General features: G+C 36.1%; 48 protein-coding genes, 1 tRNA gene, 2 pseudogenes and 1 riboswitch (1 of these 52 running past the window's edge). Of the genes and pseudogenes, 30 read left to right on the plus strand and 21 right to left on the minus strand.

Features of this window, described 5'->3' with window-relative positions; translation table 11 throughout:
* From GYY69_RS01560 to ribB, 3 genes are all read left to right on the plus strand, one after another.
* On the plus strand, window positions 1–394 hold the 3' end of the coding sequence (locus GYY69_RS01560; protein WP_174796154.1) for an ABC transporter permease subunit. It extends 518 nt beyond the left edge of the window; the window shows 394 of its 912 coding nt (coding positions 519–912); its start codon lies beyond the left edge, outside the window; it ends in the stop codon at window positions 392–394.
* Window positions 395–1396 carry an ABC transporter permease subunit gene (locus GYY69_RS01565; protein WP_202984917.1) on the plus strand — a complete coding sequence of 334 codons (1002 nt, stop codon included), beginning with the start codon at window positions 395–397 and terminating at the stop codon, window positions 1394–1396.
* A 110-nt stretch (window positions 1397–1506) separates the two neighbouring features.
* Window positions 1507–1683: riboswitch (FMN riboswitch) on the plus strand.
* A gap of 187 nt (window positions 1684–1870) precedes the next feature.
* The gene (gene ribB / locus GYY69_RS01570; RefSeq protein ID WP_174796102.1) at window positions 1871–2515 is read left to right on the plus strand and encodes a 3,4-dihydroxy-2-butanone-4-phosphate synthase; all 645 of its coding nucleotides are present in this window, start codon (window positions 1871–1873) and stop codon (window positions 2513–2515) included.
* A 109-nt stretch (window positions 2516–2624) separates the two neighbouring features.
* Here ribB and GYY69_RS01575 read toward each other — a convergent pair whose 3' ends face one another.
* From GYY69_RS01575 to GYY69_RS01585, 3 genes are read right to left on the minus strand one after another with little or no spacing between them, the layout of a single operon-like run.
* The gene (locus GYY69_RS01575; protein ID WP_174796103.1) at window positions 2625–3725 is read right to left on the minus strand and encodes an amidohydrolase; all 1101 of its coding nucleotides are present in this window, start codon (window positions 3723–3725) and stop codon (window positions 2625–2627) included.
* Between the two features lie 14 nt (window positions 3726–3739).
* A complete protein-coding gene (locus GYY69_RS01580) occupies window positions 3740–4207 on the minus strand; it encodes a YjiG family protein (protein WP_065639207.1) in 468 nt (155 codons plus the stop codon).
* Window positions 4200–4856, minus strand: coding sequence for a nucleoside recognition domain-containing protein (locus GYY69_RS01585; protein WP_174796104.1), 657 nt, complete (start codon window positions 4854–4856; stop codon window positions 4200–4202). Before GYY69_RS01585 ends, GYY69_RS01580 begins: the two co-directional genes overlap by 8 nt.
* 557 nt (window positions 4857–5413) lie before the next feature.
* Between GYY69_RS01585 and GYY69_RS01590 the strand changes: the two genes are divergently transcribed.
* Window positions 5414–5737 (plus strand): DMT family transporter, encoded by a 324-nt coding sequence (locus tag GYY69_RS01590; protein ID WP_194240578.1) that lies wholly within the window; start codon window positions 5414–5416, stop codon window positions 5735–5737.
* Between the two features lie 27 nt (window positions 5738–5764).
* On the plus strand, window positions 5765–6079 hold the full coding sequence (locus GYY69_RS01595; protein WP_065639205.1) for a DMT family transporter: 315 nt from the start codon (window positions 5765–5767) through the stop codon (window positions 6077–6079).
* A gap of 94 nt (window positions 6080–6173) precedes the next feature.
* Here GYY69_RS01595 and GYY69_RS01600 read toward each other — a convergent pair whose 3' ends face one another.
* Window positions 6174–6776, minus strand: coding sequence for a peroxiredoxin C (locus GYY69_RS01600; protein ID WP_174796105.1), 603 nt, complete (start codon window positions 6774–6776; stop codon window positions 6174–6176).
* A 122-nt stretch (window positions 6777–6898) separates the two neighbouring features.
* On the minus strand, window positions 6899–8209 hold the full coding sequence (srmB, locus tag GYY69_RS01605; RefSeq protein ID WP_174796106.1) for an ATP-dependent RNA helicase SrmB: 1311 nt from the start codon (window positions 8207–8209) through the stop codon (window positions 6899–6901).
* Window positions 8210–8575: 366 nt separating this feature from the next.
* Between srmB and trmA the strand changes: the two genes are divergently transcribed.
* The 3 genes from trmA (at window position 8576) to GYY69_RS01620 (ending at window position 12112) form a co-directional block, all read left to right on the plus strand.
* Window positions 8576–9673 carry a tRNA (uridine(54)-C5)-methyltransferase TrmA gene (gene trmA, locus GYY69_RS01610; protein WP_174796107.1) on the plus strand — a complete coding sequence of 366 codons (1098 nt, stop codon included), beginning with the start codon at window positions 8576–8578 and terminating at the stop codon, window positions 9671–9673.
* 362 nt (window positions 9674–10035) lie between these two features.
* A complete protein-coding gene (locus GYY69_RS01615; RefSeq protein ID WP_065639201.1) occupies window positions 10036–10722 on the plus strand; it encodes a heavy metal response regulator transcription factor in 687 nt (228 codons plus the stop codon).
* A complete protein-coding gene (locus tag GYY69_RS01620; RefSeq protein ID WP_174796108.1) occupies window positions 10700–12112 on the plus strand; it encodes a heavy metal sensor histidine kinase in 1413 nt (470 codons plus the stop codon). The genes GYY69_RS01615 and GYY69_RS01620 overlap by 23 nt, the downstream gene beginning before the upstream one ends.
* Here the strand turns inward: GYY69_RS01620 and GYY69_RS01625 are convergent.
* The 6 genes from GYY69_RS01625 to GYY69_RS01650 all read right to left on the minus strand — a co-directional run bounded on the left by GYY69_RS01625 (window position 12105) and on the right by GYY69_RS01650 (window position 16896).
* A complete protein-coding gene (locus tag GYY69_RS01625) occupies window positions 12105–12305 on the minus strand; it encodes a YaeP family protein (protein WP_174796156.1) in 201 nt (66 codons plus the stop codon). The genes GYY69_RS01620 and GYY69_RS01625 overlap by 8 nt on opposite strands.
* 22 nt (window positions 12306–12327) lie before the next feature.
* Complete coding sequence (gene rfaC / locus GYY69_RS01630; protein WP_174796109.1) at window positions 12328–13290, minus strand: lipopolysaccharide heptosyltransferase RfaC; 963 nt, start codon at window positions 13288–13290, stop codon at window positions 12328–12330.
* Entirely contained in the window at window positions 13290–14339 is a 1050-nt protein-coding gene (rfaF, locus tag GYY69_RS01635) for an ADP-heptose--LPS heptosyltransferase RfaF (protein ID WP_174796110.1), read from the minus strand. Before rfaF ends, rfaC begins: the two co-directional genes overlap by 1 nt.
* A 14-nt stretch (window positions 14340–14353) precedes the next feature.
* Window positions 14354–15280, minus strand: a complete 927-nt coding sequence (gene rfaD, locus GYY69_RS01640; protein ID WP_174796111.1) for an ADP-glyceromanno-heptose 6-epimerase — start codon at window positions 15278–15280, stop codon at window positions 14354–14356.
* Between the two features lie 101 nt (window positions 15281–15381).
* Complete coding sequence (locus tag GYY69_RS01645; protein ID WP_174796112.1) at window positions 15382–16161, minus strand: methyltransferase domain-containing protein; 780 nt, start codon at window positions 16159–16161, stop codon at window positions 15382–15384.
* 3 nt (window positions 16162–16164) lie between these two features.
* The gene (locus GYY69_RS01650; RefSeq protein WP_174796113.1) at window positions 16165–16896 is read right to left on the minus strand and encodes a 1-acylglycerol-3-phosphate O-acyltransferase; all 732 of its coding nucleotides are present in this window, start codon (window positions 16894–16896) and stop codon (window positions 16165–16167) included.
* Window positions 16897–16984: 88 nt separating this feature from the next.
* On the opposite strand from GYY69_RS01650, the gene mnmD reads away from it, so the two are divergent.
* Window positions 16985–17698 carry a tRNA (5-methylaminomethyl-2-thiouridine)(34)-methyltransferase MnmD gene (gene mnmD / locus GYY69_RS01655; protein ID WP_174796114.1) on the plus strand — a complete coding sequence of 238 codons (714 nt, stop codon included), beginning with the start codon at window positions 16985–16987 and terminating at the stop codon, window positions 17696–17698.
* Between the two features lie 50 nt (window positions 17699–17748).
* Here mnmD and tamB read toward each other — a convergent pair whose 3' ends face one another.
* From tamB to dapB, 5 genes are all read right to left on the minus strand, one after another.
* On the minus strand, window positions 17749–21552 hold the full coding sequence (gene tamB / locus GYY69_RS01660; protein WP_174796115.1) for an autotransporter assembly complex protein TamB: 3804 nt from the start codon (window positions 21550–21552) through the stop codon (window positions 17749–17751).
* Between the two features lies 1 nt (window position 21553).
* Window positions 21554–23230 carry an autotransporter assembly complex protein TamA gene (gene tamA, locus GYY69_RS01665; protein WP_174796157.1) on the minus strand — a complete coding sequence of 559 codons (1677 nt, stop codon included), beginning with the start codon at window positions 23228–23230 and terminating at the stop codon, window positions 21554–21556.
* Between the two features lie 56 nt (window positions 23231–23286).
* Complete coding sequence (gene hpt / locus GYY69_RS01670; protein WP_065639191.1) at window positions 23287–23826, minus strand: hypoxanthine phosphoribosyltransferase; 540 nt, start codon at window positions 23824–23826, stop codon at window positions 23287–23289.
* A 131-nt stretch (window positions 23827–23957) separates the two neighbouring features.
* The gene (tadA, locus tag GYY69_RS01675) at window positions 23958–24455 is read right to left on the minus strand and encodes a tRNA adenosine(34) deaminase TadA (RefSeq protein WP_065639190.1); all 498 of its coding nucleotides are present in this window, start codon (window positions 24453–24455) and stop codon (window positions 23958–23960) included.
* 7 nt (window positions 24456–24462) lie between these two features.
* Window positions 24463–25284: a 4-hydroxy-tetrahydrodipicolinate reductase gene (gene dapB, locus GYY69_RS01680; RefSeq protein ID WP_174796116.1), complete on the minus strand. Its 822-nt coding sequence runs from the start codon at window positions 25282–25284 to the stop codon at window positions 24463–24465.
* Window positions 25285–25418: 134 nt separating this feature from the next.
* On the opposite strand from dapB, the gene GYY69_RS01685 reads away from it, so the two are divergent.
* On the plus strand, window positions 25419–26615 hold the full coding sequence (locus tag GYY69_RS01685) for an MFS transporter (RefSeq protein ID WP_174796117.1): 1197 nt from the start codon (window positions 25419–25421) through the stop codon (window positions 26613–26615).
* Window positions 26616–26656: 41 nt separating this feature from the next.
* Here the strand turns inward: GYY69_RS01685 and GYY69_RS01690 are convergent, their stop codons facing one another.
* Window positions 26657–27268, minus strand: coding sequence for an FKBP-type peptidyl-prolyl cis-trans isomerase (locus tag GYY69_RS01690; RefSeq protein ID WP_174796118.1), 612 nt, complete (start codon window positions 27266–27268; stop codon window positions 26657–26659).
* Window positions 27269–27474: 206 nt separating this feature from the next.
* Between GYY69_RS01690 and bamE the strand changes: the two genes are divergently transcribed.
* Window positions 27475–27915, plus strand: coding sequence for an outer membrane protein assembly factor BamE (gene bamE / locus GYY69_RS01695; protein ID WP_174796119.1), 441 nt, complete (start codon window positions 27475–27477; stop codon window positions 27913–27915).
* A gap of 77 nt (window positions 27916–27992) precedes the next feature.
* Here bamE and GYY69_RS01700 read toward each other — a convergent pair whose 3' ends face one another.
* On the minus strand, window positions 27993–28370 hold the full coding sequence (locus tag GYY69_RS01700; RefSeq protein ID WP_174796120.1) for a DUF5362 family protein: 378 nt from the start codon (window positions 28368–28370) through the stop codon (window positions 27993–27995).
* A 749-nt stretch (window positions 28371–29119) separates the two neighbouring features.
* On the opposite strand from GYY69_RS01700, the gene dusA reads away from it, so the two are divergent.
* The 3 genes from dusA to GYY69_RS01715 all read left to right on the plus strand — a co-directional run bounded on the left by dusA (window position 29120) and on the right by GYY69_RS01715 (window position 32554).
* Complete coding sequence (gene dusA / locus GYY69_RS01705; protein ID WP_174796121.1) at window positions 29120–30082, plus strand: tRNA dihydrouridine(20/20a) synthase DusA; 963 nt, start codon at window positions 29120–29122, stop codon at window positions 30080–30082.
* Between the two features lie 104 nt (window positions 30083–30186).
* Window positions 30187–32202, plus strand: a complete 2016-nt coding sequence (gene rep / locus GYY69_RS01710) for a DNA helicase Rep (RefSeq protein WP_174796122.1) — start codon at window positions 30187–30189, stop codon at window positions 32200–32202.
* Window positions 32203–32477: 275 nt separating this feature from the next.
* A tRNA-Arg gene (locus GYY69_RS01715) sits at window positions 32478–32554 on the plus strand.
* Between the two features lie 16 nt (window positions 32555–32570).
* Here GYY69_RS01715 and GYY69_RS01720 read toward each other — a convergent pair.
* The 3 genes and pseudogenes from GYY69_RS01720 to GYY69_RS01730 all read right to left on the minus strand — a co-directional run.
* Window positions 32571–33253: pseudogene (locus tag GYY69_RS01720) on the minus strand (site-specific integrase); the annotation flags it as partial.
* A complete protein-coding gene (locus tag GYY69_RS01725; RefSeq protein ID WP_174796158.1) occupies window positions 33253–33528 on the minus strand; it encodes a DUF4411 family protein in 276 nt (91 codons plus the stop codon). The pseudogene GYY69_RS01720 and the gene GYY69_RS01725, both read right to left, overlap by 1 nt.
* Window positions 33529–33591: 63 nt before the next feature.
* Complete coding sequence (locus tag GYY69_RS01730) at window positions 33592–34236, minus strand: LexA family protein (protein ID WP_174796123.1); 645 nt, start codon at window positions 34234–34236, stop codon at window positions 33592–33594.
* 142 nt (window positions 34237–34378) lie between these two features.
* Here GYY69_RS01730 and GYY69_RS12995 point away from each other — a divergent pair.
* From GYY69_RS12995 to GYY69_RS01810, 16 genes and pseudogenes are all read left to right on the plus strand, one after another.
* A pseudogene (locus tag GYY69_RS12995) lies at window positions 34379–34489 on the plus strand (helix-turn-helix domain-containing protein); the annotation flags it as partial.
* Window positions 34490–34559: 70 nt separating this feature from the next.
* A complete protein-coding gene (locus GYY69_RS01740; RefSeq protein WP_174796124.1) occupies window positions 34560–34790 on the plus strand; it encodes a helix-turn-helix domain-containing protein in 231 nt (76 codons plus the stop codon).
* Window positions 34787–35548 (plus strand): hypothetical protein, encoded by a 762-nt coding sequence (locus GYY69_RS01745; protein WP_174796125.1) that lies wholly within the window; start codon window positions 34787–34789, stop codon window positions 35546–35548. The genes GYY69_RS01740 and GYY69_RS01745 overlap by 4 nt, the downstream gene beginning before the upstream one ends.
* Window positions 35549–35550: 2 nt before the next feature.
* The gene (locus GYY69_RS01750; RefSeq protein WP_174796126.1) at window positions 35551–36207 is read left to right on the plus strand and encodes a hypothetical protein; all 657 of its coding nucleotides are present in this window, start codon (window positions 35551–35553) and stop codon (window positions 36205–36207) included.
* Window positions 36208–36861: 654 nt separating this feature from the next.
* Window positions 36862–37032, plus strand: a complete 171-nt coding sequence (locus tag GYY69_RS01755) for a RusA family crossover junction endodeoxyribonuclease (RefSeq protein WP_174796127.1) — start codon at window positions 36862–36864, stop codon at window positions 37030–37032.
* A 2-nt stretch (window positions 37033–37034) separates the two neighbouring features.
* Window positions 37035–37388: an antiterminator Q family protein gene (locus tag GYY69_RS01760; RefSeq protein WP_174796128.1), complete on the plus strand. Its 354-nt coding sequence runs from the start codon at window positions 37035–37037 to the stop codon at window positions 37386–37388.
* Between the two features lie 608 nt (window positions 37389–37996).
* On the plus strand, window positions 37997–38308 hold the full coding sequence (locus GYY69_RS01765; protein ID WP_174796129.1) for a phage holin family protein: 312 nt from the start codon (window positions 37997–37999) through the stop codon (window positions 38306–38308).
* Window positions 38305–38685: a DUF5675 family protein gene (locus GYY69_RS01770; protein WP_174796130.1), complete on the plus strand. Its 381-nt coding sequence runs from the start codon at window positions 38305–38307 to the stop codon at window positions 38683–38685. The genes GYY69_RS01765 and GYY69_RS01770 overlap by 4 nt, the downstream gene beginning before the upstream one ends.
* Window positions 38678–39130, plus strand: coding sequence for a lysis system i-spanin subunit Rz (locus GYY69_RS01775; protein ID WP_174796131.1), 453 nt, complete (start codon window positions 38678–38680; stop codon window positions 39128–39130). The genes GYY69_RS01770 and GYY69_RS01775 overlap by 8 nt, the downstream gene beginning before the upstream one ends.
* A gap of 245 nt (window positions 39131–39375) precedes the next feature.
* Window positions 39376–40020, plus strand: a complete 645-nt coding sequence (locus GYY69_RS01780) for a phage tail terminator protein (RefSeq protein ID WP_174796132.1) — start codon at window positions 39376–39378, stop codon at window positions 40018–40020.
* Window positions 40010–40195 carry a DUF2635 domain-containing protein gene (locus GYY69_RS01785; RefSeq protein WP_174796133.1) on the plus strand — a complete coding sequence of 62 codons (186 nt, stop codon included), beginning with the start codon at window positions 40010–40012 and terminating at the stop codon, window positions 40193–40195. Before GYY69_RS01780 ends, GYY69_RS01785 begins: the two co-directional genes overlap by 11 nt.
* Window positions 40185–41684 (plus strand): phage tail sheath subtilisin-like domain-containing protein, encoded by a 1500-nt coding sequence (locus GYY69_RS01790; protein ID WP_174796134.1) that lies wholly within the window; start codon window positions 40185–40187, stop codon window positions 41682–41684. The genes GYY69_RS01785 and GYY69_RS01790 overlap by 11 nt, the downstream gene beginning before the upstream one ends.
* On the plus strand, window positions 41684–42046 hold the full coding sequence (locus GYY69_RS01795; RefSeq protein WP_065638840.1) for a phage tail tube protein: 363 nt from the start codon (window positions 41684–41686) through the stop codon (window positions 42044–42046). Before GYY69_RS01790 ends, GYY69_RS01795 begins: the two co-directional genes overlap by 1 nt.
* Window positions 42046–42348 (plus strand): phage tail assembly protein, encoded by a 303-nt coding sequence (locus GYY69_RS01800; protein WP_174796135.1) that lies wholly within the window; start codon window positions 42046–42048, stop codon window positions 42346–42348. Before GYY69_RS01795 ends, GYY69_RS01800 begins: the two co-directional genes overlap by 1 nt.
* A 149-nt stretch (window positions 42349–42497) precedes the next feature.
* The gene (locus GYY69_RS01805; protein WP_174796136.1) at window positions 42498–44675 is read left to right on the plus strand and encodes a phage tail tape measure protein; all 2178 of its coding nucleotides are present in this window, start codon (window positions 42498–42500) and stop codon (window positions 44673–44675) included.
* The coding region (locus GYY69_RS01810; protein WP_174796137.1) for a DNA circularization protein at window positions 44675–45574 on the plus strand (900 nt) is incomplete at its 3' end. The genes GYY69_RS01805 and GYY69_RS01810, both read left to right, overlap by 1 nt.

Raw genomic sequence — 45574 nt, forward strand, 5'->3', positions numbered from 1 at the left:
AGTTTATATTGGTATTGTGTATTCTTATTTACCGTTTGTTGTGTTACCTATTTATACTTCATTAAGTAAAGTGGATTCGACATTAATTGAAGCCGCATTAGATTTAGGTTGTAAGCCAATAAGGACTTTTTTCAAAATTATTGTGCCACTTACCAAAAATGGCATTATTGCAGGCGGTATGCTGGTGTTTATTCCGGCCGTTGGTGAATATGTGATACCTGAATTATTAGGACCATCTCAAAGTATCATGATTGGTACGCAAATTTGGACTATATTCTCTCGGGATACTGATTGGCCAGCAGCATCTGCTGTTGCGACAGTTATGTTGTTGATTTTAATAGTGCCAATTTACTATTTCAATAAGTTTCAAAGCCGACAAATGGAGGGTAAATAGATGAATGATTTACCTGTTATTTTGCGATCTTCTGTGATTGTATTTATCTCTTTGCTATTGGGTTCGTTAGTATTATCTATACTGATTAGTTCGGCTGGGTTAAATCTGCTTAGCGATATGAGCTTATATGTTAACTGTTTGATTTTTAGTTTTATTGTGACAGTGATTGTGACATTATCGCTCATTTTTCGATGCCTTAAAGGACTTATTTTATTGGTGGTATTTTCTTTTTTATATATCCCAATGATTATTTTAATTGTTTATTCATTTAATAGTTCTCGCTTAGTTACGGTGTGGGCTGAATTTTCAACTAAATGGTACTTTGAGCTAATGCATAATGAAGAGCTATTTAAAGCTGTTGGCCTGAGTTTAGCAATTGCCGCATGTGCAGCAACTTTTGCAACAATTTTAGGTACGCTTGCTTCTTATGCTGTTGTTCGCTTTAAACGATTTAAAGGGGCAAATCTGTTTTCATTTATGACAACAGCACCGCTTGTTATGCCTGATATTATTACAGGATTGGCATTATTGCTTTTATTTGTCGGTATGGGACAAATTCTTGGGTGGCCAAAAGACCGTGGCGCAATTACTATTTGGATGGCGCATACGACCTTTTGCATGGCTTATGTGACAGTGGTGATTAGTGCAAGGCTCCGTGAACTTGATAAATCAATTGAAGAAGCCGCTTTAGATTTAGGTGCTAATCCATTGAAAGTGTTCTTTATTATTACATTGCCAATGATTGCACCGGCATTAGTTTCTGGTTGGTTATTAGCCTTTACTTTGTCTCTTGATGATGTGGTGATTGCTAATTTCGTAACGGGGCCGGGAGCAATGACATTACCGAAGTTGATCTTTTCAAAAGTGAAATTAGGCGTCGATCCGCAAGTTAATGCGCTTGCAACTATTATTTTATTGATAGTTGGTATTATCGGGTTTATTTCATGGTTATGGATGCGTCAAGCTGAACGACGTCGAATAAATGAAACTCGTATGCATTAATATACACCGCACTTTATATTATTGCCGCGTTTTGCGGCAATATTTCGTTTTAAAATCTCCGTGTTTTTTTTATCATTTTGTATTATAGTGTGACTTGTCAATCTTTTTGGCAAAATTCTCAGGGCGGGGTGTAAGTCCCCACCGGTGGTATAGCCCACGAGCGCTTAATTTGTCTTGTTAACTGTGGTGATTTTTTTATTGTTCAGTTAATTTTGACGGGTTAAGGTCAAGCAGATTTGGTGAAATTCCAAAGCCGACAGTTAAAGTCTGGATAAAAGAGAGTTGCTTATCTTTCCAATATTTGCTGAAAGGCAAAACCATGCTAGTCGAGCACTGCCCTGATTCTGGTATTTTATTTATTTGTACTTAATTAATTTAATGACTAAATAGATTATCGTTAAATGGTTGAACGGTTATTTAGAGTTGATTAAGTAAATAATGAAATGAGTAAGTGAAAATATATAGGTATTTACCATGAATCAGTTTAATTTAAATGAGTTTGGAACCCCCATCGAACGTGTCAAAAAAGCGATCGCATCAATTCAAGCCGGTCAAGGGGTGCTGGTTTTAGACGATGAAGATCGTGAAAACGAAGGCGATATTATTTGGGCTGCCGAGTCCATTACTAGCCAGCAAATGGCACTGACTATTCGTTACGGCAGTGGTATTGTTTGTTTATGTTTACCACAAAAACGCTGTGAAGAGTTGCATTTGCCAATGATGGTGGAAAATAACACTAGCAAAAACAATACAGCATTTACTATTTCGATTGAAGCTGCTAATGGAGTTACAACTGGTGTATCAGCTGCTGATCGCGTTACTACGATTAAAGCCGCAGTGAATGATAACGCCAAACCTAGTGATCTTAATCACCCTGGGCATGTGTTTCCTTTAGTTGCTAAAGAAGGTGGTGTATTAGTTCGTCGAGGTCATACTGAAGCGTCGATTGATTTAGTGACATTAGCAGGTTTAAAACCTGCCGCAGTTCTGTGTGAGTTAACTAACGATGATGGTACTATGGCAAGAGCACCAGAAGTGGTTATGTTTGCTAAACAATATCATATGCCTGTTGTGACCATTGAAGATATTGTTGAGTATCGTAAATCGTTAGCAGTGTAGTAATAAAAAAAGTGACTTTAAATAATTGTTTAAAATCATAGTAATATTAAAATATTGTTTGCTATTTATGTCATTTTCCGCCGAAAGTATCGGCGGATAGGAGTTGAAATCAACCAAGTACTTTTAATGCACAGGCTTTTGTTATTTTAACGCCGTTTTCTAATGCTGAAGTATCGAACTTCATTTCTGGATGATGTAATCCTGGGGTTAAATCAGCACCTAATCCCCAAAAGCCAGCTTTGACATCGCGTTGACATGGATAGTTGAAAAAATCTTCTCCACCTGGAGTAAAAATTGGATCTTTTAAACCCGCTTTTCCAAGTACATCAACAATTGCTTCGGCAATAATTTGGGTGACATCGTTATCAATTTCAGCAGCTGGGATCTCTTTAGTGACATTAATATCCACTTTCGCACCGATAGATTCGGCACTGAGTTTTATTGCATTTAGAGTTTTGGCTTTGAGTTCATTCATTGCTGGGTTTGTTGAGGTTCTTAGATCCCAACATACATACGCTTCAGATGGAATGGCATTAGTTACACCTGCATCACAAATGCAACGTGTTGCTTTGACGCTATAAGTTAAACTTGGTGCAAGGTGAATGGTGTTAACCGCCTGAATGGCGAGTGCTGCTGCATCAAGCGCATTAATGCCTAAATGTGGGCGAGCACCATGCGCAGGTATTCCATGAATATTGGCTTCAACGGTAGTGGATGCCGAATAGTACATTGCTGCTGAGGCAAAGCCTTTAGGACATTCATCTTTAGGGCGTAAATGTAAGCCGATAATCATGTCAACATCGTCAATAACGCCACCTTCAATCATGGCTAAAGCGCCTGAACCAAGCTCTTCAGCTGGTTGGAAGATCAGTTTTAATCGTCCTTTTTTGATGTTGTTTTCTTTTATTAGTTCTTGTGCCGCAGTTAATAATATTGATGAGTGGCCGTCATGACCACATGTGTGCCTTGCACAATGCTTACCATCAATGATATGACCCAATGCATCCATATCAGCCCGTAAAGCAAGTACTGGACCTAGTTTTCCGCTATCATATTGGGCTACAATCCCAGTTGTATTATTAATATTACGGCTTACCTTATAACCGACTTGTTCAAGCTGCTGTGCAATATATGCCGATGTTTTGTGTTCTTCAAATCCCAATTCAGGAATTTGATGTAAATATTGATAATGTTCTAATACATTAGACATTGAGATCTCCTCGATCAAGCAATAAATCGCATAATAATCATTGCAATAAGTGCATTAAAAATACTGGTTAACATAAGCAACGGCCAGTATTTTTTAGGTACATCGGCAACGCCTAATAATCGCCCCATATATTGCAATTGTGAGCCCATCAAGAAAATAGCAGGAGTAAGAATGGTTATTGCTGTTGTATTGAGTGTGCCGCTAGTAAATAAGTTAACGGCAACACCAGTCCCCGCTGATGCTGATAACCATGCGGTCAATAGTACGGTAATGGCTTCGCCAGGTAAGCCAAAAATTTCCATGACTGGTGCGCAATAAGTTCCAATTAATTGCATTATACCTAAACGTTTTAAAATTTCGGTGATCACAAATGCCATTAAGATGTTTGGCATTAAATTGTTAATGGCGATATTGAATCCTTTGCGTGCACCAATAACAAAAATATCTAAAGGATTATTTGTTTGTTTTTGTGAATTACTCATTGATAAAATCCTTTTTATAAATTGAATTTAATACCAAGCGGACCAGTATGGCGCCAACAAATTTAAGCACTAACATAATAACAAGAGGAATAAAAATTGCCACAGTCATTGAGGCAAATAATGCTGAACCAATCGAAAAGTAGTTATTGATTAAACCTGCACCAGAATATTGCCAAGCACTAATAATGATCAAATCTTTTTTGGTAATTTGCTTTTCGTCATATAACTCTTTGGTTAATACCGCACCTGCATCAGTGCTTTGTAGATCGGTAATTAGTGCAAGTCCTGTTTTGCCTGGAACGCCTAAAATTGGTTTTAATAATGGCGTTAACAATTTGTGTGCTGCACGGATTGTGCCGTAATGGGTAAAGATCTCTAACACACCTAACGCTAACATAACTGTTGGTATAAGAGATAAAGCAAAAATAAATCCAGCTCTTGCACTGTTACCCCCTTCGCCTACAAAGGTGTTTTTTTCGGGATGGAGCATGGTACCAAATTTACCACTTAAGCTAGTAAAATCAAATGCGCCTAACCATTCTTTACCTTCTACATTAAAAAACAAGCCTGAAAAAAACAAAATTGCTACCACTAATGACACGTAAGCTTTTATACCTACTTTAAATTCATTATCTGAGTTTTTTGACATGCTATCTTCCTTTTATTTTATTATGTTTAACTTTTTGATATATCCTATAATTAGCGATACTTAATAAGCGCGAAAAGCGTTTAATCTATTTTTCAGTCAAAAAATAGTCTAAAAGTGCTATTTTAGCATTCTATAACAATTTTAAATAAAATCGAAAAGTATAACTATTTTTATTTTTTTCTAATAATTCATCTATTTTTTTTATATCTTGCTAAAAAGATACGATGCGATAATATATTGGAGTTAGTAAGCCAACTTGTATAATATGTAAAATATTGAATTATACTATTTGGTCCTTGTCATTTATATTTTATCAGTATAAAATTATCTACTTAATTGAAAAATAATAATAAAAACCATGACGATGTTTCATAAACATTAGACCATTCTGATTTAGTGGTTAGAAATATATAGCAATTAAGATCTTTTGGTGGCAAATTTTCTATTTGCGAACCATCTTTTGTTTAACCATTGCTTATCGGCAATAGAGCATAATCAAGCATTATATTTAAAAAATATAGTACAGCAAAAGATAAAATAGCAAAAGCGAGGTAGCTATGTTTAGCGTGAATAAAGAGTGGGCATTTGTGATGCTGACCTGCTTTTTTGAATTGTGTTGGATTTTGGGGTTTAGCATCGCAACAGAACTTTGGCAATGGGTTATTATTGTGTCTCTTATTATTGTTGATTTTACATTCTTGACCAATGCCTGTAAGACAATACCCACAGGCACGGTTTATGCTATATTTTCGGGCGTTGGTGCGGTTGGTGCAACAGTAATTGATATATTGCTTTTTGACAAAGAAATTAAGTTAATTCAGCTTTTTTTTGTGGCACTAATTATTATTGGTGTTGTACAACTCAAACGAGCTGATAGTTAATATTATAATATAAGGACAATTTTAATCATGGGATGGCTATTGATATTAATTGCATCAGTTTTTGAAGTAATTGGTGCAATTGGCCTTAAGCTATATGCAGAGCAAAAAAGTCTGCTTAGACTTGTTTTGTATTGGGGGGGGTTTTTTGTTTCTTTTATACTTTTTTACTTTTCACTTCATTATCTTGAATTGAGCATTGTGTACCCTGTTTGGGTTGGCCTTGGTACATCGGGAGCGGTGCTAGCTAATATGCTGCTATTTAATGAACCTAAAAACACACCTCGGTTATTTGGGCTGGCTATTATTATCATAGGTGTTGTGGGTTTACATTCTACTTTATAATGAGTTATGACTGAATTAATAAATAAAAAAACCGGAGATAAACTCCGGTAACGCAAAGCGTAAGTAAGATAAGGATGAATGAATAAAAATGAAATTAAATTTCGTTAGCATGCTCTTTTAAGAAACTTGCAACGCCTTTAGGATTTGCTTGCATACCTTTTTTACCTTTTTCCCATTGTGCTGGGCAAACTTCGCCGTGTTCTTCATGGAATTGGAACGCATCAACAATACGGATCATTTCGTCAATATTACGACCAATTGGTAAATCATTGATTGTTTCATGACGTACAATTCCTGATTTATCAATAAAGAATGAAGCACGTAGTGCAACACCAGCTTCTGGATGTTCAACGCCATAAGCTTGCATAATTGAGTGTTTGATATCCGCAATAATTGGGAACTTGACTTCACCAATACCGCCTTTTTCTTGAGGTGTATTGCGCCATGCATTATGTACATATTCAGAGTCCATAGAAACACCGATGACTTCAACCCCTCGTTTTTTAAATTCTTCTAGGCGGTTATCAAATGCGATAATTTCTGATGGGCAAACAAAAGTAAAGTCCATTGGCCAAAAGAAGATAACGGCATATTTACCTTGAATATGTTGTGATAAATTGAAGTTGTTAACAATTTCACCAGAGCCTAAAACAGCGGTTGATGTAAAGTCTGGGGCTTGTCGGGTGACTAATGTCATAGTGGTTCTCCTTAATAAATAAATGTAAAGCATATTGCGTAGCATTATAGCAATTAAAACCTATTGTCCAAGTTGTTATAAGCAATCGATATCATAAGTTTTAGCTATTGAATATTCAATTATCATTTGATATTAGTAATTGATTTTTTGGGTTTGCCTTTATTTTTAGTGTCACGATGGCGCTGTTTTACTTTTTTCTTTTTTGCCTGCTCTTGTTTTTTGCTTGTGCTTTTTTGTTTGGCTTTTTGTGAGGGCTTTTTCTTAGTTGTCGGTTTTGGCGCTTTTGTTTTAGGACGCAATTCGTCAATTGTTCTTAACTTGATCGGTTCTTGAATGTAGCGCTCAATTTTTTGCAACAAATCGTTATCATGTGCTTCGACTAGTGTTATTGCAGTGCCTTTTTTCCCTGCGCGAGCAGTGCGACCAATGCGGTGCAAGTAAACATCTGCGGTTTTCGGGGCATCAAAATTAATAACGTGGGTGATATCGTCAATATCAATTCCACGTGCTGCAACATCAGTTGCAACCAGTACATTAACAGTATTATTGCTAATTCTTTTGATTGCTTCGTTGCGTTTTGCTTGTACCATTTCGCCTTCTAAATAGCAACTGTGGATGCCAGCTTGATGCAGTAGGTTAACTAATTCGTGCACACGTTCACGTTTACGAACAAATACAATGGTTTTTTTTAATTCTTGTTGTTTTAATAAATGAGTAAGTAGTGCCACTTTATGGGGTAAGTCGTCAGCACGATAATAGAATTGTAAGATCTTTTTTCGCTCTTTACGTGATGGATCGGCATTGATTTCAATTGGTGTATTTAAAATACGACTGGCAAAATTATGCAGCCCTTCGCCTTCAAGTGTAGCTGAAAATAATAAAGTTTGCTTACGCCAGCGAGTTTCGGCTGATATGGTTTCGACATCTTGCGAAAAGCCCATGTCTAGCATGCGATCCGCTTCATCTAAAATCAACATTTCAACAGCTCGACAATCGAAATTCTCTTCTTTTATATATTGTAATAATCGACCTGTTGTTGCTATAACGATATCTTGGTTTTTACTAAATACCTCGGCGTGATTCATATAAGCAACACCGCCGGTAATAGTTGCAATACTTAAATGGGTGGATTCGGTTACTAATTTTGCTTGTTCGGCAATTTGCATAGCAAGCTCACGCGTTGGTGTTAAAATCAAAATGCGTGGTGGACCTGGTTTACGACGTGGAAAGTCCAATAAATGTTGTACAGCAGGAATTAAAAAAGCCAGTGTTTTACCGGTACCCGTAGGCGCGGAGCCTAAAATATCTTTGCCATCTAAAGCAACGGGGATGGTTTGCGCTTGGATAACTGTTGGAGTATTTATATTTTGTGCTTGAAGATTGTGAATTAATATATCATCTAATTCTAAATCAGAAAAAGTGTATGCTGTCATAGTGTTCTTGTTATCTAAAATTATAGGGCACATTATAACGGCAATTGTTATAACTACAATCAATAAAAGTGTGATGGATTATTATTCGTTCCTTATGGGGTGTTTCATTGTATGCAATTTGTTGTGATTTAACAGTCTATTTGTGTGTCTAATAATTACACGCTTTATTTCAGCAAAACTTATCATCGCTGGTTATTTATGGTAAGATTAAGGGTATTATTATATCATGCAAAACGATTATTTTTTACACAGTGGAAATGAAATTAATTTAATTAGTTTGGTGCTTAACCATTTTGTCAGTTAACGCAAATTAACTTAAAATTCCATATTAAATAGTACGCCTATAATCAATATCAGATAATGACTATGACTGAATGTTTCTCGAATGATAACTATAATCGACAATTAGAAAAAAAAATAGATAATTTAAAAGCATTATTATCAGACTTTTCACTTCCCGAATTAGCTGTATATTCATCGCCTATTAGCCATTATCGTATGCGTGCTGAGTTTAGAATCTGGCATGATGGCGAAGATCTTTATCATATTATGTATGATAAAAAAACAAAAAAAAGGGTTAGGATTGATCAATTTCCCATCGCAACTAAACTCATTAATCAAGCCATGCAGGCGATTTTACCTTTGTTACAACATAATCAGTTGCTTCGCCATTTATTGTTTCAAATTGATTATTTTTCGACATTAAGTGGTGAGTTATTAATTACGCTTTTGTATCACAAAAAATTAAGCGATGAGTGGATCATTGAAGCAAAAAAATTAAAAGAGCAATTAGCTGAACAGGGCATAGATGCCAGTATTGTCGGGCGAGCTAGTAATCAAAAAATAGCGATTGATGTTGATTATATTGATGAAGCTTTGCCAGTAATGGATAAGACGTTTCTTTATCGCCAAGTTGAAAATAGTTTTACTCAACCTAATGCTGCGGTAAATATTAAAATGCTACAGTGGGCTGTATCTGTTACTAAAAACTCATCGGGTGATTTACTTGAGTTTTATTGTGGTAATGGTAACTTTTCAATAGCGTTGGCGCAAAACTTTCGTAAAGTGTTGGCAACCGAAATTGCTAAAGCATCGGTTTATTCAGCTCAGTATAATATTGCAGTTAACCACATTGATAATCTTATTGTTGTACGATTATCGGCCGAAGAATTTACTAGTGCAATTAAAAAAGAACGCGAGTTTAATCGTTTAAAAGGAATTAATTTAGATGATTATCAGTGTGATACGGTACTTGTTGATCCACCCCGTGGTGGATTGGATTTAAATACCATTGAGATATTGACATCCTATAAAACTATTATTTATATTTCGTGTAATCCTTATACATTGCGTGATAATTTGCAGTTATTGACCAAGACACATTCAATTCAACATTTGGCTATGTTTGATCAGTTTCCTTATACCGAACATATCGAAACAGGTATTGTGTTGTGTAAAAAATAACAGGATATAATATTCAAAATAGGATATTTTTGCTAAAATATCCTCATATTTATACCTTACTACTTATTGTTTCAAGTATACATACATAGTTACATAGATTTATAATAAAAAAAACCCTAGGTAAACTAGGGCTGCATTAAATTGCAAGGAATGGATGAAAGGAAATAAAACAATGAAACAATAATGTCTAGCCTCATGAATCATTGTGTAGCTACTATAGCAAAGACAAACAAACTTATTAATGACATGATCATTACAAAATAGTCATTAAACTATCATGTTTGGTTTGGCGTCTATCATTTATTCTGTTGTGATATTAGGCAATTTCGACAACAGACAAATAACAAAGGAAGTATTCAAACATGAAATTGTTAGTAGTTGAAGATGAGCAAAAAACAGGCGAGTATCTTCGCCAAGGTTTAATTGAATCTGGATTTGTTGTTGATCTGGCAAACAATGGTCTTGATGGTTATCATAAGGCAATGACTGAGGATTATGATTTAATTATTTTAGATGTCATGTTGCCAGATATTGTTGGTTGGAAAATTGTTCAGTCGCTGCGTGAAGCAGGCAAAGATACCCAAATCATGTTACTCACGGCTATGGGGCGTGTAGAAGATAAAGTAAAAGGCCTTAACTTAGGAGCAGATGATTATTTAGTAAAACCTTTTTCATTTGCTGAATTATTGGCACGAGTTAAATCAATGCTTCGACGTAATGTGCCTCAAGTTAATAATTCTCAATTGAGTATTGCTGATCTGGTCATGGATCTCCCTAAACGGACGGTAACACGTGGTGATAAACGTATTGATTTAACTAATAAAGAGTTTTTATTATTAGAGTATTTTTTACGTTATCCGGGCGAAGTGTTACCACGCTCGCTAATTGCTTCTCAAGTTTGGGATATGAATTTTGATAGTGATACTAATGTAATTGATGTTGCGATTCGTCGATTACGTAATAAAATCGATGCTGATTTTGAGCCAAAATTAATTCATACAGTCCGTGGAATGGGGTATAAGTTAGATGTCTTGGATGAAAACGAATAAGTTAATCTCATTTCGTTTGCCTCTTGTTGTTTGTTTGTTAACTTGTGGCTTGCTTTATTGTTTTAGTTTTTTTATTGAACGTTCTTTTGAAAAACTTTCAATTCAACAAAATGTCTCTGAGCTAAATTCGGTTATTGACTCCATTGAACGTGAACTTGTGTATTATTCTCCAGACGATAATCGTGATGAATTTATTCAGAATTTGTTATTAATTCTAACTGGGCATCATCGTTTATTTGTTTATATCATTGATGATGCAGGTAAAATTGTTTACCGAACACGTGGACCAAATTTAGCATTTGCTAAAACTCAGATTGATTTTGACACCATTATTAAAAATCATAGCACTGATGTTTGGAATCAAGATAAAGCATCATATCGAGTTGCTGCATCAAGCGTTGTTATTGAAAATGGTAAACAATATACAACTATAGCTGCTGTTGGTCGTGATTTACATATTGAATTTATTCAGCGATTACACGATGGTTTAGGATTACTTATTGGTATTGCTTGTATTTTGGCATTAATTGGTTCTTTTATTAGTATCTATTTTACCCAAAAACCGATTAATCGATTGATTAAAAAGATCGAAAAAATTAATCTTAAAAGCTTGAATTACCGTATTCCTACATCGCTGGTTCCCATTAAATACGTTAGCTTAGTCAAAGCATTTAATAATATGCTTAATCGTATGGAGGATGTGTTTCAGCGTCAACGCAATTTTACGGCAGATATTGCCCATGAAATGCGAACACCGATTACCAATCTAACAACTCAAACGCAAATTGTGCTGAGTAATGCTAGATCGACGAATGAATACCGTGAGATTTTATATTCTAATTTAGAAGAATACGAAAAAATGTCGCAGATGATTTCTGATATGCTATTTTTAGCTCAAGCAGATAATCGTCAACTGGTACCTAATTTAATTGATATTGATTTACATGATATGATCACCATGATGTGTGAGTATTTTGAACCACTTACTGATGAGAAAAATATTATCTTTAATCTTGAAGGTAATTGTTCCCATATTCAAGGGGATAAGATGATGTTAGGGCGAGCAATTAGTAATATTTTATCCAATGCAATTCGTTATACACCAGAAAACCAAATTATCACTATAACTTTAAACCAAGTCAGTGAGAAACGCATTAGGATTATTATAGCTAACCCGGGTAAAAAAATTGATAGCAAACATTTGCCACATCTTTTTGAGCGGTTTTATCGGGTTGATGAATCACGTCACCGTAATGGTAAAGATCGTTCGGGTACAGGCATAGGGCTTGCGATCGTTAAATCCATTGTTGAAACACATAAAGGCTCTATTTATGCTGAATCTGATGAGCAATCTACGAGATTTATTATTAATTTACCAACGGCTATTTAACATCAAAGTCGCTTATCAATAAATTAGCTGCTGTATAAGCAGCTTTTTCTTTTAGTTCTTGCGGTACATGATCGTTACGGACAATGTCGTCCAACACTTGCATGACAGCGCCTAAGGCATCTTCAATATAACCTAGTTCATTACTGCCAATTTGCGCATATTTTTCACAAATAAGTGCGCTATATTGATTTATTAACTTCATTTTTTGATTCCACCTATAAAAAGTTAGTTAAGCGCTGATAAACTTGCTCAGCTTGAATGGTTTGCATGCTTTTCTCTTTTGAGATAATGCTGAATTGATTTTTTCCATAGCCACCGATTAAATTTGGATCGGTTTGGCCAAATAAAGTAATGTTAGGACGATCCAATGCGGCAGTTAAGTGACTTAATCCTGTATCAACCGAAACAACCGCTTTTGCTCCAGCAATAATCCTTGCTATGTTAGAAAGTGGAAGTTTGGGAAGAACTTCGACATGTTGAAAGCCTTGAGCTAAGCGAATTGCTCGTGCTTGTTCATGTGGCGCCCCCCAAGGTAGCTTTATTCTTAATCCTGTCGGTTCAACTAATTTAATTAATTTTCGCCAAGCGTCTTCATTCCAATGCTTTTCATCGCGTGTTGTTGCATGTAAAAAAATTAGATACTGCTGATTATCGCTAGGTAGTGAAGATAAAAAGTGGCGCGCAATGGCATAATCACCCATTGAATTAGGTAGCTTGTACTGTAGACTTTGCGCAAACAGTAATCTAATACGCTCAATGGCATGCATCTGTTTGGGTACATTGTGTTTTACATCATAAAACCAACTGGCAATGGGTTCTTTAATGCTGTTTCGATCTAAACCATGCTTAATGCCTTGAGCTTTACGAGTAATAAGAAATGCACTTTTAATGAGTCCTTGCGCATCAATAATCACATCATATTGTTGTTGTCTTAAGGTATTAATAAAATCATGTCGCTCTTGGCGAATTGATTTAGCAAACCAATTTTTTCGCCAGCGTCTTATTGCAACAGGGAGCACTTTATTTACTGCAAAGTGCCAGCTGGGTATTTGGGCAAAATTTTCTTCTACTACCCAATCAAAAGTGATATCAGGTAAGTTGTTAGTAGCATCCGTTAATGCCGGTAGAGTATGGAGCACATCCCCCATGGATGACGTTTTAATCACTAATACTCGCATTATTCATTACTCTTTTGGCAACGTATGATAAGTTTCATCAAGGTTTCAAATACAATATCGGGTTTAATATCGATTAGACTTTGATGATAACCTTGTTCGGCATCGCCTTTACGGACGCGATGGTATCCGGTAATTAGGCGGATAACTTTGGCTTTATCAGACAGTGGTGGGGTAAAATCAGGGCTACTTGGTCCATAAAGTGCAACTAGAGGTCTGTCTAAAGCGGCAGCAATATGCATTAATCCTGAGTCATTAGTCACAATGGCTTTACAAGCTGCAATTAAACTAACTGCTTGCTCTAATTCGGTTTGACCGGCTAGATTAATGCACTTATCGCGATGTATCATTTTGGCAAGGATTTGTTCACCCACTATACGATCATTTTTGGAACCCAAAATAATAACTTTGGCGTGTTGTTGAACTAGCATATCAGCAAGAGCGGCGTAATGATAATCGGGCCAACGTTTTGCCGGTCCAAATTCAGCCCCTGGACAAAAGCCAATTAATGGTTCATCTTGTGTAATTGCAAAGGTTAAAAGGGCTTGAATTATTTCGTCTTGTTCAACATTGAGTTTTGGCCATAACAAGGGTTGTGGTAAATCAGAAGACGAATGAATTTTATCTTTGGGATATGCAAGGGCAATATAGCGTTCAACCATTAACGGAAATGCCTGTTTATCGAGTTTTCGCAGGTCATTTAATAATCCATAGCGAATTTCACCTTTCCAGCCTGTGCGCTTAGGAATTTTTGCGAAAAATGGAATCATTGCCGATTTGAAAGAATTAGGCAACACAATTGCCTGATCATAATGGTTATCACGCAGTGATTTTCCTATTTCGCGACGTTTTGCTAAAGCAAACTCACCATGGCCTAATGGCATTGCAATTGCTTGATTTACTTCTGGCATTTTATTTAACAGCGCTCGACACCAAGCCGGTGCTAATACATCAATTCGATTATTAGAATCAAGTTGTTTTAATGTGCGATACAAACTTTGCGACATCATCATATCGCCAACCCATGAAGGACCAATAATGAGTGTTTTCATTTAATTAATTCCCTTTATTGTTCATTGAGCCATTTCATATATTCCGCAGTTCCTTCAGCAACAGTTTTAAATTCGATTGGACATGTTGTTTGTCTAAATTTAGTCATATCAGCTTGAGTATAGCTTTGGTAACGCCCTTTTAGATGCTCAGGGAAAGGAATATAATCAATTTCGCCTTTTTTATGATAGTTAAGTACCGCATCAGCAACAGCTTGAAATGATTCTGCTCGACCTGTTCCACAGTTATAAATGCCCGAGATTTTGTTTTTCCAGAACCATAAATTGACCGCAACGACATCACCAACATAAATAAAGTCACGTTTAAAATTCTCACTACCAGCAAAGAGTTTTGGTTTTTCACCTTTGTTAATCTGTTCATTTAAATGAAATGCAACACTTGCCATGCTACCTTTGTGCGATTCGCGAGGTCCATAGACATTAAAATAACGGAATCCGCAAACTGGTGAATTAGCTTGGGGTAATAGTTGTCTTACGTATAGGTCGAATAAGAACTTAGAATATCCATAAACATTTAAAGGTTTTTCGTAAGCGCGATCTTCAATAAAGTTATCACTGCGTCCACCATAAGTTGCGGCAGATGATGCATATAAAAATGGAATGTTGAAGTTTAAACAGTAATGCAGTAAGTCTTTTGAATAGTCATAGTTGTTTTCCATCATAAATTTACCATCCCATTCAGTGGTTGATGAACAAGCACCTTGGTGAAAAACAACATCAATATCGAGATCTTCATGACTAATAATAGCTGCGATAAACTCGTCTTTATCCATATAATCGGCAATATCTAGATCAGCCAAATTGGCAAATTTAGTGCCGTCGGTTAAATCATCAACAACTAAAATGTCTTTATGTCCTAGATCATTTAGACCTTTCACAATATTACTACCAATAAATCCAGCACCGCCAGTTACAACAATCATGCTTATTTTCCTTAACCAATAAAATTAATCTGCTTATCATACCGATTTATGGCAAAATTTTCGAGTAATCATTTAAAAATGCATGGTGAGTACGGGTTTATTTATGAGTTTATTTTATTTTTTGCGGTAACTAATATATATCTTGCTAAATTAAGATAAGGTTCAATTTGGCAATACTTTTGTTCAAGTTCTAATAACTGCTCAAAGTGAGTTTCGGCCTTGGAGTTATTGGTAAGATAATCATGAAAAATGCGAATCCCTGTTTTTTGTAAGATAGTAAAATCTAACTGTGTCAGCCAGTGATATACGTCTGTTGGAACTCTTGGAAAATCAGGAGAAAGTGTCTTTTTTTTGCGTTTAGCTAAACCCGATTGCGTGTAACCAAAATTGCCTAATGTAACGGTTTTAAATAAAAGCGCATGATAGTTATAAAACATTAACGATAAATAACCCTCAGGGTTTAGATGTTTTTTTAATGATGTTATTAATTCAATTGGCTCAGCTATCCATTCTAAAACTGCATGACAAATGACTAAATCAAACTGTTGGCTAATTAAGTTATCGAGCTGTTGAATAGGGCAGCAAAGACAATTTATATTTACCTTTTCTGCTTGAGCTTTTTGTTTTGCCACTGCCAGCATTTGTTCAGAAATATCACAGAGTGTTACTTGATGTCCAAGCTTGGCAAGTCTGCAGGCGATTTGGCCTTGCCCACCGCCGGCATCAAGTATGGTTAGTGGCTTATTGGTTGGATAAGTTGATAAAATTTTTTCTAGTTCTTTCCATACTACCGCTTCGCGAATTTTGCCTTTGGTTGTGCCATAAATATTTTGTGCAAATTTATTGCTGATGTCATCAAAATTACGATCTTGTTTATTCATGAGTTATTTTTGATTGTTTAACTGTTTTGCTTCATCATTTATTTGTGCTATTTTAGCTGCCATCTGGCTATAGCACTGTTCCATTAAGGATCTGGCATCTTCTTTGCCCAGATCTTTTGTTTCGATAGGATCTAGCATTTCAATAATAATATACCCATTATTTAGACGATTAAGCTTGATATCATTGGTTTGTGATACACAAATTGGCACAATGGGTACACCAGCTGCAATTGCGGCTTTAAATGCGCCTGTTTTAAACGGTAACAATCCACGTCCACGGCTACGAGTACCTTCTGGAAACATCCAAATAGATATGCCACGTTTTTTGATTTCATTGACAACTTGTTCAATTGTATCGCGAGCTTTTGATTTATTATTACGATCAATAAGAATATTGCCGGTAAGGTAATAAAGTTGCCCAAAAAATGGAATCCAAGCCAGACTTTTTTTACCGACCGTGACTGTTTTAGGCTGTACCACATCACCTGCTACAACGACATCATAGTTATCTTGGTGATTGGCAATATAGACGCAGCTACCCATTTTTCTAATATCAGGGGAGAGGCGAGTATCAACTTTCACACCGAATATTGGTTTAAAGAAAAAACTAAATAAATGTGCAAATCTTGCCACATTTTTAGGATTTCTTGGATTGAATAAGCAAAATAGAGTGCCTAACACGCAAATGACAATACCAATAATAACAACACTAATTAAGCGAAAGAGAAATACCATAATTTACCTCATAAGTTAACTTCACGTATTATATACATAATCTAAACTAATATACAGTTTGTTAAATACTGTTGTTAAAGGGAAATTTATGCATAAATCGACGATTATTTGGAATGAAAATCAGATGCCTGTTTCTGTTCATTTTGATGATGTGTATTTTAATACCGAAGGCGCTATTGACGAAACAAGGTACGTATTTATTGAAGGTAATGATTTAACTCAGCGTTTTTTAGAGCATAAGCAAAATACATTTATTGTTGGCGAAACAGGTTTTGGTTCGGGACTAAGTTTTTTGATTTTATGGCAAACGTTTTTAAATTTTAGGAGTCAGCATCCGCATCATATACTTAAACATCTTGCTTTTTTCAGTGTCGAAAAGTATCCATTATCATTAGATGAACTTATAAAGGTGCATGATAATGTGATTTATAAAAATGAAATGTTATTTTCGTTAGCAAAACAACTTCAGGCTAGTTTGATTGATTCTACTTGCCGGTTTGAAAACGTTAGTTTAACAATATGTTATGATGATATTCGCTATTTTTCTGATTTTTTAGCGAAGCAAAATGTATTGATTGATGCTTGGTTTTTTGATGGATTTTCTCCAGCTAAAAATCCTGATATGTGGTCAGAACCATTATTTAAAGATTGTTATGCATTGACGGCAACAAATGGTTCTTTTGCCACGTTTACTGCGGCTGGATTTGTGCGACGAAATTTGCTGAATGCTGGATTCAAAGTGCACAAACGCAAAGGATTTGGGGTAAAACGCGAAATGTTAATTGGGTATAAAGATGTGTAACCTTGCCAAGGTAATTGGCAAGGTAAAACGATGGATAAGTTTTATTTGGTTTAAAAATCAAATTGATAAATCAGATCTAATGTTTGTGCTAAGCTTGATGTAGCATCTAAATAGAGACTAGGCATTAGGCGGTAACGCAAAGTAAAAGTGGCCAGTGAATCAAATATGCCTACGCCATACTTGAGTTGTAAGTTAGGTAATATGTAACCACTCACCACAACTTTAGAGTTATTACCTGCACCTTGCGTATCAAGTGTTAGATTTTTGATACCAAATGCATTACCGATATCGCCAATATATTTACCGGTTTTTGCTGTGCCAATACCAACGAGTAATGCGGTCATCATGTCACTGTCACTTTGTTCCGCACTATCAAGTCCTTGACCCCGAATTAAGTAGGAAAGGGCTTCTTGCTGTGACATGGCCGGATCTGAAAACACTTCAATTTTAGGCGATTCCAAGGATCCTGTAACCCGAATTCCCGCCATGATATTACTATTATCCATAGATTCAGGATTACGGATTGCTTCAATGTCAAGCATGGCTTGATCTGTCGAGCCTGAAAATGTAATTATGCCTTTGTGGATAACCAAATCCTGTCCATAAGCATGGAATCGGCCTGTCGGAATCAAAACCTCGCCATGCAGATCAAGCCCCTTATTGGTTTGTGCCGCAATCAAGTTGCCTTTAAGTGAGGCTTTTAATCCAAAAGCATCGACCATAACTTGATCACCAATAGCAATTTCAAGATGGCTAAAGATTTTCATACCAAATTTTTGTGGATTAATTTCTTTTCGATTTATATCGAGCATTACTTCATCTGGTGATACATCAATACTCGATGATGGAAGTGATTCAACCGTTATTTTACCTTTTGGAATGCTCACTTTACCTAATAATGCTAGTTCATCTTGTGTTGCACTGATTTTAATATCGGGAACGATGGTCATAGCAATCATTGGTGGCACAGACACTTCCATGGCAGCGCCATTAACCGTTAACGAGGCTTGCCATTTATCAAAAGTGTTCCAGCTGGCATTACCATTAATATTAACATTGCCAGCTTGTGTAGCTAAAATACCTTTTAAAGTAGATGATTTACCCGTGAAATTGACATCAAACTTAGCTGATTTTACATCAATTGGTAATTGGCTTGATTTTATTTCACTATTTTGTAAGTTAATGTTACCTGTAAGCAATGGGTCATTGAGTGATCCAGAAAATTTAACCTTACCATTAATGGCTCCTTTGGCATAATCTTTGCTATCTAATAACGGATTAATAATTGCTAACGCCAAATGATCGATATTTAATTGGCCACTTAATGCTTTTTGATTAATTGGATCTGTTATAACGATATTCCCGCTAATTTTTCCTAGTTTATTTAGGCCAAAAATCCAATCTAATTTAGCTTGTTGTTCATTAAATTCTGCATCAATCTTAAAAAGATCGAAAGGAAGTGGCAACGACTGCGAGGTCACCATTTGTTGAATATAAACATCATGACTGGTTATATTTGCTTTTATTGATGGTATTTCAGTGTCATTTTTAAATTGGATGATGACTTTACCATTTACATTACCAGTAAGTTTGGTTTCACCATCATTAGGTATCGGTAGTTTAGATAGATTAATTTCTTTTAAAGTAATACTCGTATCGCTGTTTTTAGTTAGCGAAAATTGTTTATCAAGGCAAATAGTTGATTTTCCATTTATCCAGCAATGGGAATTAATGGTTGGAATTTGATTATTCACATCATAAGCTAAATCCATAGATTTAGCGAGTTGCCAATTATTGTTCTTGCCTAAATTAAGTAGGGCATGTGGAATGGTTGCACTCCATTTTGTGCGTGCTTTATCAAGCTGTCCAGTTAGTGAGGTCTTTAATGATGCTGGCTCACCATCAATATTAACGGTTAAAGTATGCTGCCTTTCACTGCCAGATAGATCAATAGTTGCTTTTTTGATGGTTTTGCTTGGCAATTCTATTGATTGACCGGTTAGTTTGATGTTACCACTGACTTGATTTTTATATTCAACTTTGCCAACAAGATTGGCTTTAGCAACTTTGATCGTGTCAAAAGAAAGTGAGTTAACCAACAAATTGGTATCAATAGTGGTATTGCTAGCAGCGCCATTGAGTTTAATATTGCCCGCAATTGATCCTTGCATGCCCTCAATCAATAGCGATAGTGATTCGAAATTTAACTTCGCAAGTAAGCTGCCTCTTTCACTTGAGCCATTTAAATTGAGCTGATTTTTCCCCCATTTAATCGCAAAATCATCTGCAGTGGCTTTATTTTCAGAGTTAACAAATAGATTACCTGATGTCGAAAAATCGGCATGTTTGATATTACCTTTTAACTGTAAATTGGACAAATTAAATGCCCATTTGTCTCTCTCTAGCGAGCCGGTTGTTTTCAATTGTCCGTTTAATCGAATTGGATAATTTGGTAATTCTTTGGTGATATCAACGTTATTGAGTTTTATGTCGGTATCCCATTGCAGGGCTTGTTGCCAATTTGCAGTTCCTGCTATATTAATTTCACCTTGAGGTAATTTAATTATGCCATGGTCGATTATTGCACCTTGATTGGTGCCTGTACCAGCAATATCAAACATAGTATTGGCTAATTGTTCTCCTTTTATATGACCTTTAGCTGACATTTGATACTGCTGCACGTTACCATTTATTGATGCATCAAAATCATTTAATTCATATTGCGCTTGCCCTTCCATTGGCCATTGAATATGCTTACCTTCGAATTGGGTCATGATAGGTAGGTATTTTTCAATAAAATTGATGTGTCCACTTAGTTTCATCTGATTTGAACCGTTCATGGTTGTATTGACTAACAACTCACCCAGCAATTTTCCTGAAAACTGTGCATCAAATTGGTTTTGTTCGGTACTTGCTTTCACTAACGCTAGTACTGGCCAATCGTCATATAATGTGATTTCGCCCGAAACCGAAGCATGTCCGCTTGCGTAAGGGGTGGTAGCATCTGTATCGACTTGTTTTACAATGATACGACTATTAACGATATTAGTTTGAATGACAACGTTATTGAATCGATAATCTTGCCCCCCCATATGTAATAACCAGTTATTACCAGTTAAACTTGTCACATTAATATTTAATGGAATATTAACTTGAGGTAATGAGTCAATCAGTGGTTGATTAAAAAGTTGGCTGATTTTTTCATTAAGCGAGATATCTTCAACTGTTGCTTTAACGGGTGCATTGGTTATTTTATTATCCGCAAAAATAGCGCTTAAATCTGTTGCTACAGCCGGATAAACATAAATTTGATTATTAACCCACGTTGCTTTACCAGTAAAGTCTGACATACCAAATTGCATATCATCAACGGTGACTTTTATCTTTGTTAGGTGGGTATTTTTAAGATCTATAGGTAACGGTGTTTTAAGTTCAAAACGTATTTCTGTGCTGGGCTCTTCGCTAGGTGAACTATCTATTTGTTCGGTATTAATTGAAACATTTACACCATTGGCATTAAATTGATTGATACAGATTTTGGTTTTTAATAAACAAAGTCCAGTAAGTGAAAGTGAGGCATCATTGACTTGAACATTAACACCTGGTAATTGTAGCGAAAGACCTTGAATATGCAGATTATGGAAGGTTCCCTCAACTTGTGTTATCTTTAACTCAGGTAAAAATTTATTTAAAACATAAGTGGTTAGTCTGACCCCTATACTTGTGTATATAAATAGAATAACAAAGGCAATTAGAAAAACGAAAACAGATAAAATGGCAACGCTTCGCTTTTTCCATTTATATATCCGTTTCAGGTTTTTAATTTTTTTTATTCTAACAGAATTTGTTGTCATATTATAATTCGCTTCCTAGGCCAATGTATAGGTGAATAGAACCAGTGTCTTTGTTGAGCGGTGTTGCTAAATCAATTTTTATTGGTCCAACAGGTGATGCCCAACGGATACCCAATCCTGTCCCAGTATAAAATTTGGTTTTATCAACTTTGTCTATAGCTTCGCCTGTATCTACAAACGCAGCTCCCCACCATGATCCAGATAAATTATATTGATATTCAAGCGAACCGGTAATGAGTTTAGAGGCACCTTTTAACTTGTCTTTTTTATCCTTAGGTGAAATAGATTGATAACTGTAACCTCGAATACTGCGTTCACCACCGGCAAAAAATCTGAATGAAGGTGGAACTCGGTCAAAATTGTTTGCTTGTATAATGCCAAAATTACCGCGGACTATAAATCGGTGCGATTTTTTTAGTGATCGAATCCAAGTTTGCTGTGCTTGAAAGCGTACAAAATTAATATCTGAACCTAATTCCTTTCCAGCTGCTTCAACAGAGTAACGCTGCGAATCGCCCCACATCGCTAATAATTCACCATCGGAACGGATTCTTGATAAGCTAAGCGAAGGATAATACAAAAATGTTTTAAAACTTGCATCACCTTGGGTAAAATCATCTTGTAACACATTGAAACCTAATGCTGTTTGCCATCCATAAAAATTATCCCAGTTGCGTAAAGCTCCGAACGTATAAGATCGCGAATAGGTATCATTGTTATCAATCTTTTTATAACCACCTTGGATAGTGTAATATTGCTCTAAAGGCGATTTTTTTAACGGGATTTTGTAACTCATAGTGACCAGTTGTTCTGGTGAAGATAGCGATAAGTTACTTTGAAAACTTTGTCCTCGGCTATTGATCCAAGGTTTATTCCAACCAATTTTACCGTGCACACCGTTATCAGTTGAAAAGCCTAATCCTAAATCCATATTATTTTTTTTACGGGGTGAAGTTTCTATATCGATGGGAAGTACTTTATCTTCTGTTAAATGAGGAAAATCCGGGACAACCACCACCGAATTAAACCAATTTGTTGAGGTAAGGCGTCTATTTAATGATGACAACTGCTCGGCTGTATATTCCTCACCTTCTTTAAATGGCACAATATTAGCTAAATAATCATCACGGATTTTGGCATTATGAAAAGTAACTTTACCCAATCGATAGCGTCTACCTGTCGTATAATCAATATTCCAGAAGGCTTGATGCTTAGACATTAAGACAGCTAACTGATGTTTAGGCATATTTGCATCAAAGTAACCTTTTTTTAATGATAAATTTTGCAGACTTTTCTTAAATGATTCGTAAATACCATGATTTAACACATCGCCAATTTTGGGTAAATTATTTTTTAGCAAATATTCAAAATCGGGATCTTTTTGTCCGTCCCCAGTAATATTGACATTGAGCTGCTCAACTAATACGGGTTCGCCAGGCGATATACTAACAACAAGCACTTTAGGGTTTTGTGCGTTATATTCAAAAGTAGGGGAGTAGTAACCTAAAGCGCGTAGTGCTTTTTGGGCTTCACTTTCAAAATAACGCTTAAAATTTGGGGTATCACTAACTTTGTCTGGTGTAATTAATGAAGTACGCGCCTCCACATTATCAGCAAGTTCTCCTGTTAATCCCTTAATGGATAATTTCATATCAGCATAACTTGCTGTAGCTACCATCGCTAAAAGTAAACCTAATGAACAGGAAAATCGCGACACATACACCTCGTATAATATTAAGATTCAAGTAAAGTGACATGACCAATATAGGGTAAGTGACGGTAGTGTTGAGCATAGTCAATACCATAACCCACAACAAACTCGTCAGGAATGGAAAATCCGATATATTTAACAGGAACGTTTACTTCACGCCGTGAAGGTTTATCTAGTAGTGTACAAATTTCAATACTACGTGGATGTCGCAATTTTAAAATAGCCATAACTTTGCTGAGTGTATTTCCCGTATCTATAATATCTTCGATAATCAATACATCTTTATCACGGATATCTTCGTCTAAGTCTTTTAATATTTTAACATCACGGTTACTAATAATAGCATTACCATAGCTTGATGCTGTCATAAAATCAACTTCGTGTCCGACCGTAATTGCCCTGCTCAAATCGGCCATAAAAATGAAAGAACCACGCAAAAGGCCAACTAAAATAAGTTCATTTTGGCTATCTTTATAGTCTTGACTTATTTGTTGACCTAATTCGATTACGCGCTTTTGGATATCATCAGTAGATATCATCATGTCTAATTTGTGTTTTCTCATTAATAATACTCAAATTAACTTTTAAAAAATTAAATGAGATTCTAGCAATATTCCTTGATAAAAAGAATAAGCGAACTCATTTTTTATTAAACTAACATGCGAATGGATTTTAATATTTTATACTCAAACACCTAGTTACCTGAAACTTTTTGACAACTATTTTTAATCATTTTTTTGTGTAAACGTCGTTTTTTAAAAAACTCACTTAAAATAGCGCTACATTCGTTAGCTAGTACTCCGCCTTTAATTTCTGCATAATGGTTTATACCTTGCTGAGCAAGAATATCGATAAAAGAACCTGCCGCGCCAGTTTTGTAATCACTTGCACCATATACTACACGTTTAATACGGCTATGAATAATGGCGCCAGCACACATAATACAAGGTTCAAGAGTGACATATAAAGTTGTATTAATTATGCGATAGTTATTCAAAAATTTACCCGCTTGTTCAATAGCTATTATTTCAGCGTGAGCAGTGGGATTATGCTTACTAATGGATTGATTAAAACCTTCACCAATAATTTGATTATTTTCATCAACAATCACCGCACCGACCGGGATTTCTCCTATCGATTCGGCACGATTAGCAAGCATTAATGCACGGCGCATCCAAATTTCATCTGACATTTTCAAATTACAAATTATTGAGATTTAGAACATCACGCATGTCGTATAAACCAACGGGTTGTTTGGCAAGCCAGAGTGAAGCTCTTACAGCTCCATTAGCGAATGTCATACGGCTAGATGCTTTATGACTAATTTCAACACGTTCGCCAATATCGGCAAAGATAGCAGTATGTTCTCCTACTATGTCACCGGCCCTGATAGTTGCAAAGCCGATAGCGCCTTGTGGCCTTTCACCTGTATGACCTTCGCGACAGTAAACAGCACGATCTTTTAAGTTACAATCAAGAGCCTCTGCAATTGCTTCACCCATGGCTAATGCTGTACCAGACGGCGCATCAACCTTGTGACGGTGATGCGCTTCAATAATTTCGATATCAGTATAATAGCCCATAATTTTGGTGGCTTTTTCCAATAATTTTAGCACTAAGTTAACACCGACACTGAAATTTGCGGCAAAAACAATAGCAATGTTTTTAGCTGCATCAGCAATAGCTTGTTTGCCTACCTCATCAAAACCAGTTGTGCCAATGATTATCATTTTTTTATTCTCAACACAAAAAGCTAAGTGTGCAAGGGTGCCTTCAGGTCTAGTAAAATCGATTAATACGTCAAATTGGTCTTTAGCTTGTTCTAGATTATCGGTGACTGTAATACCACAAGTACCGATCCCAGCAAGTTCACCAGCATCACTGCCAATTAATGATGAACCATCTCGTTCAAATGCTGCACCTAAGGTAACCCCTTCGATTTGCGAAACAGCTTGGATAAGTTGCCGTCCCATTTTGCCACCAGCGCCAGTGATCGCGATACGAATCATGTTTGTTGACATATAACTTTCCTTAACTTTTTGTGAATGTAGATAAATAAATATTATAACGGAAAATAAAGAACTTATACACATAAGCTAAACTTTAATGCTACAATTTTTGATCCGTTTTCTATAAAAAATAATCGGGAGTTATTATGCGATCTCCGTGGTATTTTGGTTGGAACATCGTTATTGCAGCTTCTTTTCTTACTTTACTTTCCAGTGGGTTGAGAATGAGTATGGGGGTCTTTTTTCTTCCCATTGCAAATGATCTCGGTTTTAGCCGTAGCGTCCTTTCTGGAATTATTGCTATAGGTATGCTTTTTTCAGGTATCGCAATGCCAATAGCCGGATATTTAGTGGGTAAATATAGCACTCGTTTTGTCCTAGTATTAGGCACGATCATTATTATTCTCTCGACAGTTTGGTCAGCTAACTCAACTGATTATTGGAGCTTTTTACTATCTTTCGGTATTGCATTATCTTTTGGTACTTCTTTTGTGGGGTCAGTTAGTTTTACGCCCATTGTAGCGCGTTGGTTTATTAAACGCAGAGGATTGGCCTTATTTATTTTATCAACAGGAAGTATGGCAGGTATTGCGGTGATGTTACCTGTTTTTGCATTCTTCATTCCTATTTATGGATGGCAAACAACGCTAATTTCGTTTGCTGTGATTTTTATGATTATCGCCTTACCTATTGCTTTGTTTATTATGAAAGATAATCAATCTGAGATCGAAAATTCTAGTATAGAGCCTGTTATCAATCAAAAAATAGAGCCTAATATCAAACTTATAGATGTGCTAAAAACACGTCCATTTTGGCAACTGAGTTTTGGGCTTTTTACCTGTGGCTTCAGTATGAATTTATTAGGGACACATGGTGTCCCAATGCTTATCGATCATGGATTTGATCCTATCACCAGTTCTAATGGTATTGGTTTAATTGGTTTAGTCGCTATTTTTAGTACCTTAGTTTTGGGTTATCTATCTGATATAGTACAACGAAAAAACATTTTGATGATGGTTTATTTAATACGAGGCTTAGGTTTTATTGCTCTTGTTTTAGCATCAACTAAATGGCAGCTTTTTACTATTGCAGCAGTGGGTGGTTTGGTTTGGGCTGGCGCTTTGTCAATGTCTGGAGCTATTACAGCAGATATTTATGGTGTAAAAATTGTGGGATTACTTTCTGGATTAACCTATTTGGGGCATCAAATTGGTGCGATGATTGGTTCATGGTTAGGTGGATGGGCTTACGATCACTTACACACTCATCTAGTTGCGTTTGGTACGGCAAGTATTTTATTGTTACTAGCGGCATTTAGCGCCTATCTTCTTCCCAAACGATAATAGCTTAAAACAAATGGACGCCAAGTCGCGTCCATTCTTGCTTACAAAACTTTTAATAATTCAACATCAAAAATTAATGCACTGTATGGTGGAATTGATGCACCAGCACCTTGAGCACCATAACCTAACTCTTGAGGAATATATAAACGCCATTTTGAACCTTCAGGCATCAGTTGTAGCGCTTCAACCCAGCCTTGAATTACGCCATTGACAGGGAACTCAGCTGGTTGTCCACGCTCTACTGAGCTATCAAATACAGTACCATCAATCAATTGACCTGTATAATGGACTTGGACACGATCTGTTGCTTTAGGTAAAGCGCCATCACCTTGTTGGATGATTTCATACTGTAAACCAGATTCAGTCGATTTAATGCCATCTTTATCAAGGTTTTTAGCAAGAAAATCTTTACCTGCTTGAGCAATTTTTTCTGCTTGTTTGGCTTTTTCTTTTGTTGCTTGTTCGTGTACATGACGTAGTGCATCATGTAGTTCTTGCAAAGGTAGTGCAGGCGGATTACCGGCTAAAACATCTTCCATTGCTTGTTTTAACGCATTAAGTTCTAAATTATTTAAGCCTGATTCTTTCAATTGTTGCCCAATTTGTAATCCAATAGCATAACTTGCTTTTTGATCTATTGTTTCTAGTTTCATTTTGTACCTTAATTGTTTAAAAAAACGTCTATTCTGACTATATTAAATTGGTGGATACAAGGATAAAAGTCAAGTGATAATTGATATCATTGCTTGACGATAACTTGGTTATTAGCTAATTGTTAAAGAATTTATCAATTTGGCTAGCACTCAGGCAAAATATCAGCGATAATATAGCCTATTATTTTTTTAATGGATAAAGTTAGATGCTGTTTCGTAAATTTACCGCCTTTGCAATTGTAACGAGTGTTTTATTAACTGGTTGTTCGGTTGTTGAGCGTTGGGTATATAGACCTGATATCAACCAAGGTAATTATGTGACACAAGATGCCATTGAGCTATTACAAGTTGGTCAAAGTAAAGAACAGGTTGTATTTATTATGGGATCGCCAATGTTAACTTCTGTTTTTGGTGATAACGTTTGGTATTATGTTTTTCGTCAACAACCGCAGCATGATGCTGTTAGCCAAAGAACTTATGCTGTATATTTTGATGAAATGGGCATTGTAAAGGATATCAAAAATTCAGAGTTAGCAGGATCTAAGTCATTAGAAGAAATGAATAAACAAGGTATATCAGACCCAATTGATACTAAGTCTGAAGATAATAATTTTGATTCTGATTCTGATTCTGATTCTGAATCTTAATCAAAACAAAAACCTCGCTTAAAAACGAGGTTTTTTGATTTATACTATTTATACATAAAAAATTACAATTTTAATTGTTAATAATAGCCATTTGCTAAGGAAGAAAAAATTGTGATAATAATTGCAATGTATAATATAAGAAATATAACTGAAGCGATAAATGTAATTAGAAAATATTTCCAATAGCCATATAGATTTTCAATAGCAGCAATTATATCGTCTTCTTTTTGAAGACTTGCAGCTAAGCTAAATGCGCTTCCCGATTTGAAAAGTTTGACGCCAGCAATAATTTGTGGAATGCCTATAATCGCAGAGATTATTCCTAGACAGGTAAAAGAGCCCGCAATTATAAAAATAACACCAAAAATTTGTTGCATAGTCGCAATAAATCGCATATGTTTCTTTAATAATTCAGTTGTTTGAAAAGTAATTGTATTTGTTTGATTTGTATTCATTTTGATTCCTTATATTATTGCTCTATTAAAGAGCGCGGATAGAATAACAGCTTTTTAATCAATGTCTAGGTGTTTTTCGCATACTGGTTCTAGTTCAAATCGTTTTTCTATTGTTCCTATAATCGATAGGACGTAAAGACCTTTTATTAAAAGGGTTTTTGGGTGCTTATTGAAATCCTGAGCAATACTAGCATAAACTAAAATATTCCAATAAAAGCTTTTATTTTATAAAACAACTAAATTGTTTTTATATTTCAAAATAAAATTACACTAAAATGTAAAAACCAGGCCGGATTGCATATTTGACGACAGTCGCTGTATTGCTGTTGAAACAAGTAATAATATAAGTAAAGAAAAGGGAAAATTTAAAAAAGGAATAAAGCCCCCCGATTTCATACTTGCAATATCACTATTGATGAAAATTTACATAGCATATTGTTTTTAATAATGTCTCGAATTGCTCTATTTTCGATAATTGGTTTGTCGCCCATGTTTTTACTATTTGTTGCTCGTTAAATACCTTTGACTCACGATAAATGATCTTGGCTTTTTTATTTCAACGGTGCAGCGATAGCGAGGTGTTCCGTCTGCACGGACATGTTTATCTATGATATAATAAGCCATAAATTAATAGCCTTAAATTATTCGTCCCATCGGCGTGCGAACCTGATAATGAAAAATATATCAAAATAGGCAAAAATAATCTTATAAGATAATCAATAAAAATATTTATAAACATTGGTGTATCAATGAATTCAACAAAAAATAAATTTTCCGTTGCCCCTATGCTTGATTGGACCGATAAGCATTGCCGTTATTTTCATCGAATTTTAACCAAACAAGCATTGATCTATACCGAGATGGTGACCACAGGCGCGATTTTATTTGGAAAAGGTGATTATTTAGCTTTCAATCATGAAGAGCATCCAGTTAGCTTGCAACTAGGTGGTAGCGATCCTAAAGCATTAGCACAATGTGCAAAATTAGCACAAGAACGTGGTTATGATGAAATAAATTTAAATGTAGGTTGTCCATCCGATCGCGTACAAAATGGTATGTTTGGTGCTTGTTTAATGGGAAAAGCCGATTTAGTTGCAGACTGTGTTGCACAAATGCAAGATCAGGTGGATATCCCAGTCACAGTAAAAACCCGAATTGGTATTGATGATTTAGATAGCTATGCTTTTTTGTGTCAATTTATTGAAAAGGTTATGCCTTATACCCAAACATTTATTGTACATGCGCGCAAAGCGTGGTTATCGGGATTAAGTCCAAAGGAAAATCGGGAAGTCCCTCCGCTTGACTATGAACGTGTTTATAAACTCAAACAAGATTATCCCGATTTAACGATAGCCATTAATGGCGGTGTTAAAACGATTGAGGAAATAAAATACCACTTACAGTATGTTGATGGCGTGATGATAGGACGAGAAGCATATCAAAACCCACTATTACTTACTGAAATTGATACGCAAATTTTTGGCACAAATACTTCCGTCATCGACCCTCTATCTGCCATTCGTGAACTTTACCCTTATATCGAACAGCAGCTAATGCAAGGTGCACAACTTAACCATATTATGCGCCATACTTTAGGTATATTTAATGGACGTAAAGGGGCAAGGCAATGGCGACGTTATCTTAGTGAGAATGCCCATAAAAAAGGGGCTGGGGTCGAGGTAGTGGAACAGGCTTTAACATTCATCGAATAATATTCTATAAAAAAGCAATCATATTCGCTTTATAATGGCGCTAATTGCACATAGCTAGTATATCGTTATATACTAGTCGACAATTTTCTTAATGGTTTTATTCTGTGCGTTTAAATTCAAGTCAACAAAAAGCCGTTGAATATGTTTCAGGACCTTGCCTTGTATTGGCGGGCGCAGGTTCGGGAAAGACTCGGGTTATCATCAACAAAATTGCTTATCTAATTCGTGTTAAAGAATATTTGCCACGCCATATTATTGCCGTCACTTTCACCAATAAAGCAGCACGCGAAATGAAAGAACGCATAGCCCAATCGCTTAGCAAACAAGAAGCCAGAGGGCTAAAAATATCGACATTCCATACCTTAGGATTAGATATCGTTCGCAAAGAATATAAACACCTTGGTATTAAGTCGAACTTTTCATTATTTGACGATCACGACCAAACAGCATTATTAAAAGAGCTCACACAACAATGGTTAGATAATGACAAAGATCTTATCAACCAACTACGTGCCACTATATCAAATTGGAAAAACGACATTATCGACTCAACCACTGCCATGGCAAGGGCACAAACTAACAAAGAAAAGCTCTTTGCACACTGCTATCAACTTTACGAAAAACAACTAAAAGCGTGTAGTATTTTAGATTTTGATGATCTCATCTTACTACCTACGCTATTATTAAAAAACAACGAACAAGTCCGCGAAAAGTGGCAAAACAAAGTTCGTTACTTGCTAGTTGACGAATATCAAGATACCAACACTAGCCAATACGAATTTATCAAATTACTAGTTGGCAACCGAGCCAAATTTACCGTCGTTGGTGATGATGACCAATCTATTTACTCATGGCGAGGTGCAAGGCCACAAAATTTAGTATTACTTAAACAAGATTTTCCAACATTAGAAGTCATCAAACTAGAACAAAATTATCGATCATCGGGTCGAATTTTAAAAGTGGCGAATATTTTAATCGAAAATAATCCACACATCTTTGAAAAAAAACTGTTTTCAGAATTAGGTTATGGCGAAACATTAAAAGTCATTTCTGCTGATAGTGAAGAGCACGAAGCCGAAAAAGTCATTAATGATCTTATTGGTCACCGCTTTGCGAATAACGGTCAATATGGTCAATATGCTATTTTATATCGCGGTAATCATCAGGCTCGGCTAATTGAAAAGATGTTAATGCAATATCGCATACCCTATCGAATCTCCGGCGGAACATCGTTTTTTGCGCGAGTTGAAATTAAAGACTTAATGGCGTATTTGCGGTTATTAACTAACACTGATGATGATAATGCGTTTATTCGCATTATCAATACCCCCAAACGAGAAATCGGCCCAGCAACCATCCAAAAACTAGGGGAGTGGGCAAATCACCGCGGTGTCAGCCTATATCAAGCAAGTCATGATATGGGATTGACACAACTGCTTTCTGGTAAGCGTATGGAATCGTTACAGGTATTTATCCATTGGTTTGATACGCTTATTCAAAAATCGCACCATGAACCGATGGACGTGATTTATGAACTGCTGCATGGTATCAATTATGAAAGCTGGATTTATGAAACATCCACATCCCCTGCATCAGGGCAAATGCGTATGCGCAATGTCGAACAGCTAGTTAGCTGGTTAAATGACATGTTAAAAGGCGATGACATTGATGAAGCCATGACACTTGAACAAGCTGTTGCCAGATTCACCTTACGAGACATGCTAGAACGTAACGAAGCCGAAGAAGAGCTTGATCAAGTTCAGCTTATGACACTACATGCCTCAAAAGGGCTAGAGTTTCCTTACGTCTATTTAGTTGGCATGTCCGAAGGACTATTACCACATCAAAACAGTATTGATGAAGACAATATTGAAGAAGAGCGCCGCCTAGCCTATGTAGGCATCACTCGAGCCCAACAAGAGCTCACATTTTCATTTAGCCGACAACGTAAACAATTTGGCGAAACAATGCAAGTTGAACCAAGTCGATTCTTATTAGAACTGCCACAAGACGACTTAGTCTGGCAAGATCAACGTAACGAACTATCTCCCGAAAAAAAAATGCAACAAGGACAAAGCCGCCTAGCCATGCTAAAAGCGCAAATTGCCAAGGCTAAATAGCCGCCCAAAAAGCTCAGCAATAGCGTAAAAAATAGAATCGAATTATTAAAACATAACACTATTAATAAATAATAAGATAAAAGTTATTAAAAAATGGTATACATATCGAGTTGATAATTAAATTAATGATAAGGTTTAAATTCATTAACAATATCAAACTAATAAAAAACAAAATTGATGATATTTTATCAATCTAATGCAATAAACCATTAAAAATCATTGACGGATTAAAATAGCTTTATATAATACTTCCCTAATCGATAATTCCTATCTAAGTCTCCTTAGCTCAGCTGGATAGAGCAACGGCCTTCTAAGCCGTAGGTCACAGGTTCGAATCCTGTAGGGGACGCCATTAAAATATAAGAAGATCAATTAGTTACAACTGCTAAGGTCAAAGATTGATTGCCTTTATTTTTATTTTGTGACCAAATTGTGACTGCATTTGAAAAATGGCTTAAATGCTCAACGTTTAAATGCGCGTATTTTTTACCATCTCCAACGTTTCCCAATCACCCCATTCTTGCAGTGTAAAAAGAGGTGTTCCGCTTTGAACGTGCCAGCTCGCCCGTGTGTGGCGTAGATCGTGAAAATGGAAATCATCAATATTGCAAATTTTCGTAGCATGATTAAAAGCTCGTCGATCAATATCTTTTAATGGGTTATTATTTGCACTTACAAAAATATACTTGCTATTGATAAGTCTTCTGTTTTTTAAAAGCTCAATAGCTTCATTATTTAATAATAATGCTCTTGCCTTACCGTTTTTTGCAATATCATTACTTACTATTGCTATTTTGTTTTGAAAATCTATCTTATCCCATGTCATAGATAAAATTTCAGTTCGCCTTGCACCTGTTAATAATGCAAATAAACAAACGTCTCTCAACCAATTAATTGATATCTTGTTCAGCAATGTTTGAGCTTGCTGTTTTGTGATCCATCTAACCCTAACATTTGGCTCTTTTTGTTTTCCAACATACGGCATAGAGCTGATCCAGTTGTTTTTATGATCTAGACTAAGCGCTCCCAATATCGTTTTACGATATTTGTTTATTGCAGCTGGTACTCATCTGTTACTATTACATAGTTGTTTTTCATTGCGTGAGCAATTAAGAATGCATCAGCTTTATCCAGATTAGCAAAGTCAGTTTTTGCTTTTTCCTTTATTTTCTGGTTTTGAGTCCAGTTCATTAATATTCCGTAACAATTTATTGAAGACATCTCATCTTCAATAAATGAATCTGGAACTGTATTTTTTATCCAGTCACTTATTTCATTATTTTTAAATAAAAGCTCTTTTTTAACGGCATTTATGCTATAGACAATTTTTTTGTTATATAATTTTTATAAAAAATCCCAAAGCGGTTAGCTATATTTTATTTAGAACAATTATCTTTTACGTCTAAATATCCTATGTTCAACCATTGTGCCAACAATTCTTATTTGTTGGTTTAATGTGCTCATTGTTGTGTAATCGGGATTAAGAGGGATAAGCTCAAATTGCATTCTTTCATGCTCATCATATCCCAACTCTCGGTATTTTTTAAAAGTGGCTTCTGATTCACCGTTCATAGCGACCACAAATTCACCGGGTATTGGTTTAATCGCAGGATCAATAATGACAACATCGCCCTCTTTAAATTCTGGCTCCATTGAATCGCCTTTTATTTTTAGTGCAAACGCTTTATCTGATAATTCCAATGATGTCATAATGTATTCAAATCCTGTTGAATCTCTTAATTCGCAAGATTCTGTCCAGACTCCAGCTTGAACAAAACTAATTAAAGGCACTTGGCGAGCCTTTAGATTTATGGATTCTATATTTTTTACTTCTTTCTCTTTCCCGCTTAAGAGCCATGCCATATCACATTTAAGAGCAACAGATATTTCATATAAATAGCGAGGTTTTTTTACATCTCCACTTTCAATCGCTTGATAAGATTGTTGTTTTATTCCAACTTGCGAAGCTACTTGTTCCTGCGTTAAATTTAATTCTTCTCGTCTGGTTCGGATTCGTTGACCAAGATTATTCATTTTAAAAGTCTCCATTGTGTTAAAAAAATAATACAGATAAATCTGTAATTGACAAACAGTATAAACTGTTATTTAATACAGTTATAACTGTTGATGTTTAATAAGGGCAAATATGACAATGGGGTAACGAGTTAAACAAAAAAGAATTGAGCAAAATATAAACCAATCTTTTTTAGCTAATTTGGTCGGCATAAAACAACAGTCAATTAGCGATTTAGAATCTGGGAATATAGAAAACCAAGGAATATCGTAGAAATAGCTGAAGCTTTGAACTGTTCTGCTGAATGGCTATATTACGGAAATGAAGTTAATTTGAGGTGCGCATGAGTACATTAAACAATGAACGCACGCAGAGCCAATGCGAAAACATTTTACGGCATTTGCAAAGTGGTAAAACCATTAATCCATTACAAGCATTGAATGAATATGGTTGCTTTAGACTGGGTGCGCGTATTTATGATTTAAAACAGAGCGGATATAACATTGATAGCCGAATGACAAAAGCAGAAAACGGTAAGAAATATGCTGAATATTCTATGAGGATAATCAATTGAACGCAGTTGAAAAACTAAAACTAATAGGGCGTCCGAATGCATACTATCCAAAATTAGCAAAACCTTTAGGTGGTGTTAGTTCTGCTGTTTTATTCTCACAATTATTTTATTGGCAAGATAAGTCTACGTCTGATTTAGGTGTGTATAAAACTCGGGATGAACTTGAAGATGAAACAGGCTTAACACATAACGAGCAACGAACTGCAATAAAAAAACTATGCGAAAAAGGTGTTTTAATTGTTACAGAAAAGAGGTTAGAACATAAAACTTTTTACAAGATTGACAATGAAAAAGTTAATCAAGTTTTAAGCGATTTCGCCAACTCTATAACTCAATCATCACGACAAATGAAAAGTAGTTGCCCCGATCTCTACAATGTAGATGTCGAGACGACTACAAAATTAAGGTCGTTATATCAAGAGATTACTACAAAGAGTACTACAGAGAATACTACAAATATTATTGAGGATAAACCTAAAAAGCCAAAACGAGCACGCCAATTGCCTGATGGTTTTAAACCTAACAGTCATCATCGTTATATTGCGCAAAATGAAAATATCGATTTGGATAATGAATTTGTGAAGTTCAACGATTATTGTTTGGCTAGTGGGAAAAAATACATTGATTGGGATGCCGCATTTAATAATTGGTTACGCAATGCTGGGAAATATCAAAGATATAATCCATCTAGTAATAAATCCAATTTTACGAGCCTTGCTGAGCGAAATAGGCAAGTGCTTGAGAGCATGAGGAGTTAGTAATGGCGAAGATCACAGATGAATTTTTAGCTGTTATTGGGGGATTACTTGACCTCTATGGACAGCAAGCAAGCACTACCAAAGTTAATATTTATTGGTCAACGGTAGGGCAATATCCCATCGAGTCGTTACGAAGAGCTGCTAATGTATGGGTGCGTAAAAGTCAATTTATGCCGAAGCCTGCGGATTTAATCAAGCTAATGGATGGTTCGAATAATCATCTGTCATCAGATGAAGCGTGGTCGATTGCAATACTTGCTAGCAATGAAAACAATACGGTTGTTTGGACTAATGAAATAGCAAAAGCGTGGGCACAAGCTGAGATTGTCTACCGAAATGGCGACAAAATTGGAGCAAGGCGGACATTTATTAATGCATATGAGCGAATGGTTGATGAATCAATGATGTATGGACGTACCATTGAAGTGTTTGTTTCGCTAGGTAGTGATAAAGAAAAACGTACTGACGCTATAAATCATGCTGTTTTTACAGGGTTGTTAACGCAAGATCGAGCTAATTATTATCTGCCGAAACCAGAGAATTCGTTTGCAATGCTTGAATGTAAAATCAAGCAGGGAGCATCAAATAACAGCATGATGCATATTGCTAGTATTAAACAGATGTTAAAAACAGGTAGAGTCTGTGTTACAGCGAGCTAATCACAGCCCACAAGGTCGCATCACATATTCAAAAATATGTTGTATGAGGATGTTAGAACGAGAATACAGTGTGGTGAGAATACAGTAAAGATTAAGCAACAATTAGCAGAACAGTATAAAGAACAATTATCAAAGGTGAAATGATGCAGAAGAAACACAAACTAATTAAAACTGATTTTAAATGCCCAGAATGTGGTGGAGAGTGTTTATATAACGTTGATTTAGACTTATTTGTTTGCAATAGACCTCTTATCAATGGTAACAGTGGAGTAAAAGGCTCTTGTGGTAAGTTTTATATGAATAAAATTAGGGCGAAACAATAATTAGGCTAACTAAAGAAGGATAGAGTTGAGGGCGTTGAGTAAGTTTGCCGTGCTGTAATAATAATCCAGAAACCACGGTATTAGCTTATCGTCGATTAGCTGGCTCCTGTTGGCGTAGTGATGAGAACTCAAGATATATTGATTAGGGAGGAAAAATTAAAATATGATTTATCTAATTTTTCCTTATTCACCAACGGTTAATCATTATTTGAGGGGAACGGCAAGAAAGCAAAGTTATATTAAACCTGATGACATTAAATTAGAAATATCGTTATTGCTATTGTATTGCAAAATAAAGCTAATAATAAGTTATCTGAAAGGGTGATCTTACATGGTAGATAGAAGAAAGCCAAATTTAGATAATATAAATAATGCCGTTTTTGATGCATTAATTCATAGCGGTGTCATTTTAGACGATGAACAAATAGATGTATTGCATAGCGAAAGCAGAAAAATGGTAAAGAGTGAAAAAATAGAATTAGTTATAAACAAATTGGAGTAATGATGAGAGAAACTAAAGAAATTTTAACAGCATGGAAAAACACTCGTATATTAAAAAGAATGGGAACAGAATACCCTTCAAAATCGGCTGGCTTTAATGGTGCGCCAATAGATTTTGATTATCGTCAGTATTTGACCGAAGATGAGGCAGAAATTGTTGATGATGCTGTGCTGATTTTAAAAAATGATAATTATTCTCAGTGGATTGTTTTAACCGCATATTATTTGCGGGGAGTTTCGTGTAACGCTCAAGCAAAAGCGATAGGGAAGCGTCCACATGATATTATTAATTTATTAAATCAAGCTGAGATGTTTATAAGGGGAAATATTTACGTACATTTCAAAAAAATTGCATAAAATGCAAAATTTTTAGATAAAAAAACTGGACTTTGCGCAAATGCGCATGTATAATTATATCAAAATGCGGTTTTCAACGCATGGAATTTAAGTTGGCTAAAATAGTTGAGCTTTTTTGCTATCCATATGTGTGTAATTTTATGAGAACACGGGCATATAGACGACATCAAGTTAAACGATGTCTAAATAATAGAAAGAATAATTTTTATTCTGGCGGTTCTTGAAAATCACTTAAAAAACATGTAACAACACCAGCAGCTTGCTCTTGTTGGATGTGTGAAAACCCAAGGCGATATCTCAACGAGTTAACATTGCAGGAACATCGCTCATTACTGAGTTTAAAAGAAAGCCTCAATTAAGAGGCTTTTTTGTTATCAAAATAGAATTTTGTTAATTGAAGCCGCTTAATAGCGGTTTTTTTATATCTAAATTTTATACATGTCAGCGACATTGATGTCGTTGATATCTAAACCGTGCCCATAAGCTCTGCATATCATGTACGTTTGGGTCCATTTATTTCTACAGAATCGACAGCAAAGCTAGACACACACATAACTACACAATAGCTAGTACGCTGTCATATCATTAACTAATAAAAAGATTTAATTATGCCGATAAAAGACCCTGATAATGTCAACTGGGTTGTTGTCATTTATCTATTTATCATTACATCGCTCGGATCATTAGCTAGCTATTGCTACCATGTGCTGAACGGTGGCAAATTCAATATTTGGGTGTTAATTGCTCAGATATTTATCTCAACATTTGCTGGCGCATTAGTTGTACTGGCTGCTAGCTATTTTAATTGGCAATTTGAATTTGCTGGAGGTGTAGCCGGTCTAGCTGGTTGGTCTGGCGCTACTCTTATTAAAGCGTTAGAAGAGAGGTTAATCAAAAAAGCGAAAGGAGATGGCAGATGAAGCTAACAAGGTTAAAAACCAGTGAACATGGTACGTTTGGTAAAATTCAGTTGCCATCTGGTAAGATTTTATCAACCTTAGAACTGCCATGGAAAGATAATCAACGTCAAATTTCATGTATTCCAGCTGCAATCTATCAATGTGACATAGTTAATTCGCCAAAGTTTGGTCGAGTATATCAAGTTAAAAATGTTCCTAATCGCTTTCATATTTTAATTCACGCCGGCAATTGGACCAAAAATACACTGGGTTGTATTTTAGTCGGTATGAGCAATAACGATTCCCAGTTATTTGGAAGCAGAAAGGCATTAAATCTATTGATGAATGAGCTTAACGGACAGTCATTTAAGTTAGAAATTATAGAAATCTATGAATAAAACAAATGTAGCATTGATTAGCGCGTTGATATTTGCTTGTTATTTTGCATTCAACTGCTGGCAAGATAAAAGGCTTGCGGTAATGAGAGTAAATAAAGCCGAAGAAAAGTATGAAAAGTACATACAAGATAACAATGAAGTTAAAAAAATTGAATCAAATATTATCGAGGCAATAAAAAATGGTCAAGCTAAAACAAATGCTTTACGTAATGATATCGATAATGGTCTTGTCGAGTTGCGCGTCAAAGTCGAATCCATCGAGCGGGATAGTGCCACCACCAGCGGTATTGCTAACAAAGCCTTACGACTTGCAAAGTCTTCTCAACAAGATTATTACAATCTCACCAATGCAATCGAGTACAATAAAGTAATAATTGACGGGTGGCAGAAATACTATTGTAAAGAGATTGCACCAAAGAATAATACTGAGTTTATGTGTGATTAGATTATCACAATCATCAACGTATACAACAACACTAGATGGTGTAAATTCCAACTAAAATATTCTATGTTACATGTTTAAAGTAAAGCAGATATGAACGCATTATCGTAGTAGACCACATCATTCCGAATAAATTTGAACAGGCCTTAATACCTAAAGACCAAGCAATAATATTATTCCGCAATGCTGTCGCTACGGTTGATCAGTCGCCAGCATTATCCGTGTAAATTAATGAAGCAGGTTAAACAATGAAATTATCACATATCGTCCACATATTGCGCCATTTTAGCCCTAGCTTTGAAGGTCGTGTTGGGGGTGCTGCTGAATTTTCAGCTATCAAAGATACGGCATTCTTGCAATTACCTGCCGCTTATGTGGTTCCGCTTGATGATAGAGCAGAAGATAACAAGTCACAAACAGATTATTGGCAAAATGTGACAGAGAGGTTTGGGGTTATTGTTGTATTAAAGCCTATTGATGAGCGAGGACAACACGAAGCATACGACATTGTCGAAAATATAAAAACCGAACTTTGGCGAGCATTGCTGGGCTATGAACCTTCACCTGCGCATTATCCTATTCAATATGATGGTGGTGATTTACTTGATTTAGATCGAGGGAGAATTTTTTATCAATTTAATTTTAGTTCAGTGCGGGAAGTTGGGTTTGAGGATACTCGACAATATTTTGATTTAAACGCTATTGATAACCCAATCCCCGATCCTGATTGGCAACCCGATCCAAATAACCCCGATATTACCGAACCTCCGCAGTATAACCCGTTAAACATTGGCAACTTCGATACCCTATCAGGGGTTATTAATGAACGGGATTCGGGGGTAACTGTGAATTTTCAAAATAACAATATCTATGAGAGAGACAATGATAATTAAATCTGTCAATAACAAACAGGTATATGATCCAGATAATGGGGATTATTTACCAACTAACGGTCGTAATGTTGAGTTTAACCAATACTGGGCTAGACGACTAACAAATAATGATGTTGAAGAAGTTACAAACATCAAAGTAAAACAAGAAAAAAGGGTAGCTAAAAATGACAATTAGTTTTAACAATATTCCTAACAATATAAAAGTCCCTCTATTTTATGCGGAAGTGGATTCATCTGCAGCGAATACAATCCAAGATAGTGGTGCTTCATTAATTATTGCTTATCCGCTAGCGGATAGTACCATTGAACGTAATAAGCTCATTATTATGTCGTCTGTAGATCAAGCTAAAAAACTCGCAGGCCGAGGCAGTCAATTATCTAGAATGGTTGAATCCTATCGCAATATCGATAATTTTGGCGAACTTTTTGTGATTGCAGTAGATGAACCCACTGCTGGCTCGAATGCATCTGGTACTATCCAAATATCGGGTACAGCAGAACAAACAGGCACATTAAGTCTCTATATCGGTAACAGTAAAATTCAATCGAGAGTAACCGTTTCTGATACTGCAGAAAGCATAGCAAACGGTTTACATAATGCGATTAATGCTCATCCTGATTTACCCGTTACCGCAACCGTGACGAATAGCACAATAACGCTAACAGCCAAACACAAAGGATTGAGCGGTAATGATATTCCTCTGTGCTTTAACTACTATGGCACAATCGGCGGAGAAGAAACCCCAGACGGTTTAAATATTGTTATCACTCAAATGAATGGTGGAACTGGCACTCCAGATTTAACGCCAGTTATTGCCGCTATGGGTGACAAACTCCTTGATTTTATCGCATTCCCATTTAATGACTTATCATCTTTGGCAACATTTAATCATGAAATGGATGATACTACAGGACGTTGGAGCTATGCGCGCCAATTGTATGGACATGCTTATACCGCTAAAAAAGGTGATTTATCCGAACTTATAGAGTTTGGCGATAAATTAAATTACCAACATATTACCGTTGCAGGTTATGAAAAAACTATTCAAACGGGTATTGATGAATTAATTGCGATGCGAACTGCTCGTAATGCTGTATTTATTCGTAATGATCCGGCTCGACCAACGCAAACTGGATTATTAAATGGTGCATTACCTGCATCTGATAGCAATCTGTTTACACTAACAGAGCAACAATCATTATTAAGCCACGGCATTGCGACAGCATATGTTTCTAGCGGTAATTTATTAATTCAGCGAGATATCACCACATATCAACGTAACAGTTATGGCATTGCGGATAATAGCTATCTTGATAGTGAAACACTTCATACACTCGCTTATGTATTACGTAAATTACGTAGTGTGATCACATCTAAATACCCAAGGCATAAATTGGCTAATGACGGAACCAGATTTGGGGCAGGACAGGCAATTATTACACCCGCAGTAGCTAAGGCGGAAATCAATGCCACTTATCGTCAATTAGAATTATTAGGCTTAGTTGAAAACTTTGATTTATTTAAAAAGAACTTAATTGTTGAACGAAATGTCAACGATCCAAATCGATTGGATGTGTTATTCCCACCCGATCTCGTTAATCAACTACGCGTTTTTGCTGTGTTAGCACAGTTTAGATTGCAATATCAAGAGGAGAAAAACTAATGACACAACGACGTATCGCTGGAACAACTTATATTAAAGTTGATTCCAACCAACTATCATTAACGGGCGGTATTGAAGTCCCGATGAATACTAACGTTAAAGAAAGTATTTTGGGGTTAGATAATAGCGTTCACTATAAAGAAACATTCCGTGCACCCTACATTAAAGGGACATTTAAAGTACCGGGCGATTTTCCAATCGACAAGTTGGTGTCGAGTGATTCAATGACCGTTACCGCAGAACTGGCCAACGGCAAAGTTTACGTTTTATCTAATGCTTGGGTTGAAGGTGAAGTTAATCACAATGCCGAAGAAGGTACAGCAGAAATCGAATTTCATGGTGAAGAAGGATTTTATCAATAATGAAAGAAATTAAATTATCACAGCCGATTATGGCACACGGCAATGAGTTACATGTACTGGAATTAAAAGAGCCAACAGTCAAAGATATCAAAAAATTAGGCTTTCCATTTGATAGCCAGATGATTGGAGATCCTAAAAAAGTGGCTGATTACATTGTTGCGTTAGGTAACGTTACACCAAGCTCTGTTGAACAGCTCACCCCGTATGATTTTTTAATGATCACCGGTGAAATTATGATGTTCTTTGGCCCAAAGGAGAAGGAGACAATACCTACAGTGGAGGAACAGGCGACAGTGAAATAATCACAATCGAATATCTCGTAAACCTTTGTTTTGACCTCGCCAAGTATTGGCAACTCTCCCCCTTTTATATCATAGAAGAATGTTCACTATCCGAAGTTTTTGAATTATGTGAACAAGCAAATCGCATAGAAAATAGCAAGGAATCATAAATGGCAGGCTTTAACTTAAAAGCAGTGGTGACATGTGTTGATAAGCTGTCACCTCAATTAAACAAAATGAAAGAAAAACTTGAGGAGTTCCAAAAAAAAATGAACGAATCAGGCTTTGGCAAACTTGGTTTAAAAGATGCTGTAACGGGCCTTTCTATTTCTCAGCCATTTGTAAAAGGGGTGGAGGATGCGATGGCATATGAAGAAGTGATGGCGGACCTCAGGAAGGTTGTTGACTTTGATACGCCTGAACAATTTAAACAAATGGGGCAAGATATTCGTGAAATGTCATTACGTTTGCCAATAGCAGCAAAAGATATCGCCTCTATCGTTGCTGCAGGTGGTCAGGCAAATATCCCAAAAGATGATTTGATACAATTTACTGAAGATGCTGTAAAAATGGGTATTGCATTTGGTACCTCAGCCGAAGAGGCTGTCAGTAATATGGCTACTTGGCGAACGGATTTAAAACTCACTCAAAGTGAAGTTGTTGGCCTATCCGACAAGATCAATTTATTGAGTAATGCACAAGGTGTAAAAGCAAAAGACATTTCAGATGTAGTCACAAAAATGGGGGCGCTTGCGGCAACATCTGGGGTTAGTGCTGATAAATTAGCAGCATTAAGCTCAACAATCATTGCAACAGGTACTAATACCGATCAGGCGGCTACCGGTATTGAAAACTTAATGCTGACGCTGACATCAGGTATAGGAGCGACTGAGGAGCAACAAGAGGCATTGCAACAGTTAGGCTTCACATCAACTCAAATAGCAAAAGGGATGCAGAAAGATGCCGAAGGGACAATTATGTCGGTACTTGAATCATTAGGTGAAGTGTCTAAAGATCGTCAATCGGCTGTATTAACCATGTTATTCGGTAAAGAAAGTGTTGCAGCTATATCTCCATTACTCGACAATATGGAGCTATTAAAAACAAACTTTAATCGGGTTGGTAATGCTTCTCAATATGCTGGTTCAATGCAGAAAGCATATGAATCCTGTTCAAACACGACCGCAAATAAACTACGACTTTTTGACAATGCGCTAACCAATATTAGTTTATCAATTGGTGACGCCTTATTACCGGCATTTAGTCAACTATTAGAGGAGTTAACACCGCTGGTTATTTCGTTCGGGCATTTTATTCAAGAAAACCCTGAGCTAGTGAAAATGGTGGCGATGGCTATTGCGGGATTAATTGGATTACGGATTGCGTGTGCCGGTGTGAACTTTATTGTTGATGCATTATCAACGGGGATCGATATTTACAACGGCGTGCTCAAAGCTAATGAATTGGCAACAAAGTTTCATGCGGCTGCTCAAATAAAATTATCAAATGTATTTAAAAAGGTACGCGCAGCATCAATGGCTTTAAATGCGGTAATGGCGGCGAATCCAATAGGATTTATTATGACGGGCATTGCTATAGCTGCAGTGTTAATCATTACATACTGGGATGATATTGTTAAATTTTTTCAGTGGTTGTGGGGGGTAATTAAGCCTTATGTCATGCCTATTTTTGATGTCTTTATTGACGGATTTAAAGCTGGAGCGGCGCTAATTGAAGAAGGTTGGAATGCTGTTATTAAGTTTTTCAGTGAGTTATGGGAATTCATTAAACCATTTGTTATGCCCATTATTAACCTCTTTATAGAAAGTTTTGAATCTGGTGGTGAAAACATCGTAAAATCATGGCAGGTGGTAAGTAATTTCTTTAGCGATCTATGGGAGTTTATTCAACCTCATGTAATGCAGATCATCGATGTATTTGTCGAACCTTTCAAAGACGCTGGTGAAGCTATACCAAAAGTGTGGGAAAGTGTTCAGAATTTCTTTAAAAACTTATGGGATAACGTTAAGTCCGGCATCCAGCCGCTACTTGATGCATGGAACTCTATTTTTGGTGAAAAAGAAAAGCAAGTAAAAGTGACTGTTGATACAGGGAGTTTACCGAAAGAAATGACCCGTCCAATGGTTGCATCCCCATATTATCAAAAACCGCAAATGCCACTAAATAACTTTTCAAATAGTAATGCAAATCGAAATAGCAACGGTGAATTGGTCGTGAAGTTTGAAAATGCACCACAAGGAACTATTGTAAAACAAACCAAGCAAGCATCAGGTTTTAATACTAAAGCTGATGTTGGCTGGAATCCATATGCTTTAGGAATATATTGATGAACTTCATGAATTGGTTAAATAATTTATTGCCGGCTAGTTTTCGTGGTGTACCGTTTCAAGTTAGCGGTACATCATCTGAATTCGGTCGGCGCAATCAAACACATGAATACCCGTTTAGGGATGTGCCCTATACCGAAGATCTGGGGCGTTCAGCACGTAAAAATAAAATTGACGCCTTTGTGATTGGTGACGATCACAAAGAACAAGCTGAAAAACTGATAGAAGCAATCGAGGAAAAAGGCGCAGGGATACTCATCCATCCAATACTTGGTGAACTTAATGTCAATATTGTGGGTACCGCAACAGTAAGTAATTCCGTTGAAAACGGTCGAATGACTGTTATTTCATTCTCCTTTGTTGAAGCCGGTGAATTAATATTCCCCGATTCCTCTGTTGCTACTGATGATGTAGTTGATGAAAATGCAGATAATGTAGATCAAGCGCTATTAGATACGTTTGAAGATTTTGACTTAATCGATGCGCCCGATTTTGTACAAAGTAATATTCTTGATGACATCATGTCAATTTTAAATGACATTGCTGATGCTTATAATGCGATAACACCATATGTTAATGATGCGGTTAAAATATTAAATAGTGACTTGTCGCCAATTCTTGGTGCTGGTGGCTCATCCATTATTAATTCAATTAAACATGTTTGGAAGAGTGCGACAAAATTTGTCAATTCGGGGAACGAACTGGTTTTAAGAGCTAAAGTATTTACGAGCATATCGTCTATAAAAAGTGCTTTACCTGATGTTATTTGGTTAACGGATAGCAAATCCACCAAAAAAAGAAAGAAAAATCAAAACTTAATTAATACTGCTATTCGAGTAACCGCACTAACAGAAGCATCACGAATAATCGCATCACTACCGAAACAGGTTGAAGATAAA

This window comes from Gilliamella sp. ESL0250 (assembly GCF_013345045.1).
Taxonomy (GTDB): Bacteria; Pseudomonadota; Gammaproteobacteria; order Enterobacterales; family Orbaceae; genus Gilliamella; species Gilliamella apicola_H.

What these genes read in the sequence shown, in the direction of transcription:
- GYY69_RS01700 (WP_174796120.1), bottom strand. Translation starts at nt 28,370, where the DNA reads ATGAATACAAATCAAACAAATACAATTACTTTTCAAACAACTGAATTA.
- GYY69_RS01685 (WP_174796117.1), top strand. Translation starts at nt 25,419, where the DNA reads ATGCGATCTCCGTGGTATTTTGGTTGGAACATCGTTATTGCAGCTTCT.
- GYY69_RS01620 (WP_174796108.1), top strand. Translation starts at nt 10,700, where the DNA reads ATGTCTTGGATGAAAACGAATAAGTTAATCTCATTTCGTTTGCCTCTT.
- hpt (WP_065639191.1), bottom strand. Translation starts at nt 23,826, where the DNA reads ATGAGAAAACACAAATTAGACATGATGATATCTACTGATGATATCCAA.
- GYY69_RS01805 (WP_174796136.1), top strand. Translation starts at nt 42,498, where the DNA reads ATGGCAGGCTTTAACTTAAAAGCAGTGGTGACATGTGTTGATAAGCTG.
- GYY69_RS01585 (WP_174796104.1), bottom strand. Translation starts at nt 4,856, where the DNA reads ATGTCAAAAAACTCAGATAATGAATTTAAAGTAGGTATAAAAGCTTAC.
- GYY69_RS01595 (WP_065639205.1), top strand. Translation starts at nt 5,765, where the DNA reads ATGGGATGGCTATTGATATTAATTGCATCAGTTTTTGAAGTAATTGGT.
- GYY69_RS01775 (WP_174796131.1), top strand. Translation starts at nt 38,678, where the DNA reads ATGAATAAAACAAATGTAGCATTGATTAGCGCGTTGATATTTGCTTGT.
- dapB (WP_174796116.1), bottom strand. Translation starts at nt 25,284, where the DNA reads ATGTCAACAAACATGATTCGTATCGCGATCACTGGCGCTGGTGGCAAA.
- GYY69_RS01650 (WP_174796113.1), bottom strand. Translation starts at nt 16,896, where the DNA reads ATGGTATTTCTCTTTCGCTTAATTAGTGTTGTTATTATTGGTATTGTC.
- GYY69_RS01765 (WP_174796129.1), top strand. Translation starts at nt 37,997, where the DNA reads ATGCCGATAAAAGACCCTGATAATGTCAACTGGGTTGTTGTCATTTAT.
- GYY69_RS01785 (WP_174796133.1), top strand. Translation starts at nt 40,010, where the DNA reads ATGATAATTAAATCTGTCAATAACAAACAGGTATATGATCCAGATAAT.
- dusA (WP_174796121.1), top strand. Translation starts at nt 29,120, where the DNA reads ATGAATTCAACAAAAAATAAATTTTCCGTTGCCCCTATGCTTGATTGG.
- tamA (WP_174796157.1), bottom strand. Translation starts at nt 23,230, where the DNA reads ATGGTAGCTACAGCAAGTTATGCTGATATGAAATTATCCATTAAGGGA.
- trmA (WP_174796107.1), top strand. Translation starts at nt 8,576, where the DNA reads ATGACTGAATGTTTCTCGAATGATAACTATAATCGACAATTAGAAAAA.
- GYY69_RS01575 (WP_174796103.1), bottom strand. Translation starts at nt 3,725, where the DNA reads ATGTCTAATGTATTAGAACATTATCAATATTTACATCAAATTCCTGAA.
- GYY69_RS01800 (WP_174796135.1), top strand. Translation starts at nt 42,046, where the DNA reads ATGAAAGAAATTAAATTATCACAGCCGATTATGGCACACGGCAATGAG.
- ribB (WP_174796102.1), top strand. Translation starts at nt 1,871, where the DNA reads ATGAATCAGTTTAATTTAAATGAGTTTGGAACCCCCATCGAACGTGTC.
- tamB (WP_174796115.1), bottom strand. Translation starts at nt 21,552, where the DNA reads ATGACAACAAATTCTGTTAGAATAAAAAAAATTAAAAACCTGAAACGG.
- rfaF (WP_174796110.1), bottom strand. Translation starts at nt 14,339, where the DNA reads ATGAAAACACTCATTATTGGTCCTTCATGGGTTGGCGATATGATGATG.
- GYY69_RS01645 (WP_174796112.1), bottom strand. Translation starts at nt 16,161, where the DNA reads ATGAATAAACAAGATCGTAATTTTGATGACATCAGCAATAAATTTGCA.
- tadA (WP_065639190.1), bottom strand. Translation starts at nt 24,455, where the DNA reads ATGTCAGATGAAATTTGGATGCGCCGTGCATTAATGCTTGCTAATCGT.
- GYY69_RS01795 (WP_065638840.1), top strand. Translation starts at nt 41,684, where the DNA reads ATGACACAACGACGTATCGCTGGAACAACTTATATTAAAGTTGATTCC.
- GYY69_RS01790 (WP_174796134.1), top strand. Translation starts at nt 40,185, where the DNA reads ATGACAATTAGTTTTAACAATATTCCTAACAATATAAAAGTCCCTCTA.
- GYY69_RS01750 (WP_174796126.1), top strand. Translation starts at nt 35,551, where the DNA reads ATGGCGAAGATCACAGATGAATTTTTAGCTGTTATTGGGGGATTACTT.
- GYY69_RS01615 (WP_065639201.1), top strand. Translation starts at nt 10,036, where the DNA reads ATGAAATTGTTAGTAGTTGAAGATGAGCAAAAAACAGGCGAGTATCTT.
- srmB (WP_174796106.1), bottom strand. Translation starts at nt 8,209, where the DNA reads ATGACAGCATACACTTTTTCTGATTTAGAATTAGATGATATATTAATT.
- GYY69_RS01740 (WP_174796124.1), top strand. Translation starts at nt 34,560, where the DNA reads ATGAGTACATTAAACAATGAACGCACGCAGAGCCAATGCGAAAACATT.
- GYY69_RS01590 (WP_194240578.1), top strand. Translation starts at nt 5,414, where the DNA reads ATGTTTAGCGTGAATAAAGAGTGGGCATTTGTGATGCTGACCTGCTTT.
- GYY69_RS01600 (WP_174796105.1), bottom strand. Translation starts at nt 6,776, where the DNA reads ATGACATTAGTCACCCGACAAGCCCCAGACTTTACATCAACCGCTGTT.
- GYY69_RS01730 (WP_174796123.1), bottom strand. Translation starts at nt 34,236, where the DNA reads ATGAATAATCTTGGTCAACGAATCCGAACCAGACGAGAAGAATTAAAT.
- mnmD (WP_174796114.1), top strand. Translation starts at nt 16,985, where the DNA reads ATGCATAAATCGACGATTATTTGGAATGAAAATCAGATGCCTGTTTCT.
- rfaD (WP_174796111.1), bottom strand. Translation starts at nt 15,280, where the DNA reads ATGATTGTTGTAACTGGCGGTGCTGGATTTATTGGTAGTAATATTGTG.
- bamE (WP_174796119.1), top strand. Translation starts at nt 27,475, where the DNA reads ATGCTGTTTCGTAAATTTACCGCCTTTGCAATTGTAACGAGTGTTTTA.
- rfaC (WP_174796109.1), bottom strand. Translation starts at nt 13,290, where the DNA reads ATGCGAGTATTAGTGATTAAAACGTCATCCATGGGGGATGTGCTCCAT.
- GYY69_RS01780 (WP_174796132.1), top strand. Translation starts at nt 39,376, where the DNA reads ATGAAATTATCACATATCGTCCACATATTGCGCCATTTTAGCCCTAGC.
- GYY69_RS01770 (WP_174796130.1), top strand. Translation starts at nt 38,305, where the DNA reads ATGAAGCTAACAAGGTTAAAAACCAGTGAACATGGTACGTTTGGTAAA.
- GYY69_RS01755 (WP_174796127.1), top strand. Translation starts at nt 36,862, where the DNA reads ATGGTAGATAGAAGAAAGCCAAATTTAGATAATATAAATAATGCCGTT.
- GYY69_RS01690 (WP_174796118.1), bottom strand. Translation starts at nt 27,268, where the DNA reads ATGAAACTAGAAACAATAGATCAAAAAGCAAGTTATGCTATTGGATTA.
- GYY69_RS01760 (WP_174796128.1), top strand. Translation starts at nt 37,035, where the DNA reads ATGAGAGAAACTAAAGAAATTTTAACAGCATGGAAAAACACTCGTATA.
- GYY69_RS01565 (WP_202984917.1), top strand. Translation starts at nt 395, where the DNA reads ATGAATGATTTACCTGTTATTTTGCGATCTTCTGTGATTGTATTTATC.
- GYY69_RS01580 (WP_065639207.1), bottom strand. Translation starts at nt 4,207, where the DNA reads ATGAGTAATTCACAAAAACAAACAAATAATCCTTTAGATATTTTTGTT.